This is a genomic window from Kocuria sp. CPCC 205263 (genome assembly GCF_040981075.1).
Classification (GTDB): domain Bacteria; phylum Actinomycetota; class Actinomycetes; order Actinomycetales; family Micrococcaceae; genus Kocuria; species Kocuria rosea.
Window position 1 is genome coordinate 55,160 of record NZ_JAVKPV010000007.1, and the last position, 55,557, is coordinate 110,716.

At 73.2% G+C, this 55,557-nt stretch carries 50 protein-coding genes and 2 pseudogenes (2 of these 52 only partly in view); 20 read left to right on the plus strand and 32 right to left on the minus strand.

What is annotated here, in order from left to right; genetic code table 11:
* Together RF647_RS12650 and RF647_RS12655 are read right to left on the minus strand one after the other, a co-directional pair.
* On the minus strand, positions 1-307 hold the start of the coding sequence (locus RF647_RS12650; protein ID WP_368812011.1) for a phosphoadenylyl-sulfate reductase. 461 nt of this gene lie to the left of the window's left edge; only the first 307 of its 768 coding nucleotides appear in the window; it begins with the start codon at positions 305-307; the stop codon falls past the left edge of the window.
* Entirely contained in the window at positions 304-1,998 is a 1,695-nt protein-coding gene (locus RF647_RS12655) for a nitrite/sulfite reductase (RefSeq protein ID WP_368812012.1), read from the minus strand. Before RF647_RS12655 ends, RF647_RS12650 begins: the two co-directional genes overlap by 4 nt.
* 277 nt (positions 1,999-2,275) lie before the next feature.
* Here RF647_RS12655 and RF647_RS12660 point away from each other — a divergent pair, with 277 nt between their 5' ends.
* The gene (locus tag RF647_RS12660) at positions 2,276-3,745 is read left to right on the plus strand and encodes an NCS2 family permease (RefSeq protein ID WP_368812013.1); all 1,470 of its coding nucleotides are present in this window, start codon (positions 2,276-2,278) and stop codon (positions 3,743-3,745) included.
* Entirely contained in the window at positions 3,742-4,131 is a 390-nt protein-coding gene (locus RF647_RS12665) for a YchJ family protein (protein WP_368812014.1), read from the plus strand. Before RF647_RS12660 ends, RF647_RS12665 begins: the two co-directional genes overlap by 4 nt.
* Before the next feature lie 10 nt (positions 4,132-4,141).
* On the opposite strand, the gene RF647_RS12670 is transcribed toward RF647_RS12665, so the two are convergent.
* The 3 genes from RF647_RS12670 to RF647_RS12680 all read right to left on the minus strand — a co-directional run bounded on the left by RF647_RS12670 (position 4,142) and on the right by RF647_RS12680 (position 6,538).
* On the minus strand, positions 4,142-4,507 hold the full coding sequence (locus tag RF647_RS12670; protein ID WP_109243008.1) for a VOC family protein: 366 nt from the start codon (positions 4,505-4,507) through the stop codon (positions 4,142-4,144).
* Between the two features lie 9 nt (positions 4,508-4,516).
* Complete coding sequence (locus RF647_RS12675; protein WP_368812015.1) at positions 4,517-5,401, minus strand: SDR family NAD(P)-dependent oxidoreductase; 885 nt, start codon at positions 5,399-5,401, stop codon at positions 4,517-4,519.
* Positions 5,402-5,512: 111 nt separating this feature from the next.
* Positions 5,513-6,538 (minus strand): AraC family transcriptional regulator, encoded by a 1,026-nt coding sequence (locus RF647_RS12680; RefSeq protein ID WP_368812016.1) that lies wholly within the window; start codon positions 6,536-6,538, stop codon positions 5,513-5,515.
* A 69-nt stretch (positions 6,539-6,607) separates the two neighbouring features.
* Here RF647_RS12680 and RF647_RS12685 point away from each other — a divergent pair, with 69 nt between their 5' ends.
* On the plus strand, positions 6,608-8,155 hold the full coding sequence (locus RF647_RS12685; RefSeq protein ID WP_368812017.1) for a flavin-containing monooxygenase: 1,548 nt from the start codon (positions 6,608-6,610) through the stop codon (positions 8,153-8,155).
* Positions 8,152-9,087: an alpha/beta fold hydrolase gene (locus tag RF647_RS12690; RefSeq protein ID WP_368812018.1), complete on the plus strand. Its 936-nt coding sequence runs from the start codon at positions 8,152-8,154 to the stop codon at positions 9,085-9,087. Before RF647_RS12685 ends, RF647_RS12690 begins: the two co-directional genes overlap by 4 nt.
* Before the next feature lie 336 nt (positions 9,088-9,423).
* Here the strand turns inward: RF647_RS12690 and RF647_RS12695 are convergent.
* A pseudogene (locus RF647_RS12695) lies at positions 9,424-10,102 on the minus strand (transcriptional regulator).
* A gap of 33 nt (positions 10,103-10,135) precedes the next feature.
* On the opposite strand from RF647_RS12695, the gene RF647_RS12700 reads away from it, so the two are divergent.
* Positions 10,136-10,267 (plus strand): hypothetical protein, encoded by a 132-nt coding sequence (locus RF647_RS12700; protein ID WP_368812149.1) that lies wholly within the window; start codon positions 10,136-10,138, stop codon positions 10,265-10,267.
* 58 nt (positions 10,268-10,325) lie between these two features.
* Here the strand turns inward: RF647_RS12700 and RF647_RS12705 are convergent, their stop codons facing one another.
* The 6 genes from RF647_RS12705 to RF647_RS12730 all read right to left on the minus strand — a co-directional run bounded on the left by RF647_RS12705 (position 10,326) and on the right by RF647_RS12730 (position 14,271).
* Positions 10,326-10,808, minus strand: coding sequence for a DUF1801 domain-containing protein (locus RF647_RS12705; RefSeq protein ID WP_368812019.1), 483 nt, complete (start codon positions 10,806-10,808; stop codon positions 10,326-10,328).
* Positions 10,809-10,953: 145 nt separating this feature from the next.
* Positions 10,954-11,853, minus strand: a complete 900-nt coding sequence (locus tag RF647_RS12710) for a macrolide 2'-phosphotransferase (protein ID WP_368812020.1) — start codon at positions 11,851-11,853, stop codon at positions 10,954-10,956.
* On the minus strand, positions 11,843-12,742 hold the full coding sequence (locus tag RF647_RS12715) for a spermidine synthase (protein ID WP_368812021.1): 900 nt from the start codon (positions 12,740-12,742) through the stop codon (positions 11,843-11,845). Before RF647_RS12715 ends, RF647_RS12710 begins: the two co-directional genes overlap by 11 nt.
* Positions 12,739-13,281 carry a GNAT family N-acetyltransferase gene (locus RF647_RS12720; RefSeq protein WP_081994313.1) on the minus strand — a complete coding sequence of 181 codons (543 nt, stop codon included), beginning with the start codon at positions 13,279-13,281 and terminating at the stop codon, positions 12,739-12,741. The genes RF647_RS12715 and RF647_RS12720 overlap by 4 nt, the downstream gene beginning before the upstream one ends.
* Positions 13,278-13,595 carry a thiamine-binding protein gene (locus tag RF647_RS12725; RefSeq protein WP_017833001.1) on the minus strand — a complete coding sequence of 106 codons (318 nt, stop codon included), beginning with the start codon at positions 13,593-13,595 and terminating at the stop codon, positions 13,278-13,280. Before RF647_RS12725 ends, RF647_RS12720 begins: the two co-directional genes overlap by 4 nt.
* 106 nt (positions 13,596-13,701) lie before the next feature.
* Complete coding sequence (locus RF647_RS12730; protein WP_368812022.1) at positions 13,702-14,271, minus strand: rhodanese-like domain-containing protein; 570 nt, start codon at positions 14,269-14,271, stop codon at positions 13,702-13,704.
* Positions 14,272-14,394: 123 nt separating this feature from the next.
* Between RF647_RS12730 and RF647_RS12735 the strand changes: the two genes are divergently transcribed.
* The 4 genes from RF647_RS12735 (at position 14,395) to RF647_RS12750 (ending at position 18,700) form a co-directional block, all read left to right on the plus strand.
* Complete coding sequence (locus RF647_RS12735) at positions 14,395-14,652, plus strand: metal-sensitive transcriptional regulator (protein WP_017832999.1); 258 nt, start codon at positions 14,395-14,397, stop codon at positions 14,650-14,652.
* A gap of 81 nt (positions 14,653-14,733) precedes the next feature.
* Positions 14,734-16,827 carry a phosphate acetyltransferase gene (pta, locus tag RF647_RS12740; RefSeq protein WP_368812023.1) on the plus strand — a complete coding sequence of 698 codons (2,094 nt, stop codon included), beginning with the start codon at positions 14,734-14,736 and terminating at the stop codon, positions 16,825-16,827.
* 68 nt (positions 16,828-16,895) lie between these two features.
* A complete protein-coding gene (locus RF647_RS12745) occupies positions 16,896-18,053 on the plus strand; it encodes an acetate/propionate family kinase (protein ID WP_368812024.1) in 1,158 nt (385 codons plus the stop codon).
* 143 nt (positions 18,054-18,196) lie between these two features.
* Positions 18,197-18,700, plus strand: a complete 504-nt coding sequence (locus RF647_RS12750; protein ID WP_368812025.1) for a hypothetical protein — start codon at positions 18,197-18,199, stop codon at positions 18,698-18,700.
* 31 nt (positions 18,701-18,731) lie between these two features.
* On the opposite strand, the gene RF647_RS12755 is transcribed toward RF647_RS12750, so the two are convergent.
* From RF647_RS12755 to RF647_RS12765, 3 genes are read right to left on the minus strand one after another with little or no spacing between them, the layout of a single operon-like run.
* The gene (locus tag RF647_RS12755; protein WP_368812026.1) at positions 18,732-19,193 is read right to left on the minus strand and encodes a MarR family winged helix-turn-helix transcriptional regulator; all 462 of its coding nucleotides are present in this window, start codon (positions 19,191-19,193) and stop codon (positions 18,732-18,734) included.
* Entirely contained in the window at positions 19,190-19,885 is a 696-nt protein-coding gene (locus RF647_RS12760; protein WP_368812027.1) for a CE1759 family FMN reductase, read from the minus strand. Before RF647_RS12760 ends, RF647_RS12755 begins: the two co-directional genes overlap by 4 nt.
* Complete coding sequence (locus RF647_RS12765) at positions 19,882-21,069, minus strand: LLM class flavin-dependent oxidoreductase (protein ID WP_368812028.1); 1,188 nt, start codon at positions 21,067-21,069, stop codon at positions 19,882-19,884. The genes RF647_RS12760 and RF647_RS12765 overlap by 4 nt, the downstream gene beginning before the upstream one ends.
* Positions 21,070-21,195: 126 nt before the next feature.
* Here RF647_RS12765 and RF647_RS12770 point away from each other — a divergent pair, with 126 nt between their 5' ends.
* The gene (locus tag RF647_RS12770) at positions 21,196-23,616 is read left to right on the plus strand and encodes a TIM-barrel domain-containing protein (RefSeq protein ID WP_368812029.1); all 2,421 of its coding nucleotides are present in this window, start codon (positions 21,196-21,198) and stop codon (positions 23,614-23,616) included.
* Positions 23,617-23,685: 69 nt separating this feature from the next.
* Here the strand turns inward: RF647_RS12770 and RF647_RS12775 are convergent, their stop codons facing one another.
* A complete protein-coding gene (locus RF647_RS12775) occupies positions 23,686-24,243 on the minus strand; it encodes a hypothetical protein (protein WP_368812030.1) in 558 nt (185 codons plus the stop codon).
* A 123-nt stretch (positions 24,244-24,366) separates the two neighbouring features.
* Between RF647_RS12775 and RF647_RS12780 the strand changes: the two genes are divergently transcribed.
* From RF647_RS12780 to RF647_RS12790, 3 genes are all read left to right on the plus strand, one after another.
* Positions 24,367-24,831, plus strand: coding sequence for an OsmC family protein (locus RF647_RS12780; protein ID WP_368812031.1), 465 nt, complete (start codon positions 24,367-24,369; stop codon positions 24,829-24,831).
* Between the two features lie 219 nt (positions 24,832-25,050).
* Positions 25,051-25,986, plus strand: a complete 936-nt coding sequence (gene ppk2, locus RF647_RS12785; RefSeq protein ID WP_095649865.1) for a polyphosphate kinase 2 — start codon at positions 25,051-25,053, stop codon at positions 25,984-25,986.
* 10 nt (positions 25,987-25,996) lie between these two features.
* Positions 25,997-26,440, plus strand: coding sequence for a DUF1772 domain-containing protein (locus RF647_RS12790; RefSeq protein ID WP_017832989.1), 444 nt, complete (start codon positions 25,997-25,999; stop codon positions 26,438-26,440).
* Between the two features lie 96 nt (positions 26,441-26,536).
* On the opposite strand, the gene ppc is transcribed toward RF647_RS12790, so the two are convergent.
* Positions 26,537-29,353 (minus strand): phosphoenolpyruvate carboxylase, encoded by a 2,817-nt coding sequence (ppc, locus tag RF647_RS12795; RefSeq protein WP_368812032.1) that lies wholly within the window; start codon positions 29,351-29,353, stop codon positions 26,537-26,539.
* 224 nt (positions 29,354-29,577) lie between these two features.
* On the opposite strand from ppc, the gene RF647_RS12800 reads away from it, so the two are divergent.
* Positions 29,578-30,072: a hypothetical protein gene (locus RF647_RS12800; RefSeq protein ID WP_368812033.1), complete on the plus strand. Its 495-nt coding sequence runs from the start codon at positions 29,578-29,580 to the stop codon at positions 30,070-30,072.
* 26 nt (positions 30,073-30,098) lie between these two features.
* On the opposite strand, the gene RF647_RS12805 is transcribed toward RF647_RS12800, so the two are convergent.
* Positions 30,099-30,602 (minus strand): phosphoribosyltransferase, encoded by a 504-nt coding sequence (locus RF647_RS12805; protein WP_368812034.1) that lies wholly within the window; start codon positions 30,600-30,602, stop codon positions 30,099-30,101.
* 122 nt (positions 30,603-30,724) lie between these two features.
* Here RF647_RS12805 and RF647_RS12810 point away from each other — a divergent pair, with 122 nt between their 5' ends.
* Positions 30,725-31,300, plus strand: coding sequence for a cysteine hydrolase family protein (locus RF647_RS12810; protein WP_368812035.1), 576 nt, complete (start codon positions 30,725-30,727; stop codon positions 31,298-31,300).
* 119 nt (positions 31,301-31,419) lie between these two features.
* Here the strand turns inward: RF647_RS12810 and RF647_RS12815 are convergent, their stop codons facing one another.
* Together RF647_RS12815 and RF647_RS12820 are read right to left on the minus strand one after the other, a co-directional pair.
* A complete protein-coding gene (locus tag RF647_RS12815; protein WP_368812036.1) occupies positions 31,420-32,118 on the minus strand; it encodes a cation diffusion facilitator family transporter in 699 nt (232 codons plus the stop codon).
* On the minus strand, positions 32,115-32,447 hold the full coding sequence (locus RF647_RS12820) for a metalloregulator ArsR/SmtB family transcription factor (RefSeq protein ID WP_309057232.1): 333 nt from the start codon (positions 32,445-32,447) through the stop codon (positions 32,115-32,117). The genes RF647_RS12815 and RF647_RS12820 overlap by 4 nt, the downstream gene beginning before the upstream one ends.
* 383 nt (positions 32,448-32,830) lie before the next feature.
* Between RF647_RS12820 and RF647_RS12825 the strand changes: the two genes are divergently transcribed.
* Complete coding sequence (locus tag RF647_RS12825; protein WP_368812037.1) at positions 32,831-34,825, plus strand: hypothetical protein; 1,995 nt, start codon at positions 32,831-32,833, stop codon at positions 34,823-34,825.
* Positions 34,826-35,346: 521 nt separating this feature from the next.
* Here the strand turns inward: RF647_RS12825 and RF647_RS12830 are convergent.
* The 4 genes from RF647_RS12830 to RF647_RS12845 form a co-directional block, all read right to left on the minus strand.
* On the minus strand, positions 35,347-37,053 hold the full coding sequence (locus RF647_RS12830) for a heme peroxidase family protein (RefSeq protein WP_368812038.1): 1,707 nt from the start codon (positions 37,051-37,053) through the stop codon (positions 35,347-35,349).
* Positions 37,054-37,216: 163 nt separating this feature from the next.
* Positions 37,217-37,750: a signal peptidase I gene (gene lepB / locus RF647_RS12835; protein WP_368812039.1), complete on the minus strand. Its 534-nt coding sequence runs from the start codon at positions 37,748-37,750 to the stop codon at positions 37,217-37,219.
* A gap of 87 nt (positions 37,751-37,837) precedes the next feature.
* On the minus strand, positions 37,838-39,544 hold the full coding sequence (locus RF647_RS12840) for a multicopper oxidase family protein (RefSeq protein WP_368812040.1): 1,707 nt from the start codon (positions 39,542-39,544) through the stop codon (positions 37,838-37,840).
* A gap of 179 nt (positions 39,545-39,723) precedes the next feature.
* Positions 39,724-40,275, minus strand: a complete 552-nt coding sequence (locus RF647_RS12845) for a hypothetical protein (RefSeq protein WP_368812041.1) — start codon at positions 40,273-40,275, stop codon at positions 39,724-39,726.
* Between the two features lie 332 nt (positions 40,276-40,607).
* Between RF647_RS12845 and RF647_RS12850 the strand changes: the two genes are divergently transcribed.
* The 3 genes from RF647_RS12850 (at position 40,608) to RF647_RS12860 (ending at position 43,779) form a co-directional block, all read left to right on the plus strand.
* A complete protein-coding gene (locus RF647_RS12850; RefSeq protein WP_368812042.1) occupies positions 40,608-41,567 on the plus strand; it encodes a BTAD domain-containing putative transcriptional regulator in 960 nt (319 codons plus the stop codon).
* Positions 41,568-41,725: 158 nt separating this feature from the next.
* Entirely contained in the window at positions 41,726-42,391 is a 666-nt protein-coding gene (locus tag RF647_RS12855) for a response regulator (RefSeq protein ID WP_368812043.1), read from the plus strand.
* Positions 42,388-43,779 (plus strand): sensor histidine kinase, encoded by a 1,392-nt coding sequence (locus RF647_RS12860; protein ID WP_368812044.1) that lies wholly within the window; start codon positions 42,388-42,390, stop codon positions 43,777-43,779. Before RF647_RS12855 ends, RF647_RS12860 begins: the two co-directional genes overlap by 4 nt.
* 37 nt (positions 43,780-43,816) lie before the next feature.
* Here RF647_RS12860 and RF647_RS12865 read toward each other — a convergent pair whose 3' ends face one another.
* The 6 genes and pseudogenes from RF647_RS12865 to RF647_RS12890 form a co-directional block, all read right to left on the minus strand.
* A complete protein-coding gene (locus RF647_RS12865; RefSeq protein WP_035925458.1) occupies positions 43,817-44,869 on the minus strand; it encodes an LLM class flavin-dependent oxidoreductase in 1,053 nt (350 codons plus the stop codon).
* A 91-nt stretch (positions 44,870-44,960) separates the two neighbouring features.
* Complete coding sequence (locus RF647_RS12870) at positions 44,961-45,644, minus strand: hypothetical protein (protein ID WP_368812045.1); 684 nt, start codon at positions 45,642-45,644, stop codon at positions 44,961-44,963.
* A gap of 150 nt (positions 45,645-45,794) precedes the next feature.
* A pseudogene (gene ggt / locus RF647_RS12875) lies at positions 45,795-47,626 on the minus strand (gamma-glutamyltransferase).
* A 45-nt stretch (positions 47,627-47,671) separates the two neighbouring features.
* Positions 47,672-51,202, minus strand: coding sequence for a proline dehydrogenase family protein (locus RF647_RS12880; protein ID WP_368812046.1), 3,531 nt, complete (start codon positions 51,200-51,202; stop codon positions 47,672-47,674).
* 131 nt (positions 51,203-51,333) lie between these two features.
* Entirely contained in the window at positions 51,334-51,807 is a 474-nt protein-coding gene (locus RF647_RS12885; protein WP_368812047.1) for a DUF2867 domain-containing protein, read from the minus strand.
* A gap of 53 nt (positions 51,808-51,860) precedes the next feature.
* Positions 51,861-52,259, minus strand: a complete 399-nt coding sequence (locus tag RF647_RS12890; RefSeq protein ID WP_368812048.1) for an NUDIX hydrolase — start codon at positions 52,257-52,259, stop codon at positions 51,861-51,863.
* Between the two features lie 156 nt (positions 52,260-52,415).
* Between RF647_RS12890 and RF647_RS12895 the strand changes: the two genes are divergently transcribed.
* Positions 52,416-53,489, plus strand: coding sequence for a low specificity L-threonine aldolase (locus RF647_RS12895; RefSeq protein WP_368812049.1), 1,074 nt, complete (start codon positions 52,416-52,418; stop codon positions 53,487-53,489).
* Positions 53,490-53,536: 47 nt separating this feature from the next.
* On the opposite strand, the gene RF647_RS12900 is transcribed toward RF647_RS12895, so the two are convergent.
* The gene (locus RF647_RS12900; protein ID WP_368812050.1) at positions 53,537-54,313 is read right to left on the minus strand and encodes a 3-oxoacyl-ACP reductase; all 777 of its coding nucleotides are present in this window, start codon (positions 54,311-54,313) and stop codon (positions 53,537-53,539) included.
* A 73-nt stretch (positions 54,314-54,386) separates the two neighbouring features.
* On the minus strand, positions 54,387-55,557 hold the 3' portion of the coding sequence (locus RF647_RS12905) for an aldehyde dehydrogenase (protein ID WP_368812051.1). 191 nt of this gene lie beyond the right edge of the window; the window shows 1,171 of its 1,362 coding nt (coding positions 192-1,362); the start codon falls outside the window, past its right edge — the gene reads right to left on this strand; it ends in the stop codon at positions 54,387-54,389.

A 55,557-nucleotide genomic window follows, 5' to 3' on the forward strand; every position in this document is an offset into this window, starting at 1 on the left:
GGGTGCCGATGGTCTCCGGGAAGTGGTAGCCGGTCTCGAGGAACAGCACGTCCACGCCGGGCAGCTGCTCGGCGACCAGGGCCGGGAGCACGGCGTCGGCCATCGAGCAGGCCACGGTGACGCTGCGCAGGTCGAAGTTCTCCGCGACCCAGCGGATGGCCTCCTCCGTGGAGGCCTCCCCCTCGGCCGGGACCCGGCCCTCGGCGTCGAGCTCCGCGTGCAGGGCCGCGGCGCCCGCCGCCGCGAGGTCGCGCAGCTGCTGCTCGTCGCGCAGGGCGGGGCGGGTGCCCGTTCCGGTGCCGGTCATGCCAGTTCACTCTCCTCGACCCGGTGGGTCCACTCGGCGAAGCTCTCGTCCTCGGTGCGCTGGGCCAGGAAGCGCCGGACCAGCCGCTCCACGTAGTCGGCCAGGTCGTCCTGGAACACCTTCAGCCCGCGCACGGTCCGGCCCAGGCCGGCCTCCGCGCGGTCGTCGGCGGCGAGCCCGCCGCCCAGGTGGACCTGGTAGCCGGGCTTCTGCCCGCCGTCCTCGGTGGGCAGCAGCTGGCCCTTGAGCCCGATGTCCGCGGTCTGGATGCGGGCGCACGAGTTGGGGCAACCGTTGACGTGCATCGAGATGGGGTGGGGCAGCTCCACGCCGTCGAGCCGCCGCTCGAGCTCGTCGATGGTGTCCGATGCGGTCTGCTTGGTCTCGACGATCGCGAGCTTGCAGTACTCGATGCCGGTGCACGCCACGGTCGAGCGGCGGAACGCGGAGGGCCTCGCCTGCAGGTCCAGGGCGTCGAGGTCGGCGACGGCGTTCTCGACGTCGGCCTCCTCGATGTCGAGCAGCACGAGCTTCTGGTGCGGGGTGGTGCGCAGCCGGTCGGAGCCGTACTTCGCCATCACGTCGGCGAGGGCCAGCAGCTTCGCCCCGGAGACGCGGCCCACGCGCGGGGCCACGCCGATGTAGAACCGGCCGTCCTTCTGCCGGTGCACGCCGATGTGGTCGCCGGGCCCGGCCGCCTTCTCCGGCGCGGGGCCGTCCGCGAGCGCGTAGCCGAGGTACTCGTCCTGGAGCACCTGCCGGAACTTCTCCGGGCCCCAGTCCTGGACCAGGAACTTCAGCCGGGCGCGGTTGCGCAGCCGCCGGTAGCCGTAGTCGCGGAAGATGCTCGTGACGCCCTTCCACACCTCGGGGGCCTGCTCCTCGGTCACGAACGCGCCGAGGCGCTTGCCGAGGAACGGCACCACGGACAGGGCGCCGCCGACCCACAGGTCGTAGCCGGGGCCGAGCTCGGGGTGCACCACGCCCACGAACGCGCAGTCGTTGATCTCGTGCACCACGTCCAGGGACGGGTGGCCGGTGATCGCGGTCTTGTACTTGCGCGGCAGGTTGGAGAACTCCGGGGAGCCGATCCAGGTGGACTTGATCCGCTCGATCACCGGGGTGGGGTCGATGATCTCGTCCTCGGCGATCCCCGCGAGCGGGGAGCCCAGGATCACGCGTGGCACGTCCCCGCACGCCTCGACGGTGTCCAGTCCCGCGTCCTCGAGCCGGCGCCAGATCTCGGGGACGTCCTCCACCCGGATCCAGTGGTACTGGATGTTCTGCCGGTCCGTGATGTCGGCCGAGTCCCGCGCGAAGTCCGCGGAGATCTGCCCGAGCACCCGCAGCTGCTCGCGGGTCAGGGCCCCGCCGTCGAGCCGGACGCGCATCATGAAGTACTCGTCCTCGATCTCGGCGTCGGACAGCGAGCCCGTCCGCCCGCCGTCGATGCCCGGCCGGCGCTGGGTGTAGAGGCCCCACCAGCGGAAGCGCCCGTGCAGGTCCTGGGGGTCGATCGAGGCGAAGCCGTGCTTCGAGTAGACCTCCTCGATCCGGGTGCGCACGTTGAGCCCGTCGTCGGCCTGCTTGAAGACCTCGTTCGGGTTCAGGGGATCCCGGCCGTCGACCTTCCACTGCCCCTCGGGCTTCGGCTTCCGGGCAGCGCGGGGCGCGCGCGTCGTCTGTGTCATGCGCTCGATTGTTCGCGTGTCCCGCTGGACAGTCACGCCGGTCGTCACAAACCGCCATGAACCGTCGTGACGGGACACAGGGGTGGACACGGGGCCCGGCGTGTGCAAGGACACCGGGCCCGCGTCCCGGCGGCGTCCCGTCCCGGCGGGGACGGGCCCCGGCGCGCCCGGACGCAGGGAGGTAGTGTCGTCCCGGTGGCACGCCGGTGCCGCCGTCAGCCCGGGAGCGTCCCCTGTGGAGTCGTGCTCCCTCCCGTCGAGTGCCAGAAGGACCGCCATGGCATCCTCCGCTTCCGTCTCCACCGAGACTCCCTCCGGTCCGCCGCGCAACGGCCTGGACCGCTTCTTCAAGATCAGCGAGCGCGGCTCCTCGGTGACGAGCGAGGTCCGCGGCGGCGTGGCGACGTTCATCGCGATGAGCTACATCGTCGTCCTCAACCCGCTGATCCTCGGCTACGGCCCGGACGGCGCCGGCAACGTCCTGGGCGGCGAGCGCGTCGCCGCCGTGACGGCGCTCGTCGCCGGGGTGCTGACGATCCTCATGGGCGTCGTGGCCCGCGCCCCCTTCGCGATCGCCACGGGCCTGGGCGTCAACGCATTCCTCGCCGTGACGATCGTGACCACCCCGGAGCTCACGTGGCCCCAGGTGATGGGACTGGTCGTGTGGGCGGGCCTGATCATGTTCGTCCTGGTGCTCACCGGCTTCCGCACCGCCGTGTTCAACGCCGTGCCGGCGTCCCTGAAGACCGCCATCGTGGTGGGCATCGGCCTGTTCATCGCCCTGATCGGCTTCGTGAACGCCGGCTTCGTGCGCCGCATCCCGGACGCCGCCGGCACCACCGTGCCCGTGCAGCTCGGCGACGGCGGGACGCTGCTGGGCTGGCCCATGCTCACGTTCGTGGTCGGCCTGCTCCTGACCGTGGCCCTCATCGTCCGCAACGTCCGCGGCGCGATCCTGATCGCCGTGGTCGCCACCACGATCCTCGCCCACGTGCTCGAGGCGGTCGTCCCGTCCGGCTCATCGGTGGACGCCCCCACCGGGTGGTCGCTCGTGGTGCCCGCGGCCCCCACCTCCTTCGTGGCGCTGCCGGACCTCTCCCTCGTGGGCTCGGCCGCCCCGCTCGAGGCGTTCCGGAGCCTCGGGGCGCTCGCCGCGGCGCTGCTGATCTTCACGATCCTGCTCTCCATCTTCTTCGACGCGATGGGCACGATGGTCGGTCTCTCCCAGCAGGCCGGGCTCGTGGGCCGCAACGGGCAGATCCAGAACGTGGACAAGATCCTGCTGGTGGACGCCGCCGGCGCGATCGCCGGCGGCGCGGGCTCCGTGTCCTCCAACCAGATCTTCGTGGAGTCCTCCACCGGCATCGCCGACGGCGCCCGCACCGGCCTGGCCAACGTGGTCACCGGCGTGCTGTTCCTGCTCGCCATGTTCATCACCCCGCTGGTCAACGTGGTGCCGTTCGAGGCCGTGGCCCCGGCTATGGTCGTGGTGGGCTTCCTCATGGCCAAGCAGGTCGTGCGCATCGAGTGGGACGACTGGGGCCTGTCCGTGCCGTCCTTCCTGACGTTCGCTGTCATGCCGTTCACCTACTCGATCGCGGACGGCATCGGCGCGGGCTTCGTCACCTACGTCTTCATCCGCCTCGTGCAGGGCCGCGGCAAGGAGGTCCACCCGCTCATGTACGTGGTGGCGGCGGCCTTCGTGGTGTTCTTCGGCAAGGGCGTGGTCGAGGGCTGGATGGCGTGATCGACGACGACGCCCGCTGCCCCTGCGGCACCGGGGAGACCTACGGCGCGTGCTGCGGGCGCTTCCACGGCGGCCGCCCGGCTCCCACAGCAGAGCTGCTGATGCGCTCGCGGTTCAGCGCCTTCGCCGCCGGGGACGAGGCCTATCTGCTGGCCACGTGGCACCCTGGCACGCGCCCGGGGTCCGTGGACCTGGACGCCGCGCTGCGCTGGACCCGGCTCGACGTCCACGGGGTGACGGGCGGTGGCCCCTTCGACGACGAGGGGTGGGTGGACTTCACCGCGCACCGGCGCGGCCCGGACGGGGCTCGGGGTGCCCAGCGGGAGAACTCCCGGTTCCGGCGCGAGGACGGCCGGTGGTACTACGTGGACGGCGTGCTCGCCTGAGCCTGCCGGCTCAGTCCTCCTCGAGGTCGGAGAGCACGCAGAACTCGTTGCCCTCCGGGTCGGCCAGCACCACCCAGGTCACCTCGGGCCCCTGCCCCACGTCCACGCGGCGGGCGCCGAGGGACTCCAGGCGGGCGACCTCGGAGTCCCGGTCGGTGTCCACGGCCCGCAGGTCGAGGTGCAGCCGGTTCTTGGCGGTCCGGGGCTCGGGGACGACCACGAAGTCGAGGTGCGGGCCGCTGCCCTCCGCGGGCACGATGCCCACGAACCCCTCGGCCTCCGCGTGGACGACGTAGCCCAGGGCGGCGCACCAGAAGCGGGCGAGGGTCTCGGGGTCGCGGCAGTCGACGACGACGGCGGACAGGGTGCTGGTCATGCGCTCAGCCTAGGCCCGGCGACGCCGCCCGGGAAGACGCCGCAGGACCTGGGGCGCATGCTTCAGGACCCGGGGCGCGTGCCGCAGGACCGGCCAGTAGGAGCCCGGGAGGACTCGCGCCACGAGATCCGGCAGCACGGCGCTGGGCGCCACGAGCAGCCGGTTCCGGCGCCGCTCCACCGCCCCCAGGATGTCGGTGGCCGCCCGCTCCGCCGGATAGCTCAGCAGCGCCGCGAAGTCCTCCCGATCCTTCCGCGCCCGCTCCTCCGACACCCCGGCCGGGGTGCGGGCGGTCTCGGCGATCCTGGTCCGGACCCCGCCCGGGTGCACCACGGTGACCCCCACCCGTCCCGCCAGCTCGTGGCGCAGGCCCTCGGAGAACCCGCGCAGGGCGTACTTGCTCGCGGAGTACGCCACCTGCCCGGGCGGGGCGATGAGGCCGAACAGGCTGGAGAGGTTGACCAGGTGGCTGCCGGGGGCGGCGAGCAGGGCGGGCAGCAGCTCGCGGGTGAGCACCACCGGCGCCCGGAAGTTGATGTCCATGAGCCAGTCGAACTCCTCGGCGGAGACCTGCTCGAAGGTCCCGCCCAGGCCCACCCCCGCGTTGTTGACCAGCAGGTCGATCCGCGGGTGCTCGGCCCGGATCCGCTCGGCCACGCCCGGCAGCGCGGACAGCTCGGCGAGGTCGGCCACGACCGTGCGCACCGGCAGGTCCGGGTGCCCCGCGCGGATCGCCCCGGCGACGGTCTCGAGTCCCGCGGCGTCCCGGTCGAGGAGCACCAGGTGGGTGCCGCGGGCGGCGAGGCCGTGGGCCAGCTGCTCGCCGATGCCGGAGGCGGCGCCGGTGAGCACCGCGGTGGCGCCGGCGAAGCGGAAGGGTGCGGACGGGGACACGGGCTGCTCCTGGGGTCGGGGTCGTGGATCGGGGCCTGCTGTCCAGTGTGCGGGCGGGCACCGGTCACCGCTTGACCCTCCGCGACAGGAAGTTGACGCGCGGCGACAGCCTCAGCCGGCCGGGACGGCCCGGCGGCGGACGTCCCGCGGCGGGGCGCCCCACCAGCGGCGGGCGCACCGGGTGAGCGCCGAGGACTCCGAGAGCCCCACGAGCCCGGCGATCTGGCCGAGGGGGACGTCGGTGGTGGTGAGCCAGCGCAGGGCCGCGCTGCGCCGGGTCTCGTCCAGGACGGCGCCGAAGGTGGTGCCCTCCTCGGCGAGCCGGCGCTGCAGGGTGCGGGGGTGCAGGTCCAGCACCCGGGCCACGGCCTCGATCTCCGGGGCCGCAGTGCCGAGCAGCTGCACGAGCACGCCCCGGACCCGTGGTGCCCACGCGGAGCCGGGCCCGGGGAGCTGGGTGTCGAGGAAGGCGAGCGCCACCTGCCGGACCCCGGCGTCCCCGTGCAGCGGGCGGGCGAGCGTGCTGGTGGGGATCCGCAGGAGGACGTCGGGGCGGCCGGTGCGCACGGGCGCTCCGAAGAACTCCTCGTAGACCCGCAGCGGCGCCGCCGGCCGGTGGGCCAGCTCGACCGTGCGCAGCCCGTAGCGGCCGCCCACCAGGGAGCTCAGGGCCCGGTGCAGCAGGCCCAGGCCCAGGTCGGTGCCCTGCGGGCTGCCGCGCCCGGGGTCCCTGGCGGTCGCGGAGGAGCCGCCGTAGCGCACCGCCGTCACCCCGCGGGCCCCGTAGGGGTCCGGCACCAGCGCCAGCTCGAGGGACGGGGCGTGGACGAAGAGGTAGCGGGAGGTGCACTCGAGGGCGTCGCGCACCGTCTCCGAGTGGCGGGCGGCGAGCGCGAGCGGGCCGAGCACCCCCGGGTCCTGCCGGGCGGCGACCCGCAGCCCCAGGTCGGGGCAGGCCAGCTCCCGTGCGGCGGTCTCGAGCACCCGCGCGACGGCCCGCTCGGGGACCAGGAGGTCGTCGGTGTCCAGGGCCGACCGGGGCAGGCCGGCGGCGTCGGCCAGGGCCTCGGCGTTCCCGCCGAGCTCCGCGACCGCGGCGCGGAAGCCGCGCAGACCCGCGGACCGGATGACCGTCATGTCGCCCACAGTCAAGCAATCGTCGCGCAGCGTCAAGTCTTGGCGGGCGCGCCGGGCGATCCTGGAAGCATGCCAGCACCTTCCACCGCCAGCGAGCCGCCCCGCGAGATCCTCGGCGGGACCGACCACCGGGACGTCGTCGTCGTCGGAGCCGGCCTGTCCGGCATCGGCGCGGCCTACCGCCTGCAGACCGAGCGCCCCGAGCTGTCCTACGCCGTGCTGGAGGCCCGGGACGACCTCGGCGGGACCTGGGACCTGTTCCGCTACCCGGGCGTGCGCTCCGACTCGGACATGTTCACGCTCGGCTACTCCTTCAAGCCGTGGCGGGACCCGCAGGCGCTCGCGGACGGCCCGTCGATCCTCGCGTACATCCACGAGACGGCGGAGGAGTTCGGCATCGACCGGCACCTCCGCCTCCGCACCCGGGTGGTCTCGGCAGACTGGTCCCGCGCCGAGCAGCGCTGGAGCCTGGGCCTCGAGGTGCGGGACGAGGACGGCGCCGTCCACCGGCGCACCATGACGTGCTCGTTCCTGTACTCGTGCGCCGGCTACTACGACTACGACCGCGGCCACGACGCCGCACTGCCCGGCCTGGAGGACTTCGACGGCCGGGTGGTGCACCCGCAGTTCTGGCCCGAGGACCTGGACTGGACGGACCGGCGCGTGCTGGTGGTCGGCAGCGGCGCCACCGCCGTGACCCTCGTGCCGGCCATGGCACGGACCGCCGCGGGCGTGACCATGCTGCAGCGCTCCCCCACGTGGATCAGCGCCGTGCCCGGCCGGGACAGGCGGGCCGACGCGCTGCGCCGGCTCCTGCCCGCAGGCCTCGCCCACCGGGTCATCCGCGCCAAGAACATCCTGTTCAGCACGGCCGTGTACCAGTTCTGCCGCCGCCGCCCGGCCGCGGCGCGGGAGTTCTTCACGTCCCGGGCCGCGCGCATCCTCGGCTCCGAGGCGCTCGTGGCCGAGCACTTCACCCCGTCCTACGACCCCTGGGACCAGCGGCTGTGCGCGGTGCCGGACGCGGACCTGTTCAAGGCGCTGAAGCGGGGGCGGGCCGAGGTCGTCACCGGCACGATCGACACGTTCGTGCCCGAGGGGGTCCGGCTGACCGGGGGCCGGGTCCTCGAGGCCGACCTCGTGGTCACCGCCACGGGTCTGCGACTGCTCCCCTTCGGCGGGATCGTCCTGACCGTGGACGGGACGCCGGTGGAGCTCTCCGAGCAGTTCGTGTGGAACGGGGCGATGCTGACCGGCGTGCCGAACTTCGCGCTGTGCATCGGCTACACCAACGCGTCCTGGACCCTGCGCGCGGACCTCACCCACCGGCTGGTGTGCAGGGTGCTGCGGCACCTGGAGCGCCACGACGCCGGGGCCGTGGTGCCGCGCGCCCCGCGAGGCATGGCCGAGCAGCCGCTGCTGGACCTCAGCTCCGGCTACGTCCGGCGCGCGATCGGCGCCTTCCCGCGCCAGGGCGACCGGCACCCGTGGCGGGTGCGGCAGAACTACCTGCTGGACTCAGCGACCACCCTGCGCACCCCGCTCTCCCGCACCCTCGACCTGATCCCCCGCACCGCGGCCCGCCGCGGCGCCCGCCCGCAGGAGGCCCACGCATGACCGACCGACACACCCCCGTCCCCGCCACGGACTCCCCCGCCGACACCCCGGAGGCCACGACGACGACGGTGGAGGTCGCCGGCCGGCCCGTGCGCATCCGCCGCTCCGGGCCCGCGAAGGCGCCGCCGGTCGTGCTGCTGCACGGCATCGGCCGGAGCCTCGAGGACTGGTCGGCCGCCCACGACCTGCTGGCGCGGGACCACTGCGTGCTGAGCATGGATCTCCCCGGCTTCGGGCTCACCCCCGCCGGCCCGAACCGACCGGGGCTCGGGACGTTCGCCCGCGCCGTGGTCGGCGTGCTCGACGCGCTCGGCGAGCAGCGGCCGGTGCACCTCATGGGCAACTCCCTGGGCGGCGCCGTGGCCATGACCCTGGCCGCCGAGCACCCCGGGCGGGTCGCGGGGCTGCTGCTCGCCAACAGCGCCGGGTTCGGCCGGGAGGCCAACGTCTCCCCCCTGCCCATGGTGTGGGCGGGGCTGTCCCGGTTGCCCGTGGTGGGCCGCCGGTTCCGGCCGCTGGCACGGGCCGCCGCGGTGCGGTCGAACCAGAACTGCTTCTTCGACCCGGCCCTGGCCACTCCGGAGCTCCTGCGGCACGCGGCACGGGTGGGCGCCCAGCCGGACTTCCGGGCCACGTTCCTGGGCACCTACCGGAGCATCGGGCTGCCGGTGATCGGCGTCCTGCCCGGCTGGCGGAGGGCGCTGCTGGAGAAGGTGCGGGCCTCGGGCCTGCCCGTGCTCGTGGTGTGGGGCGAGGCCGACGCCGTGCTGCCGGCCCACCACGCCGAGGCCGCGGCCGCCGCCCTGCCCGGCGCCCGGCTGCACGTCTTCCCGGACACCGGGCACATGCCGCAGATCGAGCGCACCCAGGAGCTGGTGGAGCTGGCCCGGGAGTTCGTGGCGTCGGTCGAGGCCTCGCGCGCCTCCCGCTGATCCCCGAGCCCCCGAGCCCACCGGAACTCCGCCGCTGGGACGCCTCCGCGCAGCACACGCGGCGGGTCGCGTTCCGGTGCTCAGCACACGCGGCGGGGCGCGTTCCGGTGCTCAGCACACGCGGCGGGTCGCGTTCCGGCGTTCAGCGCGGCATGTTCTCGCCGATGGCGACCCCTCGGCCAACGGGGGCGCGACGACGGGTGGGCGCCGCAGCTGGCGGGCACGGCGGCCGACAGCACGGCGCTGCTCGCGATGCAGGACTGACCCAGGACGCGCGCGGCACCGGTGCGAGCGGCTCGCACCGGTGCCGCGCCGTGCGCGAGCCGCAGCCCCGGATCAGCGCTCGGGGACGGCGGCCTGCCGGTCGGCCGCCCAGGATCCGAGCAGCCGGAGCCGCTCGGCCGAGGGCGAGCCGGGCTCGGCGGTGTAGATCATCAGGACCTGCCCGGGGTCGGCGGTGACGGCCAGCTCCTCGTAGGCCAGCGTCAGCTCCCCCACCACCGGGTGGCGGAAGCGCTTGGTGCTGCTCCCGTGGGTCCGCACGTCGTGAGCCCCCCACAGGGTGCGGACGGTCTCGCTGCGGGTGGACAGCTCCCCGACCAGGTTCTGCAGGCCCCGGTCGTGCGGGTCGCGGCCGGCCTCGGCGCGCATGATCGCCACGCACATGCCCGCGAACACCTCCCAGTCCGGATAGAACTCCCGGGAGGCCGGATCCAGGAACGGGAACCGGGCCAGGTTGGGGGTGCGTCCGCCGTCCCCGAGCAGCGGGGCGTAGAAGGCGCGCCCCAGGGCGTTGGTGGCCAGGCCGCCTCCAGCACCGAGGCCGAGGCCCGGCGACGGCCCCGCGCTCGAGCTTGGCGTAGTCCTCCACGCTCACCCCGGCCAGGGCCGCCACCTCGGAGCGCCGCAGCCCCGGCACCCGGCGGTTGCCCCTGGCCGGCAGACCGGGCTGGGCCGGAGTGAGCTTGGCCCGGGGCGAGACGAGGAAGTCGCGGACCTCGGTGCGGTTGTCCATCCCGCCAGGGAGGGCGCGGCCGGAGCCGGAGAGGTGCCCTGCCGGTACACCCCCGGCGACGTCCGGGTCGAGGACGTCGACCACACCCTGCCCCTGGAGCAGGCCGCCGAGGGCTACCGGGCCATGGACGAGCGCCGCGCCACCAAGGTCCTGCTCACCCTCTGAGCCCCGGGGCGTCGGCGCTCCGCGCCGGCGGGCCGAGCGCGCCACGCCGTCGGCGCCGTCAGCCCACCGACCTCCGGACGAGCTCGCCGATCGCCGCCTCCCCGGCCTCGCTCAGCTCGGTCAGGGCGTAGGACGTCGGCCACAGGCCCCCGGCGTCGTCGAGGTGCGCCTCCGTGCTGAAGCCGAACGTGGAGTAGCGCTCCTTGTCCTGGTGGCCGCTGCGGAAGAAGCACACCACCTTCCCGGACCGCGCCCAGGCGGGCTGGCCGTACCAGAGCTTCGGCGCCAGCTCGGGGGCGGCCGCGGTGACGACGGCGTGCACGCGCTCGGCCAGCTCCCGGTCCGGCGGCGCCATCCCGGCGATCGCCGCGAGCACCGCCGCCTCGTCGGCGGCCGCCTTCTTCGCGCCACGGCCCCCGCGCGAGCCGGCCCGCACCTCCGCGGCGCGCGCCCTCATGGCGGCACGCTCCTCCGCGGAGAACCCCTCCGCCGAGGACGTCGTCCGGTCCTGCTGCTCGTCGTTGCGCGCGGTGCCGCTCATGGTGCTCCGTTCGTGATCGATCGGGGGACAGGTGTGCTTCCACGCCAGCCGCCACGACGGCTCGGAGTCCGTCCGGCAGAGCCCGGCCGGACGGACGGGCCGCAGACAGGGCCTGTGGACGTGCCGGCGGCGGAGCGTGGAGGTCTCAGGGCAGCAGCTGCGCGGCGGCGGCCTCCCGGTGCCCCGGTTCCCCGGAGGCCAGGGCGAAGAGGGCGTAGTTGAGGGGTCCCGCGGCCACGAGCGCCTCGCAGCGGTCGGCGAGGCGGGGTTCGTGGCGGCCGGTGAGCTCCTCGTAGGCGTGGACGGTCGCCGCGAAGGACTCGGGCGGGGCGATGAGGTGCTGGTACATGAGGTCCAGGGCCGGGTCGCCGACGCCGGCCGTCGTCCAGTCCAGGACGGACAGGATGCGGTTGCTGTCGTCGAGCAGCAGGTGGGCGGGATAGAGCTCGCCGTGCGTGAGGACGGTGCGGCGCGGCCACAGCCCGTCGTCGTCGAGCCAGGCCCGCCACCGGGCCGCGAGCTCCGCGGCGACGTCGAACTCCCCGAGCACCCGCTCGAGATCGGCCGCCCACCGCCGGCGCACCTGCTCGGGGGTCTCGGCGGGGATCCCCGCCGCCGCGGCGGCGGCGGGGTCGAGGCGGTGGAGGGACGCGACGACCTCCGCCAGGGACCGGGCGTACTCCGGGGAGGCGGTGTCGTAGTGCCAGACCGGCTGCCCCGCGGCGTCGAGGGTGAGACCGGGCCGGCCGGGCAGCAGCGGATAGGCGACGAGCTCCGGCCCCGCGATCCGCCAGTCCGGCACGGCGACCGGGAGCCGCGGGCGCACGAAGTCCAGGATCCGCCGCTCGTCGGCCACCTTCGCCGCGACGTCGGGGCGGCGCGGGATCCGCAGCACCCACTGCTCGCCGGTCCCGGAGGCGGCGGCGAACGCCACCCGGTAGTCCAGCCCCGCCTCCTCGAACCGGACGGTCCCCGGTTCCAGGTCCAGGCCGTGCCGCCGGGTGAGGGCGCGCACGTCCTGCTCGGTCGCGGGCTCAGGCACCATCGCGCGCCCCCTCGGCGACCGGGTCGTGGCGCGGCGGGGTGCCGCCCACGAAGGAGCGCACCCACGCCTCGTCCTTGTACTGGGCGGGCACCGCGCCGCCGAGCAGCTCCCGGCCGAGCGCGGCCGCCCCGGGAGAGCCCTCCAGCGGCAGGGGCGCGGAGGAGGCGGCCAGCACGATGTTGCCGTAGCGCCGGCCCTTGAGCATCGCCGGGTCCGCCACGGCGGCGACGTGCTCGAACACCTCGGACAGCGCGGCGAGCTCGGCGCGCGCCCCGGCGAGGTCCCGGGTGTCGCCGCAGTTGAGCACGTACAGCCCGCCGGGGGCCAGGACGCGCTGCACGTGCCGGGCGAACTCCACCGTGGTGAGCGGCTCGGGGGTCACGGCGCCGGCGAAGACGTCGCGGACCACGACGTCCCGGGTGGCCGGGCTCAGCGACTCCGTGACGGCGCGGGCCTCCCCCACCCGGATCCGCAGCAGGGGGGCGCGCGGGAGGTCGAACCATCCACGGACCAGCTCGGCGAGCCGCCCGTCGAGCTCGACGACGACCTGCCGCGCCGCCGGGTGCGCGTGGGCGAGGTAGCGGGCGAGCGAGCAGGCGCCGCCGCCGAGGTGCAGCACCCGCAGCCGCTCCGGGTCCGGGCGGGCGGCGAGGTGGGCGTCCACGACCGCGGCGATCCAGCGCATGTACTCGAAGTCGAGCCGCTCGGGGTGCTCCGGGTCCACGTGGGAGGAGGGGACGCCGTTGACGTGCAGCACCCAGGAGCCGGGGGCGTAGGCGTCCGGGACGAGCTCGGCGGTGCCGGTCGAGATCTCGTAGCTCCCGGCCGCTGGGCCGGTGGGCCCGACGGGCGCCGGCGCCGTGCGCGAGCGGCGGGACGCCCGGCTCACGCGGTCCCCGTCCGCAGCATGCGGTGCATGCGCTGCCCGGTCCAGGGCCCGCCGGCGGGGAAGGACTCGGCCAGGGCCCGGAAGCCGTGCCTGGCGTAGAAGCGCTCGGCGCGGGCGTTGCCGTCCATGATCCACAGGTACGCGTCCGCGGAGCCGATCGCGGCCTCCTGCAGGGCGGCGCCGAGGCCCGTGCCGTGGGCGGCCCGCAGCACGTAGAGCTGGAACAGCTGCAGCGGGACGAGCGGGGCGGGCACCCCGGCCCGCCCCTCCCACGCGGCGGGGGCCGGACCGGCGGAGACCAGCCCGAGGGCGGCCCCGTCGTCGTCGACCGCGAGGAGGGTGCGCACGTGCGGGTCCGCGAGGAGGGCGAGGTCGTAGCCGGCGGTGCGCTCGGCCGCGGCCTGCTGCCGGTCGGCGAAGGCGTCCCCGAAGAGCGGACGGTAGGTCTCGTCGAGGCAGCGCAGGTGCAGGGCGGACCAGGCCCCGGCGTCGGACGGTCCTGCGGTCCGCAGGCGGACCGCCGCGGGGGCAGCGCTCAGGACTCGATCGCCTGCCGCTGGATCGCGGCCTCGAGGCGTTCGACCTTGCCCTGCAGCTCACCGGTGTGGCCGGGGCGGATGTCGGCCTTGAGCACGAGCGAGACCCGGGGCCCGTAGCGGCCCACGGCCTCGGTGGCGCGCTTGACGACGTCCATGACCTCGTCCCACTCGCCCTCGATCGTGGTGAACATGGCGTCGGTCTCGTGCGGCAGTCCGGACTCGCGGACCACGCGGACGGCGGCGGCGACGGCGTCGTGGACGGAACCGCTCGGGTTCTCGCCGCCGGACGGGGAGACGGAGAAGGCAACCAGCATGCCCCCATCCTCCCACCCGGCGGCGCCCGGGAGAACCCCGGGGACGACGACGGCCCCGCCGCCACGCGAACGGCGTGGCGGCGGGGCCTGACGCGGGTCCGGCGGATCACTGGGCGGCGAGCTGCTCCAGCACGGCGTCCTTGGAGGGATCCTCGGCACCCTGGTTCCAGGGCATCTTCGAGAGCACGTTGGCCATGGCGCAGGTGTTGGACAGCGCGGAGTACGCGAGCCCGCCGCCGACGCCCGCGGCGACGGCGCGCAGCTTCGGGGAGACCAGCTGCCCGCCCACCACGCTCGCCAGCACGAGCGAGCCGGCGACCATGCGGACCTGACGGTCCATGGCCCAGGTCGAGGCGCCGCGGACGACCGCGCCGCCGGCCCTCTCGAAGTCGTCGACGGTGCCGTCGACGACGTAGGTGTTCTCGGTGCCGGCCGAGGAGAGGATGTCCTGGGCGCGGGTGGCCCGGGCGCCGGAGCGGCAGATCAGGGCGACCTTGCCGCCGAGGGCCGCGGCGATGTCCTGCGCGTGGTCGGCCACGAGGTCGACGGGGACGTTGTAGGCGCCGTCGATGTGCTCGGCGGCGAACTCGGCGGCGGAGCGCACGTCGAGGACGGCGACCTCCTCCCCGGACTCGATCCAGGACTTCAGCTCGGCGGGGGCGACTTTCGAGGTCATGCGGCAGTTCCTTCCGGGGTGACGGTGGGTGTGACTCCATGATGCACGATACCCCCCTAGGTATACAAGATCCCCCAGGGGGTATAGAATCGTCGGAGCAACCACCACACCCAGGAGCGCCCCGTGCAACTCGACCCCCAGGACCTCACCCCCACCATCAACCGGCTCAAGCGGGCCCAGGGCCAGCTCGGCGCCGTCATCCGCATGCTCGAGGAGAGCCGCGAGTGCAAGGACGTGGTGACGCAGCTCTCCGCGGTCTCCCGCGCCCTCGACAAGGCCGGCTTCTCCATCATCGCCACGGGCCTGGACCAGTGCCTGCGCTCGGAGGACCCGAGCCTGGATAAGGCCGAGCTGGAGAAGATGTTCCTCTCCCTGGCCTGAGCGGCCCCGCACCCGGTCCTCCGGCGGGCGGGCCCTAGACTGGGCACGGACCCATCCCGATCGTCGGAGGACCCCGCCACCATGACCCAAGGCATCTACGTCAGCGCCATGACGCCGCAGTCCGGCAAGTCGCTCGTGGCCCTCGGCCTGGCCGACTCGCTGTTCCGCAAGACGGACCGCCTGGGCTACTTCCGGCCCGTCCACCTCGGGGAAATCCCGGCGGAGGACCCGATGGTGCAGCTGATGAAGCGCAACTTCGACCTCCCGGACGAGCGCTGCCGCGGCGGCATCTCCCTGGCGCGCACCCGGGAGCTGCTCGCCGCGGGGGACCACGACGAGCTCGACGCGATGGCCGTGACCGTCTACGGCGAGATGGCCCAGCACTGCGACGTGATCGTGGTGGACGGCACCGACCTCCTCGCGCACAACGCGGCCACCGCCGAGTTCGACATGAACGCCCGGATGGCCAACAACCTGGGCGCCTCCGTGCTGGCCGTGATCGGCGCCGACGAGTCCGAGAGCCCCGAGGACGTGCTGAACGCGGTCGAGGTCACCCGGGCCGAGCTGAACCAGGTGCGGTGCGACATCTTCGCGGTCATCGTCAACCGCGCCCGCCCCGACTGGGTGGAGCAGATCGAGCACAACGCCGCCCGCGGTGTGCGGGGCCTGCCCGTGTACGTCATCGCCGAGAACGAGGCGGTGGCCGCGCCGACCGTCGCCGAGCTGCGGGACCGGCACGGGTTCGGGGACGGCCCGTCCGCGGTCTCCCTGGACCGGGACGTCAAGGGCGTGAAGATCGCCGCGATGACCGTGGGCCACTACCTCGAGCAGCTCGCCGACGGCGACTTCGTCATCACGCCGGGGGACCGCTCCGACATCGTCGTCGCGTCCCTGGCCTCCGCCCTCTCCCCCGCCCTGCCCGTCCCCTCCGGGATGCTGCTGACGGGCGGCTTCGAGACCGAGGGGCGGATCCGGGAGCTCACCGCCGCGGCGCCGTTCCCCGTGCTGACCACCGGACTGGACACCTACCGGGCCGCCCGGGAGGTGTCCCGGACCCGGGGCACCCTCTCCGGGGCGCACCCGCGCAAGGTCGCGGCCGCGCTCGGCGAGTGGGCCCGGCGGGTGGACGGAGAGGAGCTCGTGAGCCGGCTCGACCTGCCGCGCCCGGCCAAGCGCACGCCCCTGCGCTTCCTGCACGAGCTCGTCGAGACGGCCCGGGCGGACCGGAAGAACATCGTGCTGCCCGAGGGGGAGGACCCCCGCATCCTGCGGGCCGCCGAGATGATCCACCGCCGCAACTTCTGCGACCTCACGGTCCTGGGCGACCCCGGGCGGATCGCGCAGCTGTGCCAGACGGAGGGCATCAACCTCGACTTCGCCGAGGACGGGCTGACCCTCGTGGACTTCGAGCACGACGACGCGCTGCGCGAGAAGTACGCCGGGGAGTACGTGCGGCTGCGCGCTCACAAGGGCGTGCAGCCGGAGACGGCACTGGAGCGGATGCTCGACGGCTCCTACTTCGGCACCATGATGGTGCAGATGGGGGACGTGGACGGCATGGTCTCCGGCGCCGCGCACACCACCGCCAACACGATCCGCCCCGCCCTGGAGTTCGTGAAGACCTCCGAGGGCGTGAAGATCGTCTCCTCCGTGTTCTTCATGCTCCTCGAGGACCGCGTCCTGGTCTACGGCGACTGCGCCGTGAACCCCAACCCGGACGCGCAGCAGCTCGCGGACATCGCGCTCGCCTCCGCCCGCACCGCCCGCCAGTTCGGGGTGGAGCCCAGGGTGGCGATGCTGTCCTACTCGACCGGCGGGTCCGGCTCCGGCGAGGACGTGGACAAGGTCCGGACGGCCACCGAGATCGTGCGCGGCGCGGACCCGGAGCTCGAGGTCGAGGGCCCCATCCAGTACGACGCCGCGGTGGACGCCTCGATCGCGGCCTCCAAGCTGCCCGGCTCCGCCGTGGCCGGCCGGGCGACCGTGTTCGTCTTCCCGGACCTCAACACCGGCAACAACACCTACAAGGCCGTCCAGCAGTCGGCCGGCGCCGTGGCCGTGGGCCCGGTGCTGCAGGGCCTGCGCAAGCCCGTCAACGACCTCTCGCGCGGGTGCACCGTGGACGACATCGTCAACACGGTCGCGATCACCGCGATCCAGGCGCAGGGCATGTGACCCACCGGCCCACCGCTCGCCCCGTCCCCCGTCCCCATGCCCGTCGCCACAGTCCCAGGGAGTCCTCCATGCTCGTGCTCGTCGTCAACTGCGGCTCGTCCTCGCTCAAGTATCAGGTCCGGGAGCTCGAGGCCGGTGAGGACGGCGGGACAGTGCTGGCCTCAGGGCTGATCGAGAACATCGGCAGCTCGCGGATCGCGGACCACACGCAGGCGCTCGAGCTGCTCGCGGAGCGCCTCGAGGTGGAGCTGGAGGGGCGCACGATCGACGCCGCGGGCCACCGCGTGGTCCACGGCGGCGAGCGCTTCTCCGCGCCGGTGCTCGCGACCAACGAGATCATCCGCGACATCGAGCGGCTGGTCCCGCTGGCTCCCCTGCACAACCCCGCCGCCGTCCTGGGCCTGCGGGCCGTGCAGAAGACGTGGCCGCACCTGCCGCAGATCTGCGTGTTCGACACCGCGTTCCACCGCACCATGCCCGAGCACGTGTGGCGCTACGCCGTGCCGGAGGAGTTCTACGAGCGCTGGGGGATCCGCCGCTACGGGTTCCACGGCACGTCCCACGACTGGGTGACGGGTCAGGCGGCGCAGTTCCTGGGCGTCCCGCGCGAACGGTTCAGCTGCGTGGTGGCGCACCTGGGCAACGGCGCGTCGGTGACGGCGGTCAAGGACGGGACCTCCTACGACACGTCGATGGGCTACACCCCCCTGGCGGGCCTGGTGATGGGCACCCGCACCGGGGACCTGGACCCGTCCGTGGTCACGGCCGTCCTGCGCCGGGACCCGGGGATGACCCCCGAGCGGCTCGACGCCGTGCTCAACAAGGAGTCCGGTCTGCGGGCGATCGCCGGCGACCACGACATGCGCGCCGTCCAGGAGGCCGCCGACCGCGGCGACGAGCGCGCCGAGTTGGCCCTGGAGATGGCCGCCCACCGCCTGGCGAAGTACGTGGGCGGCTACCACGTGGCCGTGGACGGCGCGCAGGCGCTGGTCTTCACGGCCGGGATCGGGGAGAACGCCTCGGCCTTCCGCGCCCGCGTCTGCGGGCGGCTGGGCGCCCTCGGGGTCGTGCTCGACGACGACGCCAACGCCGCCCGCTCGCGGGAGGTCCGCCGGATCTCCGCGCCGGGATCCGCGCTGGAGGTGCTCGTGGTGCCCACCGACGAGGAGCAGGCGATCGCGGCGGCGACCGCGGCGCTCGTCGCGGCCGGGACCTCCCCCGCCTGAGCGGGTCCGGGCGTCACGCTTCGCCGCACGGGGGCCGCGGGGCCGCCGAGTGTTCGCGAATGCGATTCCGGCGGATAGGTTCGGTGCTGGGCCCTGCGCAGGGCCCACCCCGTGTCAGGCCCGTGCGTCAGGAGGCACCGACGATGTCCCAGCAGCCCTATCAGCCCCGGGGTCACGGCGGCCCGCCGCCGCCCGGTGCTCCTCTCTACACGAAGGCCCGCCCGCCCCGGCCGCCGGTGACGGCCGACCTGCGACTGCTGCTCCGGCTCACCGTGGCGTCCTTCGTGGTCGCGGTCCTCGGCAGCACGGTGGGGTACCTGGCGGCGCCCGAGCAGTACACCGGCCTGTCCGCAGGGGCGTTCGGGACGGTCGTCCTCGCCGTCTCGCTCCTGTTCGGCCTCGGGTTCACCGCCGGACTCTATGCCCTGGTGTACTTCCCGCTGCGCGAGCAGCGTCAGTGGGCGTGGATCCTCGGCATCGTCTTCGCGTCCATGGCGCTCCTGACCACCGTGGCCAACGCCGTGCTGCTGCTCGTGGTCCCGGCTGGCACGTCGATCGGGCTCGTGACGGGCGCGCTCAAGGCCGTCGTGGACGTGGCCTGGCTCGTGGTGGCCGCCCGGCCGGGCGTGCGGGCGGCACTGCGCTGAGCTCGCGGACCGGGACGCCGACGTGCCGCCCTCAGGCCAGCCGGCGGGCCAGCCGGTCCATGACGGCGGCCAGCCGGTCGGCGTCGTCGCCCTCGAGCGCACGGAGGAACAGCTCCTCGACGTCGCGGGCGTGGGCGGGCCGCAGGCGCCGGAAGGCGCGCAGCCCCTCCTCCGTGAGCTCGGCCTCGAGGCCGCGCGCGTCCTCGGCGCAGCGCCGGCGCCGCACCCAGCCGCGCTTCTCGAGCACGCCGATCTGGTAGCTGAGCCGGCTCGGGGAGAAGACCAGCCGCTGGGCCAGCTCCCCCATCCGCAGCCGGTGGTCCTCGGCGTTGCGCAGCAGCAGGAGCACCTGGTAGTCCATGAGCGAGCAGCCGTGCTCCTTGAGCCGCGCCTCGATCTCCGTGGTCAGCCGGGCGGTGGTCTCGAAGAACAGCTGCCACACGTCCCACGGGCGGGCGGCGGGCTCCGGCGCGGCCACCGGGCGGTCGGTCACCGGCCGGCCCTGGCGAGCAGGTCCGCGAAGTCGGGGACCCCCTCGAACCCGCCGCCCCGCTCGGGCCCGGCCGCACCGGCCGGGGGCTCGCCGGCCGCCCGTCCGGCCGGCTGCGCTCCCGGCGCGATCGAGCGCGCCAGCTGCGCCCCGGCCCGCCGGATGCGCGACTCGAGCGAGACGCCGGCCCAGTCCTCGGTGGCGGCGTAGACCCCCAGGGGCAGCACCAGCGCCTTGAGGTGGGTGAACAGGGGGCGCATGGCGGTGTCGAGCATCAAGGAGTGCCGTGCCGTGCCCCCGGTCGCGGCCACCAGCACAGGCACGTCCTCCAGCGCGGCGTCGTCGACGAGGTCGAAGAAGGACTTGAACAGCCCCGAGTAGGAGGCCTGGTAGGTCGGGGTGGACGCGATCAGGGCGTCCGCCCCGGTGACCGTGTCCAGGGCGGTCCGCAGCTCCGGACCGGGGAACCCGGTGAGCAGGTGGTCGGCGACGGCGTGGGCCAGCGGGCGCAGGTCCACGCGCTCGATCCGCACCGGCGTCCCGTCCAGTCCGGCCCGGGCGGCCTCGGCGAGCCGGTCGGCCAGCAGCGAGGTGGAGGAGGCGTCGGACATCCCCGCCGACACCACGGCCACGGTGAGCGGGCGCGCCGCGGCGGGTTCCGGCGTCGTCGTCCCGATGGGGTTCCGGTCGCTCATCGGTGGGCCTTCTCCGTGGTCCGCCCCGTGGTCGGCTCCGCGGCCTGCGCGGCGCGGGCCCGCCCGGCGGGCGAGTCCTCGGCCCCGCCGGGCACCGGGTCCTGGCCGGCGCGGTGGCGATCCAGCAGTGAGGCGTGGGTCGGGGCCTCCGGCACGTGGGCGGGCTTGAGCGCGGCGAACTCCTTGCGCAGCACCGGCACGACCTCCTCGCCCAGCAGGTCGAGCTGCTCCAGGACGGTCTTGAGCGGCAGGCCGGCGTGGTCCATCAGGAACAGCTGGCGCTGGTAGTCGCCCGCGTAGTCGCGGAACCCGAGGGTCTTCTCGATGACCTGCTGCGGGGAGCCCACGGTCAGCGGCGTCTGCGTGGTGAAGTCCTCCAGGGACGGCCCGTGCCCGTAGACGGGGGCGTTGTCGAAGTAGGGGCGGAACTCCCGCACGGCGTCCTGGGAGTTCCGGCGCATGAACACCTGGCCGCCGAGGCCCACGATCGCCTGGTCGGCCGAGCCGTGGCCGTAGTGCTCGAAGCGGGTCCGGTAGAACTCCACCATCCGCCGGGTGTGCTCGGCGGGCCAGAAGATGTTGTTGTGGAAGAACCCGTCGCCGTAGTAGGCGGCCTGCTCCGGGATCTCGGGGGAGCGGATCGAGCCGTGCCACACGAAGGGGGCCACGCCGTCGAGCGGGCGCGGGGTCGAGGTGAAGCCCTGCAGGGCGCCGCGGAACCGGCCCTGCCAGTTGACCACGTCCTCCCGCCACAGCCGGTGGAGCAGGCTGTAGTGCTCGATCGCCAGCGGGATGCCCTGGCGGATGTCCTGGCCGAACCACGGATAGACCGGGCCGGTGTTGCCGCGGCCCATGGTGAGGTCCACCCGTCCGTCGGTCAGGTGCTGCAGGTAGGCGTAGTCCTCCGCGATGCGCACCGGGTCGGTGGTGGTGATCAGGGTCGTGGCCGTGGACAGCTGCAGCCGCTCGGTCTGCGCCGCGATGCTCGCCAGCAGGACGGGCGGGTTCCCCGGCGCCACGAACGGCGGATTGTGGTGCTGGCCCGTGGCGAAGACGTCCAGGCCCACCTCCTCCGCCTTCTTCGCGATCTCGACGGTGGCCTTGATCCGCTCGTGCTCGGTGGGGGTGCGTCCCGTGGTGGGGTCCTCGGTGACGTCCCCGATGGTGAAGATGCCGAACTGCATGTGGTCCTCCTGCTCCGCGGCGGCGTCCGGCCGGACGGCCCGCCCTGTTTTTTCAAATTTGAACTACTACCGTCAAGCGGCGCCCGTCCCGGATTATTCCCGCCCCGGTCCGCCTAGGGTGGACGCATGCCCCTCCCCCACTTCCGTCCCACCGGCGCCGGCGCCGGCACCGTGGACCCGGGCGCCGTCGTCACCGGCGAGCACTACCGCATCAGCGTGCTGAGCCCCGGCCTGCTGCGCCTGGAGTACAGTCCCGCCGGCCGCTTCGAGGACCGTCCGTCCGTGTTCGCCGTCGACCGCCGGTTCCCGGTGCCGGACTTCCGGGTGCGGCGCACGGCGGCCGGGCTCGAGCTGAGCACGGAGCGGATCCACCTCAGCTACGACGAGCGGGCCTTCAGCCCGACGGGACTGTCCGCGCAGATCCGCGGCGGCGTGACCAGTTACCACAGCGTGTGGCGCTACGGCGTCCCCGCCCCCACCCTGGGCGGGACCGCGCGCACCCTGGACGAGGCCGACGGCCCGATCCCGCTCGAGCCGGGCATCACGTCCCGCGAGGGCTTCGGGGTGATCGACGACTCCGCCTCGGTGCTGCTCACGGACGACGGCTGGTACGCGCCGCGCGCCGGCGAGGAGGGCGCCGTGGACCTCTACCTCTTCGGCTGGGGCCACGACCACCGGCAGGCGCTGCGCGACCTCTACGCCCTGTCCGGGCCGCAGCCCGTCCTGCCGCGCTGGGCGCTCGGCAACTGGTGGAGCCGGTACCACGCCTACGACGAGGCCGAGTACCGGGAGCTGGTCGCCGAGTTCGACCGGCGCCGCCTGCCGTTCTCCGTGCTGGTGGTGGACATGGACTGGCACCTTACGGACGAGCACGTGGAGCGCCGGCACGGCTCGGGCTGGACGGGCTACACCTGGAACCGGGAGCTGTTCCCGGACCCGCGGGGCTTCCTCGCCTGGGCGCACGAGCGCGGCTACCGGGTCACGCTCAACCTGCACCCGGCCGACGGTGTGCGCTCCTTCGAGGACGCACACCCCGCGATGCTCGAGGCCCTGGGGCGCGAGCCGGGCTCGGAGGAGCCCGTGGCCTTCGACGTCACCGACCGGGACTTCGTGGCCGCCTACTTCGAGGTCCTGCACCGCGGCCTGGAGGCCGACGGCGTGGACTTCTGGTGGATCGACTGGCAGTCCGGGCCGCACTCGCGGCTGCCCGGCGTGGATCCCCTGTGGGTGCTCAACCACTACCACTTCCTGGACTCGGGCGCGGACGGGTCCCGTCCGCTGACGCTCTCCCGCTACGCCGGGCCCGGCAGCCACCGCTACCCGGTCGGCTTCTCCGGCGACACCGTCATCTCCTGGGCCTCGCTGGCGTTCCAGCCGTACTTCACGGCGACGGCGGCGAACATCGGCTTCGGCTGGTGGAGCCACGACATCGGCGGGCACATCTTCGGCGCCCGCGACGACGAGCTGGCCACCCGCTGGCTGCAGTTCGGGGTGTTCTCCCCGATCCTGCGCCTGCACTCGGGCGACAACGACTTCATCGCCAAGGAGCCGTGGCGCTACCGCTCCCCCTACGCGGAGGCCATGGAGCGCGGCCTCCGGCTGCGGCACCGGCTGGTCCCCTACCTGCACACCGCCAACCGGGCCGCCGCCGTGGAAGGCGTCCCCCTGGTCCGGCCCCTGTACCACGAGCACCCGGAGGCGGAGCAGGCCTACCGGTACGGCCACCAGTACCTGTTCGGGCCCGAGCTGATGGTCGCCCCGGTCACCTCCCCCGCGGACCCCGTGGTCACCCGCGCGGCGGTGTCGGTGTGGTTGCCGGAGGGGTCCTGGACGGACCTGTTCACGGGCACCGTCTACGACGGCGGGCGGGAGCTCGTGCTGCACCGGGGCCTCGACGACGTGCCAGTCCTGGCCCGCGCCGGCGCGATCGTGCCCCTCGCGGGGTCCGACGACGACGCCGCGCCGGGCCCCGGCAATCCCGGGGAGCTGGAGGTCCTGGTGGTCACCGGCGCCTCGCACCGCACCGTCCTGGACGAGGACGACGACAGCGGCGACGGCCTCGACCCGGCCCGCTGGGCGCGCACCCCGCTCGCCCTCGACGCCGCCGCCGGTGAGTTCACGGTCGGCCCGGCACAGGGCCACCTCGGCTGCCTGCCGGCGGCGCGCACCTGGACCCTCACCTTCATCGGCCTCGAGGAGCCGGCGGAGCCGACCGTGACCGTGGACGGGAGGACCGTCCCGGTCCGCACTGTCCGGGGCGGGAACGGCGTGCGCGGGCACCGTACCTCGGTCACCGTCGAGGGGGTCGCCCCCGGGGCGCAGATCGTGGTGCGGTCGGCGGGACTGGGCGCCGTGACCGCCCAGGATCCCGCGGACCGCGTCTTCGACCTGCTCAACGACGCCCAGATCGGCTACGAGGTCAAGCGGCGGGTGCACGAGGCCGTGCGGCGCGATCCCGTGGGGGCGCTCGGGCAGGCGCCCGCCCTGGGCGTGGAGGGGCCGCTGCTCAACGCGCTCACGGAGCTGGTGCTGGCGACGCGGACCTGACCCTGGTCGTCGGAGGTCGACCCGTCGTGGCGTGGCCCGCGCACCCGGCCACCGCCCGCGGCGGAGAGCTCACTCGGGGCAGGGGCCCTCCTCGTCCAGGCCGAGCTCGATGACCAGGATGGGCAGCCTCAGCCGTTCCGCGGTGAAGGACACCACGCGGGCGTGCGGGATGCCCTTCTCCCGGACGAAGCGGCAGGCGACCAGTCCGTGGTCACGGTTCTGGCCGATCATCAGCACCCAGTTCCGGCCCGCGGCGTCCAGCGCGTGCGCCTGGCGCTCCAGGTCCCGTCCCGCCGGGTCCTTCTCGGTGCTACGCCGGGCGAAACGGGCCGCGTAGGCCCTCATGTCCTCCTCGGTGCGCAGCAGCCCGGCGGCGACCCGCCGCGCGTCCTGGACCCTCAGCACGGGCGCGATCTGCTCCTCGCGGATCTCGCCGGCCCGGTCCCCTGCCTCCTCGTCGGCGGACCGGCGGGCGGCGTGGATGATGCGCTCGATCCGGCGCAGACGGGCATCGTCCTGGTGCAGCTGCCGGTAGTCGGCGATCAACGCCTCGAGCTCGGCGTCCAGGTGGTTCTGCTCGGGCTCCTCGGGCTCGTGGCCGTCGTGCGCCGGTCGTGATGGGGACAAGCCGGCCTCCTGGACGCTGGACGGTGACGTTCCCACGTCAACGGTGACGCCCGCAGCGCCTATTCCGCCGGCCCCGGGGCGGTGCCGGACCGCCGACGCGAGCGGGGTTGGCATCATGGGTGCATGAGTGAGATCAACGACCCCGCCCCGCGTTCCGTCGAGCTGACCCGCACCGCCACCGGCCACTACACCGCCCGCAACGCCGAGGGGGCCGAGATCGCCTTCGGCCGCGGTGAGGGCCTGCTGTCCCCCGTGGAGCTCTTGCTGGCCGCCATCGCCGGGTGCTCGGCCATCGACGTGGACGTCGCGACCTCCCGCAGCTCGGAGCCCTCGGAGTTCCGCGTCGAGGCGACCGGACAGAAGATCCTCGAGGAGAACGGGGCGAACCGCCTGGAGGACCTGCACCTCTCCTTCCACCTCGCTTTCCCCGACGACGCCGCCGGCCGCAAGGCCGCCGGCATGGTCCAACGCCTCGTCACCCTGTCCCACGACAAGTACTGCACGGTCTCGCGGACGGTGGAGCACGGCACCGCCGTCGGCCACGACGTCAGCGTCGACATCGACGGTGCCGCGGGCGAGGCCCCGTAGCCGACCGCACGGGGTTCTGCACGGTCGGCCCCGCGCGGTCGGCCCCGCACGGGGCCGACCGCGGGCGCCTCCGGTGCCGCCCCCGGCCCGCGGACCGGGCGGGGCAGGAGGACCGAGCCCCTGGTGTTCACCGGGCGGTCATGTGCCCGCCGCCCGGGCGGGTCAGGATGAGCACGCCTACACTGCGCTCAAGAGACCCTGACCGGAGAGGAACGGCCGATGCCCGACGGGAAACGGCAGTGGATGCCCGCCGACCAGTGGGCCGTGCGGGAGAACCTGCGGGAGTTCATCGACCACCTCACGCAGATGGGCTACACCGTGCCCCACGGGCACGAGGAGGACCCGGACCTCATCGACCCGGGGGGCTCGGCCGTGGAGACCTGGCGGGAGGACCACCCCTACGACGAGCTGATGAGCCGGGAGGAGTACGAGCTGGAGAAGTACAAGCTCCAAATCGAGCTGCTGAAGTTCCAGTACTGGGGCCAGGACCACGACCTCCAGCACGTCATCGTGTTCGAGGGCCGGGACGCCGCCGGCAAGGGCGGCACGATCAAGCGGTTCACCGAGTACCTCAACCCGCGCGCCGCCCGGGTCGTGGCCCTGACCAAGCCCTCGGACCGCGAGGCCGGACAGTGGTACTTCCAGCGCTACATCCGCCACCTGCCCACCGCCGGGGAGATGGTGCTCTTCGACCGCTCCTGGTACAACCGCGCGGTGGTGGAACCCGTGATGGGCTTCTGCACCCCGCAGGACTACGCGTGGTTCATGGACCAGGCCCCGGTGTTCGAGAAGATGCTCGTGGACTCCGGCATCCACCTCACCAAGCTCTGGTTCTCCGTGACCCAGCAGGAGCAGCGGACCCGGTTCGCGATCCGCCAGATCGACCCCGTGCGCCGGTGGAAGCTCTCCCCGCAGGACCTCGCCTCCCTGGACCGGTGGGAGGACTACACCGAGGCCAAGGAGGAGATGTTCCTGCGCACGGACACCGACCACGCGCCGTGGACCACGGTGAAGTCCAACGACAAGAAGCGGGCGAGGATCAACGCGCTGCGCTTCTTCCTGGACCAGTTCGACTACGAGGACAAGGACCCGTCCGTGGTCCACCCGGCCGATCCGCTGATCGTGCGCCGCGGCCGCGACGCCGTCGGCGACTGAGCCCCGCGGCGTGGAGACGTGGCCGGCGCTGGTCGCCGGGATCGGCTCGGGCCTCGTCGGCGGGTTCTACCTGGCGTTCTCCCTGGTGGTGATGCCGGCGCTGCGGCGCCTCCCCGGCGGCGCGGCGGCCTCGGCGATGATCGCCGTCAACCGGGCCGCGGTGCGGGCGCCGTTCCTGGTCCTGTTCTTCGGCACCGCCCTGGCCTGTCTGGTCGTGGTCGGCACGAGCCTCTCCGCACCCGGCGGGCCGCTGCGCGTGCTGGGCGCGCTGGCCTCCCTGGCGGGCTGGGTCCTGACCGTGGCGGTCAACGTCCCGCTCAACGCCCGGCTGGCCCGCACCGATCGCCGGACCGTGGTGTGGTCCGCCTACGCGCGGCCGTGGACGCGGGCCAACCACCTCCGGGCGGGACTGTCCGTGCTCGGCGCCGTCGCCCTGCTGCTGCCCGTCCCCTGATCCGGCCCCCGGTCCGGCCGGGCCGCGGACCTCTTCCCGCCCGCGGACCGGGTCCGGGCGGCCGCGTCCCTTCGCGCCGCCGCCTGGCCCGGCCGGTCAGCCGGTGTTGCGCAGGCCGGCGGCCACCCCGTTGATGGTGATGAGCAGGGCCCGCTGCAGGCCCTCGTCGACCTCCCGGCCCTCGGCGTCCTGCTCCCGGATCCGGCGGAGCAGCTCCACCTGCAGGTAGGAGATGGGGTCGAGGTACTGGTCCCGCACCTCGAGCGTCTGCTTCAGGGTGGGGTTGCCGTCCAGCAGCTCCGCCTGCCCGGTGAGCCGGGCGAGCTCGTCGAGGGTGAGCTCGTACTCGCGGCGGATCACCTCGAACACGTGCTGGAGCCGCTCGGGCACCAGGGCCCGGACGTAGTGGGCGGCGATCTCCAGGTCGGTCTTCGCCACGGTCATCTCCACGTTGGAGATCACGGAGCGGAAGAAGTGCCAGCGCTCCAGCATGGTGCGCAGGTCCCCCTCCATCCCCGCCTCGCGGGCGGCGCGCAGGCCCGAGCCCACCCCGAACCAGCCGGGCACGATCTGGCGGGACTGCGTCCAGCCGAAGACCCACGGGATGGCCCGCAGCCCGGACAGGCCCTTGTCCGACGACGGGCGCTTGGCCGGGCGGGAGCCGATGTTCAGCGCGCCCAGCTGCTCCACCGGGGTGGCGGACAGGAAGTACTCCGGCAGGTCGGGGTCCTCGACCAGGCCCGTGTAGGAGGCGAAGGCGGCGTCGCTGACCACGTCCATGACCTCGCCCCACCGGTCCAGCTCCTCCTCGGTGGAGCGCGGGTCCTGGTGCAGCGCCGTGGCGCGCAGCACGGCGGCCAGGGACAGCTCGAGGTTCTCCCGGGCCAGGGCGGGGAGGGAGAACTTGTCGCTGATCACCTCGCCCTGCTCGGTGAACTTGATCTCGCCGGCGAGGACGCCGCTGGGCTGGGCGAGGATCGCGTCGTGGGTGGGGCCGCCGCCGCGGCCCACGGAGCCGCCGCGGCCGTGGAAGAGCCGCAGCCGGACCCCGTGCCGGGCGGCGACGTCGCGCAGCCGGCGCTCGGTCCGGTGGATCTCCCACCGGCTGGTCATCACCCCGGACTCCTTGTTGGAGTCGGAGTAGCCGAGCATGACCTCCTGGATGTTCCCGCGCGCCGCGACCACCCGCCGGTAGGCCGGGTCGGAGAGCAGCTCGTCGATGACCTCCGCGGAGCGGCGCAGCTCCCCGACGGTCTCCAGCAGCGGTGCGAAGCCGAGGGTGGCGCGGTCCTGCTCGCCGGTGAGGTCCACCAGCCCGGCCTCGCGGGCCAGGATCACGGGGGCCAGGATGTCGTCCGCGTCGCGGGTCATGGACACGATGTAGGTCTCGACGATCTCCTCGCCGTAGGTCTCCTGGGCCCGGGCGATCTCCCGGAAGACCGCGAACGTCCGGTCCGCGTCGCCGTCGAGGTGCACGGCGCCCGTGGACAGCCCCGGCGGGGCGAGCGGGCGGCGGCCGGCGAGCTCCCCGGCGAGCACCGCGGCGCGCGCGCCCCGGTCCATGTCCGCGTACGGCTGGTCCAGCTCGCCCAGCCGGTCGAGCAGCTGCCCCACGGCCTCGTGGTGGGCGTCGGCGTGCTCGCGGACGTCCAGGGTGGCCAGGCCCAGGCCGAAGCCGGCGATGGTGCGGGTCGCCGCGGCGAGCGAGCCGTCGGCGGCGAGCGTGCCCGCGTGGTGCCGCAGCGAGCGTGCCACCACGTCGAGGTCGGCCACGAGCTCGGCGGTGGTCCGGTAGTCCCGGCCCGGCTCGTGGACGGTCTCCTCCGCGAACCGGCGGCGGGTGTTGATCAGCTTGGCCTTGATGCAGGTGAGCTTGAGCCGGTACGGCTCCTGCGCGTTGAGCTCCAGGACCCGCGGGTCCAGGCCGGGCAGGTGGGCCACGTCCCGCTCCACGGACTCGCGCAGCTCGGGGTCGACCTCGACGATGGCGGTGGAGGGGGACAGCCGGGAGACCAGCACGTCCAGGAAGCTCAGGGCGAGGTCGACGGCCGCCTGCCCCTGCAGCTGGAGGACCCGGCGGGTCATCTCGGGGGTGACGTTGGGGTTGCCGTCCCGGTCCCCACCGATCCAGGACCCGAAGCGCAGCGGCGGGGGGCCGGCCGGCAGGTGCACGTCGTGCTGCGACAGCTGGTCCTCGAGGTCCGCGAGCAGCACGGGCATGGTCTCGGTGAGGACCTCCCGCAGGTAGTACAGGGCGTTGCGGGCCTCGTCGAGCGGGGTGGGGCGGTTCTGGCGCAGTTCGTCGGTCTGCCAGAGGAGCTCGATCAGCTCGGCGAGGCGCCGGTCCTGGCTGCGGCGCGCGGCGGAGCCCTCGGCGGTCTCGCGGGCCAGGATGTCGGAGAGGTGCCGGATCTTGGTCAGCACGGAGCGCCGGGAGGCCTCGGTGGGGTGCGCGGTGAACACCGGCCGGACGTCCAGGCTGCCCACCGCCTCGCGCAGGGCGTCGGGACCGGCCTCGGCGGCGACGTCGGTGACCGCCGCGGCGAGCCACCCCTCGTCCTCGGGGCGGCGGTCGAGCACGCGCACGCGGTGCACCTGCTCGGCGGCGTTGGCCAGGTGGAAGTAGTGGGCGAAGGCCCGCACCAGGTCCGTCGCCCGGTCCAGGGGCAGGGAGCCGAGCAGGTCGCGGACCTGGCCCGCGGCGTCGTCGGCCCCGGAGGCCTTGGCGTCCTTCGCGTCCTTGGTGAGCCGGCGGACCTGCTCGACCAGCTCCAGCAGCTCCTCGCCGCGCTGGCGGGCCAGGGTCTCCCCCAGCAGGGTCGTGATGCGGCGGACGTCCGCGCGCAGCGGGGCGTCGATCACCTCGGCGCGGTGGCGGTCGGGGGCGGCGGTCCGGTCGTGCTGAGTCGTCATGTCGCGGCTGCTCCTGGCTGGTCGGTCGTCACGGGTGCGCGCACGACCGACGAGCGGTCGCGCCGTCGGTGCCTACCGTGCCAGCCTACCCCGGGTGATCCACGTCGCACGGGCCGCCCCGGAGAGGTCCGCGTGGGACGATCCCTGGCAACCCGTGCCGGACGGGGCAGGGAGCGGTAGGTTCGGCGGTGAGCACACCTCGCGCGCGCCAGGAGGCACCGGCAATGAGCCAGCACCCGCACGGTCCCGGTGGCCCGCACCGTCCGGGCGGCGGGCCGCCCCCGCCCGGGCCGCCGATGACGGCCCGGCTGCGCCTGCTGCTGCGGCTCACCCTGCTCTCGTTCGCGGTGAACGTGGCGGACACGTTCGTGCAGACGGTCGCGGGCCCCAGCGCCCAGCTCCCCGGCATGGAGGACCTGGTGCGGGTGCCGGGTCTCCCCGGCGCCGGGCTGTCCGCCGCGCTGGCGCTCCTCGGCGTGGTGCTGACGACGGCCCTCTACGCGCTGGTCTGGTTCCCGCTGCGCGAGCAGCTGCAGTGGGGCTGGATCCTCGGCATCGTCTTCTGCTCCCTGGCCGTGCTCGGCGACCTCTTCGACCTGGCGGTGTTCCTCCTGGGCGGGCACCTGCTGCCCGGGCTGAGCACCACCGTCCTGGTGGCGGTCAACGTCGTGTGGCTCGTCGTGGCGGGCCACCCCGGGGTGCGGGCGGCGCTGCGCTGACCGGGTGTGGCGCGGCCCGGGGGCGGTCAGGCGACGGCGGTGACCGGCGGGGCTGCCGACCAGGGGAAGACGATCCAGTCGTCGGTGGCCTTCCACAGGTAGTCGGGCCGGATCACGGAGCGGGGCTTGCCGTAGATGACGGCGGAGCGCGCCTCCGCGCCCAGGCCGCGCAGCAGCTCCAGCACCAGGGCGAGGGTCCGCCCGGAGTCGGCCACGTCGTCGACGACGAGCAGCTTCCGGCCCGCGATGGACTCGGTGTCCAGCATCGGGGCGAGCAGCACGGGGTCCGGCAGGGTCTGGTGGACGTCGGTGTAGAACTCCACGTTGATCGCGTCCGAGAGCTTGACCCCCATCGCGTAGGACAGCGCACCGGCCGGGAGCAGACCGCCGCGGGCCACCGCGATGATGATGTCCGGCAGGAAGCCGCTGTCCACGACGCTCTGGGCGAGCTCCTGGGTCGCTTCGCCGAAGCGTTCCCACGTGAGGATCTCCTTGCCCTTGAGCTCGAGGGCGTCCGCGTGATAGGCCATGCGCCCCAGGCTACCGGAGCCCCGGAGCGGGTGGAGCCGCACGCCCATTGGTAGTAAGTTCACTGATCAGATCGTTGTCCACGGGAGCCGCCGCGGGGCGCTCCCCCACCGGAGAGGACGCCATGACCCAGTACCCGGCGCAGGGCCGCACCGCCCTGCTCGTCATCGACATGCAGAACTCGTACTTCGACTTCCCCGAGCTCGAGGAGCAGCGGGAGTCCGTGACGGAGAAGGTCAACGAGCTGATCCGGGCGGCCCGCGAGGGCGGCTGCCCGATCGTGCTGATCCGCACCCAGCACGAGCGGGACGGCTCCACGTGGACCGTCAACATGCACGACGACGGGCAGGGCTTCGCGTTCCCCGGCACGGAGCAGTCCGAGTACGTGGCCGGTCTCGACACCGAGGGCGGGACGGGGCTGGTCAAGACCCGGGACAGCGCGTTCTTCGACACGGACCTCGCGGCCCGGCTGCGCAACCTGGGCGCCACCCACCTGCTGCTCTGCGGGATCTCCACGCACAGCTGCGTGGCCCAGACCGCGATCGACGCGTTCGCCCACGACTTCCGGGCCTCGGTGGCCCGGGAATCGGTCGGCTCCGAGAACTCTGAGCTGTCCCGCGCGCTGCTGGCCTTCCTCGAGGAGGAGATGCGCCAGGACATCCTGGACCAGGACGAGGCCGTGGCCCGGCTGCGGGGCTGAGCGACGCGGCACACGAAGCGGGACCGGAACCTCCCGGCCTGATTCCTGCCGCGCGATCACCGGTGACCTCGACGACGGGGCACCGGGTTGCGGAGAGCTCACCCGCCCCCGCAGTGTGCTCACGAGCAGCAGGAGCAGCCGCCGCCACACCCGTCGTCGCCGTCCGCGCCGGTGAGGGTGACAGCAGGCGCGCAGCAAGCGTCCCCCCGCCAGGCCTCCACCCCCTCCTTCACGGCCACGGCGGCGATCATCAGTGCGGCCACCGGGTCGGCCCAGGTCCAGCCCAGCGTGCTGTTGAGGAGCAGGCCCACCAGCAGCACGGCGGAGAGATAGGTGCACAGCAGGGTCTGCTTGGAGTCGGCCACCGCCGAGGCGGAGCCCAGCTCGCGGCCGGTGCGGCGCTCGAACCAGGACAGCAGCGGCATGATCCCCAGGCTCACCGCCGCCAGCCCGATCCCCACCGGGGAGTGCTCCGGCTCTGCGGCCCCCAGCAGGGCGCGCAGCGCATCGACGGTGACGAAGGCTGCGAGCCCGAAGAAGGAGAAGGCGATGACCCGCATGGCCGCCCGCTCCCGGAGGTGCGGGTCCGGAGCGGCGAACTGCCAGGCCACCGTGGCTGCGGAGAGCACCTCGACCACGGAGTCCAGGCCGAAGCCGATCAGCGCCGAGGAGGAGGCCACGGTTCCGGCGGTGATCGCGACGATCGCCTCGAGGACGTTGTAGGCGATGGTGCCGGCCACGACCCACCGCACCCGCCGGTGCAGGACCGCCCGCCGGGTCGCGGTAACGGGGCGGGGTTCGAGTGGGACCGAGGTCATGCGCAGGTGCAGCCTTCCGGGGAACAGCAGACAGGGTCCACGGTGGCCACCAGCTCCAGCAGGTCCCCCAGGGCGCCGCCCAGCCGGGGGTCGGTCAGCCGGTACCAGCTGTTGCGCCCCTCACGGGTGGCCTCCACGAGCCCGCAGCCGCGCAGACAGGCGAGCTGGTTGGAGATCACCTGCTTGGACACCCCGAGGGCCTCGGCAAGGTCCGAGGGACGTGCCGGGGCTTCCCGCAGGCTCAGCAGGATCCGTGTGCGGACGCCCTCCGAGAGAGCGTGGCCGAGCCGGGTCAGAGCGGCGGCGTGGGTGAGGGTCACCGTGGTCACACCTCGATAGTACAGCTCCCCATGTACTGAACGGGCGCAGCGCTCCAGGTGGTGGCGATGCCGGCCAGGACCGTCCCGGGCGACGCAACCACGAGGTCCGTGTGCGTCGCATTGTGTCGGGAGTGTCGGGCGCACTGGCACCCGACACCCGGAGAGGTCGAGGCATCCGTTGTCCGGCACGCCCCGAATGCCGGAATTCCGCTGGATGCCGGGCCGCCACGGCTTCCCGGCGGGCTCCGCGTCCCCGAGAGCCCTGGGCCGCGCCCCCAGACCTGCTGCGGACCTGCTGCGACATCGACGTCGATCGCATCGGCAACAGGGTTTTCCCAAGAGTCCCTCCACATATTTGCGATGTCATCACCATCGCTCTATGAGGAGACATCATGAGCACGTCAATCAGTCCCCGGGAGTTGCTACGGGACCCACCGCGTCGGCCCCGCTATCGCCGGACCATCGCCGCGTCCGCAGTGCTGATGCTGGGATTCACCGGGATCAGCGCCTCGGTCGCCGCCACCCAGGTCACCGAGAAGAACCCGGGTCAGTTGACGGCCGTCGGCCCGGTGAACCCCGAGTTCGGCTTCCCGGCCTGGTACGAGGACAGCGCCGGCGTCCGCACGGAACTGTGCATCGACGGCAGCGACCCGCTGTGCGGGCTGGCCCCTGAGCCGGAGACTCCGTACGACCCGACCCAGCCCACGGTCCTTCCGGGGAACTTCCCGCACGAGGGCTTCTACATGCTGGCCGGGTCCGAGCTGGACCTGCCCGGCGGGGGAAGCGCTGTCCTGACGCTCGGGCTGGAAGGTGCCTTCGCCAACGAGGTGGCGCACGGGGAGCAGATGGTGTTCGCCCGGCAGCGCCTGGTGGTCAAGGAAGGCCCGGCCAACAGCACGCTCTCGTTCCAGCACCCCTACGGCACCATCGAGGTCGACACCGACGAAGCAGGCGACGCCAAGCTCGTCGAGGACATCTCTCCCGCCGTCGGCAACTTCGAGACACCGTTGAAGAGCAACTTCGGCCCGTTCCTGAAATGGGACTCCGGGGCTCCTGATGGCTACCTCGGCAATCCTGACGTGCCGCACACGGTGGTGGGCAGCCCGCTCGGCGAGGGACGCAACAGCTTCTCGGTGTCCGGCACGAACTCCGCGACCGGCGATGCCGTCACCGCGCGCACCGACCTGTTCACCGTGATGGGCAAGATCGCCACCAACCACGGGGTGAAGGCCGAGCACGCCGTCGTCAACGACGGCTACATCGACGTCTTCGCGACCAGCCGCGGGGACCAGCTCCAGGTCAACGGCCAGGAGGGCGTGTTCGAGACCACGCCCATGGAGAAGGACGAGGGCGACTCCGAGCAGGCCTATGCCCGCATCGCGTACACGGGGACCGCGCCGTCCACGGTGACCGTCACCAACCTCGGTGACGATCCGCAGAGCACCAGCACCGTGAACGTCACCGATCTCTCCGTCGGCACGGCCGCCACCTACGACGGCGCGATACTGACGGTCACGGCGAGGTCGTCCTCCGGCACGGCTCCGACGGTCCGAGGGTTCGGCGAGCTGACGGCGGGCGCGGCGGGCACCTACGAGGGCACGTTCACCACCGTTGCGCCCCCGGTCAACGTTACGGTCTCCACCTCCGACACCAGCAAGGTGACGGTTCCGGTCTTCGTGACCGGCGGCGAGGCCTCGCCGGCGGGTCTCGCTCCGATTGATGCCAACCCTGACCCGGGTGGCGTCACCGTGGTCGAGGGCGGTACGGGCACCACTCCACCAGCCGAGGGCGGCACCGACCCCGCACCGGCGGCCGACGCGGTGATCGCGCCGGTGACCGGCGCGATGGCTCGCGGAGTGGCCACCGAGCTGGACGGCAGCGGCTCCACCGGCGCCACCAGCTACACGTGGTCGCAGGTCAGCGGACCGACGGTGACGTTCAGTGACCCGACGGTGGCCAAGCCCACGGTCACGGTGCCGTTCTTCACCACGACCACCGCGTCCGCACCCGAGCCTGCGGACGAGGATCCGGTGCTCAAGCTGGTCGTCACGAATGCGGACGGAGTTGAGGACGAAGCCCAGATCAGGCTGAGGAGCGACGACGATGTCTCCATCGCGCCGGGTGCGAGGTACCGGGCCGGCAAGGAGTTCCGGATCGCCGGTACGGCTGTCGTCGAGGGCTCTCCGACCCTGCTCAGGCCGCCTTCGTCGGTCAACGTCTACGACGTGGCGGCGGACGGCACGTTCAAGCGCAAGCTCGGCACGGCACAGGTCGACACCCTGGGCAACTGGGAGCTGAGGCTGCGACCGGCACCCGCGGGCACGGTTACGAACGTGCTCGTGCAGTCGACGCGCGGCGGCGAGGCGACGGGGGCGGTGGGCGGATAGCACCACCCCGGCAGCAGAACGACCCACCGACCGGCTCGTGTCCCGAGGAACCCTCAGGGCACGGGCCGGTCGTCCGTCTGCGGTGCATCCGGTGGAGACCATGTCGCCGGGTGCACCGTCTGCTGGCCGCAGCACGGGAATGTCCCGGCACCGGTGCACGCAGCCGATGGAACGCCCGCCCCGAGGCCCGGACCCGCGCGAGGGCCACGGCGCGCCGTCGGGGACAGGCACAGCAGGGCTTCAGAGGAGGCGGGCAGCGCCTTCTCGGCGTTGCCGAGGCCCGGCCCCGCCCCTGGGCATCCACAGCTCACCAGGGCTCCGGCGCCGGAGCGTCCCCTTCCGCCTCCCGGAACGGGATCGCCGCCCCGGGCACGGGTCAGCGGGACCGTGCTCCGTCCCTGCGCCTGCCCGGCCACGACGTCTCCGGGCGCACGCCGATCGCCGACCGCCCATCGGGCGACCGGCGATCCTCGGTGCACAGCTCATCGCCTCCCCTGCGGAACGGCAGGACAGGCGTGGAGTCAGGCCACCGGCGCGACCTCCGTCTCGTCCTCCGCGTGAGGCTCTTCCGCCTCGCCCGCCTCGTCCTCGAGGTGGGGCTCCGCGGCCTCTTCCTCGGCGCCCTCGTCCTCGTCGCCGACGGGCATGTCCTCGAGGGCTCCGGCCATCTCCAGGAAGTCGCCGCAGGCGAAGGGGATCTTCGAGGGCGCCCAGCCTTTGGGGGCGTTGAGGAACGAGGTCCGGTCCAGGGAGAGGATGCCCAGGATGACCTCCGCGATGATCCTCCCGCCGACAGGGCCGAGTGTCCGCCCGCCCAGCAGCTCTGACTCCTTGAGCACGTAGAACCACAGCGGCGCCCGGCCGTTCCAGCGGGGGTCCGTGAGTCCGAGCCGGTCGTTGGGGATGGGGGTCACACCCATGGCCTTGGCGACGTCCTGGCCGGCCGGCAGGCCGAGCCGCTTGCCCCGCAGCAGGTTCCGGTGAGCCAGGGAGAGAATGGCGCCGTCGACGTGCTGCACCACTGTCGGCGGGAGCTCGTCGAGCGGGAGCGCCAGCTTGGTGTCGATCAGCCGGGTCATGTTGCGGTCGTCCGGCACGCTCATCCCCGGAACGTCGAAGAAGTAGTTCCAGTCCGCCCGTGCGATGGTCGGCAGCGGGCGGGAGCCGCGGAGGTCGTTCGCCGGGTTCCCGAAGAAGGGAATGGTGACCGCGTCGTGCATCTCGTACTCGGCCCGGATCATGCTGTGCCCGAACCGGTACGCGGCCACCGAGTACTCGATGGGCATCATGGGCCGTGTGGGGTTGCCGGGCTTGTAGAACCGGCAGTCCACCCCGGTCGGTCCGCCTCGGCGGGGCTTGAGCATGCTGTCCACCAGGGCCCTGCCCGCGATGTGGGGCAGGAAGTCGTGCACGATCAGCCACTGGAAGTGCCAGCGGACCAGCTGCTGCGCCTCTTCGAACGTCTTGCCCTCGTCGATGAACCTGTTGTGCAGCTGCAGGAAGGTGAGGTGGAACTGGGCGACGATGAGGTTCTCGTCGTTGCGGTGGTCCCCGATGATCGCCGTGCCGTCCGCGTTGCGCGGCAGGTCCGGGAACCCGTCGTGATTCTGTCCGATGCGCATCCGCCGCGGATCCGCCGGGTCGTAGAGCTGAGGATCCGCGGCGGGCCCCCGGCCGTAGACGGACCCCAGCTCGAAGAACGGGGTGTCGAAGTTGGTGAGGCCCTTCGGATCCATGTCCTGCTGCGGCATGGGGGTCTTGTCGAGCGTCATGTCATGGTCGATGAACTGCCCCAGATAGGCGTAGCCGGCGGGGATGTCCGGGTTGTCGAACCCGTCGTTGCTGAGCGAGACGTCGGCCAGCGGCGGGGTGCGGTCGACCATCTGCTGTGCGAGGTCGGCCAGAAGGTCGTCGCTCGGGGCGAAGGCCGGGAGCTTCTTGAACATGACGCCGAAGCGTCCCTCCTTGGTCCGGCCCGCGGTGATCGCGATGTCGGAGCCACGGGGAGCCCCTACGCCGTGGCCCGACCGGGCTGCGCTCAGCACCGGGGACGACGAGGGCCCCGCAGCAGGCGTCTTGGGCGAGGGAGCCTTGGGCGCGGCCTGGGCCTGGCCCGCAACCGGCAGCGTGGCCAGGCCGGCCACCAGACCGGTGATGACGCCTCGGCGCGAGACGCCCCCGTACGCCGCGGACCCCTCCGGCACGCGGATCCTCTTCGTGGCTCTCATCAGATGTTCCTCTCCCCTGAGGTGTGCTTGTGCAATTCAGGAAACGATCCGATTCTTGGAAATACCTTGCTGGATCTCCGTTCATGACAGGGGGAAGCGGGCCCAGGACGAGGGGAGTAGGGTGTCCTGGGCCCGCTGGTCTGTGTGCCGCGGGGCAACGGATCTAGTTCCGGGGAAGCAGAACCGTGGCCTCCAGGGTCGCGGCGGGGACGGTGCCGAAGTGCCGGGAGTCGACCGACACGCCCCGGTTGTCACCCATGACGAAGACATGTCCGTCGGGAACGGTGACCGGGCCGAAGTAGGTGCCGTCGATCCGGCTGCGGTCCACGAACGGCTCGTCGACCGCCCTCCCGTCCACGACGAGGACGGAGTCCTCGATCGCCACGGTCTGCCCGCCAGTGGCCACTACCCGCTTCACGGTCGTGCTGCCGTCCTCGGGATGGGGGAACACGACCACAGTTCCCCCGGACGTCCTGTCGGGGTCAGGATCCGGCTTCAGGAGCAGTGCGACACTGCCCTCCCCCATGGTGGGCTCCATACTGCCCGAGACGACGACCACGGGTTCGAGCAGCCAGATCCGGACAGCCAGGACCAGGGCCAGACCCAGCAGGACGACCCATAGAGCCCTGCGACCGACGGTTCGGTCACGGGGACGGGTCTTCGGGCTCGAGGACGGGGCGGTGCTCAGCGTTGCCATGTCGGCTCATCCTTGCTTCTGGAGCGGGCCTTCTTCTGGGACGGGGCCGATTGCCGGGCATTCTCCGCTGCGGCCACGGCGCCCGGTTCATCTGGTGGGACGCGATTGCTTCGTCTGGTTCCCCTTGCCCGACTTCTTGGTGGGCGACGGCGAGGCCGATGGCGATTCCGTAACCGACGGCGACGGCGAGGGACCCGCGGTCTCCGAGGGCGTGGGCGTGGGCGACGGCGTGGGCGACGGCGTGGGCTCGGGTGCGGTTGTCCCTGCCGGCACCGCCGGTGCCGCCGTCATCGGGTCGTTGGGATCCGGGTCCTGGGACTCGCCGACCTGGAACTGCGCCATCATGTCGTGGTCCTCGTGGACCAGGTTGTGGCAGTGCACCATGTACCGGCCAGTGTGGGGACCGAACTTCATGAGCAGCCGGACGGTCTCGCCCTCACCCACATAGACCACGTCCTTGGGACCCTTCTCGTAGGCGAACGGTGCACGGCCATTCCGGCCCACGATCTTGAAGTCGACCAGGTGGATGTGCATGGGGTGGAACCACCCGCCCGAGCTGTTCTCGAACTCCCAGATCTCCGTGGCACCCAGCTCGACCTCGGCCAGGTTCTTGCGGTAGTTGCTGGCGATCACGCCCGCCCACGTCTCCCCGTCGATCGTCCACATGCCGTTCGAGCGCTCCACCCGGAAGCGCCGTGTCCTGGTCGCCTGGCTCTCCTGCAGGTCCATCACCTCGCTGCCGGCGAGCGTCGTGGGGATCCGGTTCCAGGTGGGATCGGACGTGTCCACGGGCTCGTCCACCACGTCGAAGGCCATGATCTTGTCGGTGAAGTCGTAGTCGACGTTGTTGTCGTTGGACAGGTTCTGCAGTTCAACACGCTGTCCGGTCCTGTACTTGCTGAAGTCGATGAGGAACTCGTAACGCTCGGCGCCGGCGTGCCGGTACTCGCGGACGGCCTGGGCGCTCGGCATGAGCCCGCCGTCCGTGGCCACCATGACGAGTGGGTCCCCCGTGCTGAGCGTAGGCCGGAAGGAACGGGAGATCGAGCAGTTCAGGAGCCGGAACCGGTAGACCCGCTTCTGCACCTTCATGACAGGCCAGGGCTTCCCGTTCACGAGGACGACGTCCCCCCACAGCCCCGACCGGCTGTTGTCGTCGTAGCCCAGGGATCCGTTGGCGGCGAACATCGCGTCGGAGACGGTGAGGGCGACGTCGTACTTCCCGCGCGGCAGGAGCCGTTCCGAGGTGGCGTCGTGCATGTGGTACTGCCCAGCCAGACCCGAGTAGGCGTTGAGCGCGGTGTGGTGGACCCCGTGGTCGTGGTACCACAGGGTCCTGGCGCCCTGGAAGTTCGGGTACTTGTAGGTCTTCTGGAAGCCCGGCCGGGTGATGTCGCTGGCGTACCCGTCGTACTGGGGCAGGGAGGCGGAGCCATGCAGGTGGGTCGACGTGTCCAGGCTGTGGCCGTCCAGGGCGTGCTGGCGCGGCAGCTTGTTCACCACGGTGAGCTCGATCTTCGTGCCCTGGTAGACGTCGATCGTGGGACCGGGGAAGATGCCGTTGTAGCCGAGGATGGGCGTCAGGAGTCCCGCTTTCGGCAAGATCTGGGCCGAAGCGGCTCGCTCCTCGACCCGGTAGTACTTGATGGGCTGCCCGTCGACGGGGTCGACCGTGGGCCTGGCTCCCGGAGCCTCCGGGGACAGGACGGGTGCCTGGACGAAGCCGGTCCGGAACGGCCTGGGCATCAGGGACTCGTCGAGAGCACTCGCGGACTTGGCATTGACTGCTGTCATCGGCACACCCAGAGCCGCCCCCGCGACTCCCAGCCCACCCAACAGCAGGACGTTTCTTCTTGAGACAGCCATGATGATGTTCCCCCTCGGAACAAGACCGTTGTGCTGAACACGGCCCCGTGTACTTGAAAACTGCCTGTGCTGGAAAGACCTGCCCCCGGCCTGGTCGTTCCCTCCGGTCAGCGTGCTCCGCCGCCGCTGTGGTGGTCGGTCCCCATCGAGAGACGGACGTCGCCCGGCCCCTCGAGGGTCAGTTCGAGAGCCTTGTCGGGCACCTCGAAAACCAGCTCCGCCTGCATCGACTCGCCCTGCGCGAGCGACGCCTCGGACGGTGACGCCCAGACCACCGGTGAGCGGCGTCCCCCGAGCCGGTCCACTGCGTAGTCGTCCGCCTCGAACTCGACACCCCCGGGTTCCATGGCGGTGACTTCCAACAGCACGATCACCTGGTGTGCTCCGCTCGGGACGTCGCTCTCGAGCTCGGCAGGCACTTCGCGCCGTTCCAGGGCGACGTACTCCAAGTACGGCATGACCCCGTTGAGGCGCGCGAGCCCTCCGGGCACGGACCCGGAGGCTCCGAGCATGATGCTCGGCTCCTTCTCCGCGGAGAGGGCACCGTGCGTGAGCACCAGGAGTACCGCCAGCAGGAACAGCGCGGGCGGCATCCAGCGGTGGCGTCTCCGCCGGGCCGGTGGGGTGTCGATGACGGCTGTCGATTCCTGAGTGGTCATGACCCCACGCTCGGCACGGAACCTTGGAGAAACGTTGCGGTGCGGACCGATCACCTCCGCACGTCGTCCAGACGGGGACAGCCACCCCGTGTTCATGACGTTCCATGTCGCCGACCAGTGCCTGCGAAGGCTGCGGTCGGGCCTGTCCAGCCCTGGGGGCGGGCTGCTGCCAGGCGGTCGAGGCCCGGACTCCCGGGGGCCGGCGCCCTGTGCGCTGGTCGTTCCCTTTGGCACACCCCTCAGATGGGGGGTGACCCACCCCCCCCATCCGGTTCTGTTGGCCGAGGGGAGCCGACCGCCATAGTGGAGGCACTTCGGGGGGAGTGATCACGATGGATGTCTCTACTGTCGACGTTCGAACCGCAGCCAGTGCCACGGGGGCCAGGCTGTCGGTGCAGGTCATCGGTCCGTTGGTGGTCCGGCGCGGGAGCCGGACCCTGACGTCCAAGGAGCTGGGGGGTCCCCGGCAGCGGCGGATCCTCGAGATCCTTCTCCTGCACCTGGGGACACCGGTGTCGAAGCAACGACTCGTCGATCTGCTGTGGGGGGACGACGCACCCGCGGCGGCTTCCGCGAACCTGGAGAGCTACGTCAGCGTTCTGCGCCGGCACCTCCAGCCCGGGCAGGGCAGGAACGGTCCGCTGAGGACCACGAACGGCGGCTACGTCATCGACGCCTCCCTGGTGGATCTGGACCTGCCCCGCTTCGAGCGGCTGCTGGACACCGCAATGCGCTCCTCCGCCCGCGAGGCGGATCTGCTGCTGCACCGCGCGCTGGTCATGGCCTCGGGTTCCCTGTTGGAGGACGAGCAGGACGGCGAGTGGGTCGAGTCCCAGCGCAGCGCCTTCGCGGCTCGAGTGACCGAGGCCCGTGTGCTGCTGGCCGAGGCAGTCCTCGAGCTGGGCCGCTGCGAGGAAGCCGTGGTCCAGGCCCGGAAGGTGCTCGCGGCCGACCCGTTGAACGAACGCGCCTGGACCGTGCTCGTGCTCGGGCTCGAAGGGGCTGGGCGCTCGGTCGAGGGCCTGCAGGCCTACGAGCAGTGCCGGCGGACCCTGGACCACGAGCTGGGATGCGCTCCGTCCGGGGTGCTGCAGTTGGCCTACACCCGCATGCTGCAGGCCACGGCCGCGACCGGCGACGAGCTGGGCCAGGCCCTGACGGCCCTCCTGGTGCTCCACAGCCGGGCCGGCGATCCCGACTGGATCCCTGGCGCCCGCGTCCCGCTCGCCCGACAAGAGGCGGCCTCGGTGCTCCAGGCCTTCCTGGGCCGCAGCCTGAGCACGGCCGCGTAGGGGGTGGAGGCGTGAGCAGGTGCAGCCGACGGCGTTTCCGAACCGAATGTCCCCTTGTCAACCCCCAAATAGGTGACACCCGCCCGCTTGGTGTCCATGATTTGCAATCGGCATACTACCCACACGTAGTACGGGAGTTGCCGGGGGGCTGGATCGAGATGGACGCTGACATTGCGGAGGGGCGCGCGGCGCGCACCTCGATACTGGTGGTGGACGACCACACCACGTTCGCGGAGCTGCTGACCGGCGCGCTGGGCCAGGAGCCGGACCTGTGCAGCGTCGGCGTGGCCGACGACGTCGAGTCGAGCGTCCGCCTGTGCGCGGCGCTGCGGCCCGATGTGGTGGTCATGGACTACCACCTCGCCGGCGGTAACGGGGTGACCGCCTCCGCCCGGATCCTCCGGGACCGGCCGGGAACCCGGATCGTGATGCTCACCGGTGATCCCGCGCAGCACGTGCTGGAGGCCGCCGCGAGCACCGGGATCTGCGCGTTCCTGCCGAAGGACGGCTCGCTCGCGACCCTGCTCGAGACCATCCGCGGCGCCCGCTGCGGCACGATGGCGGTCCACCCCTCACTGCTCGCGGCCACGGATCCAGCCCGCCGGCCGGACGCCGGGGCGCCGGCACTCACCCGGCGCGAGCTCCAGGTCCTGCGACTCATGGCCGAGGGGCACAGCGTGGGCGCGAACGCACGGCTGCTGAACATCACGCCGAACACCTGCCGCGGCTACGTGAAGACGATCCTCGTCAAGCTGGGGGCGCACTCCCAGCTGGAGGCGGTCGCCGTGGCCTCGAGGCTCGGCCTGCTGACGGCCCGGCCATGAGACGCCTGCTCTCGCGCGTGGACCGCGCCGACCCGGGGGCCGCGGCCGTCTTCGACGACTGGCCGCTTCCCCCGCCGGCCCCGCCGACCGACCGGTCCGAAGTGCGGGCCGCGGTGCGCAGGTTCCTGCTCACCGGGCTCGTGGTGCTGCTCATCGCGGCCGTCCCGGCGACGTGGTGGATCCGGGCCGTCGCCGAGGAGCACGCCGTCGACAGCGTCCTGCGCATCACCCAGCGGCTGGCCACCTACGCCGTGGCGCCCCTGATCACCGACGACCTCCTGGCGGGCGACGCCGCCGCCACCGCCCAGTTGGACGTCCGGCTGCAGCCGTGGCTGACCGACGGCGCCATCCACCGGATCAAGATCTGGGACGCGGACGGCACGGTCCTGTACTCCGACGAACACGCCCTCATCGGACAGAACTACGGACCGCCTGCGTGGGACGAGGAGCTCGTGGCCCGGGGCGAGGGGGTCGCCACAGTCGAGCACCAGCACGACGCGGAGAACACCCACGAGTCCGGGGCGGGGGGCCTGGTCGAGGTCTACGTGGGCTTCGTCCCCGACGGCGGCGAGCAGCTGGTCTTCGAGGCCTACTACGACGACTCGATCGTGCGGGAGGAACAGCGCTCCGTGCTCATGGGCATGGCCCCGGCCTTCCTCCTGACCCTGGCGCTGCTGCAGCTCGCGCAGCTGGCCCCCGCGGTCAGCCTCGCCCGCCGGATCCAGGACCACCGGACGGCGCGCGCCCAGCTGCTCCAGCACGCCGTGGACGCCGCCGAGCTGGAACGGGTCCGGGTCGCCCGGGACCTGCACGACGACGTGATCCAGGACCTGGCGGGCCTGTCCTACTCCCTGGAGGCCCAGGAGATGACCGCGGCCGTGCCCGAGCAGCGCAGCGCCCTGGGCCGGTCGCGGACGATCCTGCAGGGCAGCCTGCGCACCCTGCGCGGGATCACCACCGCCCTGTACTCCCCGGACCTGTTGACCCTCGGGCTGCCGAAGGCCCTGGCCCGGCTCGCGGACCCGCTGGCCCAGCGGGGGATCGACACGTCCGTGCAGATCAGCCCAGCGGTGCTTCTCTCTCCGGAGCAGGAGGGCATGTTCCTGAAGGTGGCGCGGGAGGCGTTCGCGAACATCTCCAAGCACGCCCACGCGTCCACCGTGAGCCTGCGCCTCGGCGTGGAGCACGGCGCCACGGTGCTGACGATCAGCGACGACGGCACCGGCTTCGACGACTCCCGGGGCTCCCCGGAGGGCCATCTGGGCCTGCGCATCATGCGGGACATCGCCGACGCCGCAGGGGCGGCGCTCGAGGTCCGGTCGCAGCCGGGCGTGGGGACCACAGTGCAGGCCACCCTGCCCCCCGACGCGGTGACGAGCCGGCTCTGAGCGGCCCGCCCGGGGGTCCGGCCGTCGGGGCGCGGGGCTACGCGGCGGTGCCCGCGGGCAGGTCGGCGGTCATGTCCTCGACGTAGCGGCGCACCTCGGTGCCGAAGAGCTCGATGCTGCGGCGCATCCGGGCGTGGTCCAGGGTGCCCACCGCGTACTTGAGGTCGAACCGGGACGCGCCGAGCGCCGCCGAGGACCGGACGATCTTGCGGGCGACCGTCTCCGGGGAGCCCACGAAGTAGGCGCCCTCCGGCCCGCACATCGCGTCGAACTCCGCGCGGGTCAGCGGGCCCCAGCCGCGCTCCCTGCCGATCCGGGCGTGCGTGTAGGCCTGGTGCGGGAAGAACTCCTCGCGGGCCTGCTCGTCGGTCTCCGCGACGTAGCCCGGGGAGTGGAAGGCCACCGGCTGCGGCTCCTTCTCGAAGTGCTCGAGGGCCTGGCGGTAGTAGTCGGCGAAGGGCGCGAAGGCCGAGGGGCTGCCGCCGATGATCGCGAAGATGACGGGCAGCCCGTAGTGGGCGGCGCGGACCACCGAGTTGGGCGAGCCGCCCACGGCGATCCACGTGCGCAGCGCGCCGGCCTCGGTCTTGGGGTACACCTCCAGACCCTGGATGGGCGCGCGCAGCCGGCCCTGCCAGTCGATCCGGCCCTCGGTGCGGAGCCGGTCGAACAGCTGCAGCTTCTCCTCGAACAGCGCCTCGTACTCGTCCAGCGGGTAGCCGAACAGCGGGAAGGACTCGGTGAAGGAGCCGCGGCCCAGGATGACATCGGCGCGGCCGGAGGAGAGGGCGTCCACGGTGGCGAATCGCTGGTAGACCCGCACCGGGTCGTCGGAGCTGAGCACGGTCACCGCGGAGCCCAGGCGGATCCGCTCCGTGACCGTGGCGATGCCGGCGAGCACCGTCTCGGGCGAGGAGACCGCGAAGTCCTCCCGGTGGTGCTCGCCGATGCCGAAGAAGTCCAGTCCCACCTGGTCGGCCAGCACCGCCTCGGCCACGACGTTGCGGATCACCTGCGCCCCGCCGAGCATCCGCCCGTCCGGCCCGGGGTAGAGGTCGCCGAAGGTGTTCAGGCCGAGCTGGATGGTCATGCGGGGCTCCTCGTCGCAGATTTTGTGGATGCATCCATAAAAGTCGTCGGCGGACCGGCTTATTCCGGTGCCGCTGCGGCCGGGGTCCGGTTCAGCGGGTGAGCCATTCCCAGGCGGTGTGCTTCTCGGGGCCGGGGACGCCGCTGACGATCCACGCGATGTCGTCGGTGGGGAGCGGGAACGGGGGCTCCCCCTCCTGGGCGGCGGGCTCGAGCTCGTCCACGTGCTCGAGGCTCCACAGCTCGGCGAACACCTGGGTGGGACCGCGCCGGTCCACCAGCCGCTCGCGGACCTCCTCGGCGAGCTCGTCCAGGTGGTCCTGCAGGAACCCGGCGAGCTCCGCCGCGAACCCCTCCGTCCCCTCCTCCGCGGGATCGATCTCCCACGTCTGCCGCACGACCGCCAGGACCTCGTCGTCGCCCAGGGGGGCGCCGTCCCGGCGGGGGTCGGGCGCCCCGGCGGGGGCCGGCTCACCGGCGGCGACGGCCAGGAAGCGCTCCTGGAGGACGAACAGCGCGGCGACGGTCATCAGGTCGTGCACCCGCCGGCCGACGGCGTCGTCGTCCGGCCCGGCGACCGCGCCGTCGAGGCCCTCCCAGGCGTGGCGCACCCAGGCGCGGACGCGGTCTGGCTCGCCCGAGCGGATCGAGGACGGGCGGATCGAGGACGGGCGCCACCCGGCCGTCGCCGCCCGCCACCGGTCGTCCAGGGCGGGGTCCCCCGGCACGACGGGCTCGGAGGGGCCGGGGCGGTCGGCGGGCGGGTGGCTGAACACGGTGCGGCTCCTGGGTCGGACGGACGTGGCGCGGGACGCGCGATCCGGACCCAGCCTAGGACGTGTCCCGACAGACCCCGGCCCCGTCCGCGGCGGACGGGGCCCGGGGCCTCAGCGACAGGTCAGCGGCCGGTCAGCGGCAGGGCGGCATCACGGCTCGGGGTGCACCACCATGGCGGAACCGCCGTAGCCGCGCTCGGTCTCGGCCGCCGCCTCGAAGCGGCCGTCGCCGAGGATCCGGATGGCGGAGGCGTTGCCGATCCAGCGGCGCGGGGGCGGGACCAGCTCGTGACCCAGATCGCTCAGCTGACGGCCGACCTCGGACTCGGCCAGGCCGAGGTCCGACTCCTCCGGCCCGTTCCGGGAGCTCAGCCGGGGCGCGGCCACGGCGTCGACGAGGTCGAGGTCCCGGTCGATGTGCCCGGTGAGGATCTGCGCCACCGTGGTGATGATCGTGGCGCCGCCGGGGGTGCCCACCGACATCCACGGCTCTCCGTCCCGGAGCACGATCGTGGGGCTCATCGACGAGCGGGGCCGCTTGCCCGGGCCGGGCAGGTTCGGGTCCGGCACGCCCTCCGTGACGGGCGCGAAGTTGAAGTCGGTCAGCTCGTTGTTGAGCAGGAACCCGTGGTCCGGGACCGTGATCCCGGAGCCGCCGGTCTGCTCGATGGTGAGGGTGTAGGAGACCACGTCGCCCCACCGGTCGGCCACGTTGAGGTGGGTGGTCGAGACGCCGCCGACGGGCTCGGGCTGACGGTCCCCGGGAGTCCCGCAGGCGGCGTAGTCCCCGTCCGGCTCGCCGAAGGGGATCGGCCGCTCCTGGGCCGCGGCGGGGTCGAAGAGGCAGGCGCGCTCGTCGGCGAACTCCTGGCTGGTGAGCTCCTCGACGGGCACGCCCTCCACGTCCCCGATCCACCGGTTGCGGTCGGCGAAGGCGGTCGCCGTGGCCTCCGAGAAGCGGTGCAGGTACTGGGTCCCGGAGACCTCGTCGAGGCCCGCCCCGGTGCGCTCGTCGTAGGCCTCCAGGAGGTTCAGGGTCTCGGCCACCGTGATGCCGCCGGAGCTGGGCAGGCCCATGCCGTAGACCTCCAGGCCGCGGTACTCGGTGGAGACCGGGTCCTTCAGCAGGGCCTCGTAGGACCCCAGGTCCTCGAGGGTCATTTCCCCGGGGAGCACCTCCACGCCCTCGGCGGTGGCGGGCTCACGGCTCGCGTCGACGACCGCCGCCCCGATCGACCCGTCGTAGAAGGCGCCGGTGCCCTCGTGCCGGATGGTGCGGTAGGTGCGGGCGAGGTCGGGATTGCGGAACACCGTGCCGACCGCGGGCGCCTCGCCGTCGCGCAGGAACAGCTCCGCGGTCTCGGGGAACCTCCCGAAGCGCTCGGCGTTCTGGGCGGTCTGCTCCTGGAAGTTCTCGTCCACCACGAAGCCGCGGGCCGCAGCAGCCGGTGGAGGTCCATCGTGCCGAACTCCTCGGCCGCGGTCTCCCACGTGGCCAGGGTGCCGGGCACGCCCACGGACTTCCCGGAGCTGACCACGGTGGCGAAGTCGAGGGGCTCGCCGCTCTCGTCCAGGAACTCGTCCTCCGTGAACGTGGCCGGGGCCGTCTCGCGCCCGTCGATCGTGCGGACCTCGCCGGTCTCCGCGCTGTAGTGCACGAAGAACCCGCCGCCGCCGACGCCCGCGGAGTACGGCTCGGTGACGCCCAGGGCCGCGGCCGCGGCCACGGCGGCGTCGGCGGCGTTGCCGCCCCGCTCGAGCACGTCGATGCCGACCTGGCTCGCGAGCGGGTCCACGGAGGAGACCGCGCCGCCGCCGCCGGTCATGACGGGGACCTTCGGCAGCTCGGCGGTGACGGGCGAGCCCCGGCCCCCGTGCTGCCGATCGTCGTGCGCGACGGCCGCGGAGACGCCGAGAACGGTGCCGGAGACGCCGAGCGCTCCGGCCAGACCCAGTGCGAGGTACCTCAGGGATGCGCGCATGGGCTCAGCCTCCCACCGGCGCCTCGTTCCCACCAGGGGCAACGCCTAGATGTCGACCGGTGGCGCCGGGGTGCCCAGGCCCGGCGAGGACGCGATCAGCCGGCGCACCACCGACTCGGCGTCCGTCGAGGGGTTCCCGAAGCGGTGCATCGTCACGGACACGGCCTGCTCCGCGAGCAGCGGGAGCATCTCCACGCGGGAGGCGCCGACCACCGGCCCGGTGAGCAGCGCGACCTCGGGCCGCTCGGCGAGCGCCTCGGCCAGACCGGGCGCGGTGCCCACCACCCGGATCCGTCCGGACCCGCTCGGATCGGACCAGTCGGCGGCGACCCGGGCGAAGGCCTCGTCCCCGCAGGGGTCCAGCACCGAGCGGAAGAGCTCCTGCACCTCCGCGGGGACCTCCTCCGCGGGGACGAGGACCGCGCGGGCGCCGGAGCGCACGGCGGCCAGCCCCACCCGGATCACGTCCGTGAGCGGGGCGTCCTCGGCCGCGCGCACGACGACGTCGCGCGGGCGGTAGCGGAACAGGTTGGCCTCGGACTGCAGGCCGGTGGGGTCGTGGGCGCGGCCGAACTCCCGGTCCCACCACACCTGGTCCTGCCCGGCGCACGCCGTCAGCCAGGCGGCGTCCGGCTCGGGCACGAGGGGGCGGAGCTCCGCGAGGTGGTGGGCGACGGACGCGGAGAGCTCGGTGCCGGCCTGCTCGGACGGGACCTCCCCGAAGGGAGCCTTCTGCCACGAGCCGAGCTGGACCAGGTAGTTCGGTCCGCCGGCCTTGGCGCCCAGGCCCACCGAGGACCGTTTCCAACCGCCGAAGGGCTGGCGCTGGACGATCGCCCCGGTGATGCCGCGGTTGACGTAGAGGTTGCCCGCCGCGACAAGCTCCACCCACGTGCTGACCTCGTCGGGGTCCAGGGAGTGCAGCCCGGCGGTCAGCCCGTACTCGACCGCGTTCTGCAGCTCGATCGCCTCCTGCAGGTCCGCGGCCTCCATCAGCCCCAGGACGGGGCCGAAGCACTCGGTGCGGTGGAAGAAGGAGCCGGGGGCCACCCCCGTCCTGATCCCGGGCCGCCACAGCCGCCCGGTGTCGTCGAGCTGCCGCGGCTCGAGCAGCCACTGCTCCCCCGGGTCGAGGCGGGTCAGGGCGCGGTGCAGCTTCTCGCCGGGCTCGGCGATCACCGGGCCCACCGAGGCCTGCAGGTTCTGCGGCCAGTCCACGACCATCGAGGACGCGGCGTCCAGCAGTTGCCGGCGGAACCGCTCGGACCGCGCCACGCTGCCCACGAGGATCCCGAGGGAGGCCGCCGAGCACTTCTGCCCGGCGTGGCCGAACGCGCTGGTCACGAGGTCCCACACGGCCCGGTCCCGGTCCGCACCGGGCGTGATGACCAGGGCGTTCTTGCCCGAGGTCTCCGCGGTCATCGGCCGCCCCGCCCGCCAGGACTGGAAGAGCCGGGCCGTCTCGTAGGCACCGGTGAGGACGATGCGGTCCACCCCAGGGTGGGAGACGAGGGCCTGCCCCACCTCCCCCTCCACGGAGTCGACGAGCTGGAGCACGTCCCGCGGCACGCCGGCCTCCCACAGCGCCTCGACCACGGCGGCCGAGCAGCGCCGGGCCTCCGGGGCGGGCTTGTGCAGCACGGCGGCGCCGGCGGCCAGGGCCGCGACCGTGGAGCCAGTGGGGATCGCCAGCGGGAAGTTCCACGGCGGGGTGACCAGCACGAGCCGGTCCGGGACGAACCGGGCGCCGTCCACGGTCTCGAGCTCGAGGGCGCGGCGGGCGTACCAGCGGCAGAAGTCGATCGCCTCCGAGACCTCCGGGTCCGACTGGCCCAGGGTCTTGCCCGCCTCCGCGCCGGCCACGGCCAGCAGGTGCCCGCGGCGGGCGGCCAGGACGTCGGCGGCCCGGTTGAGGATCTCCGCCCGCTCGCGGGCGCCGCGGCCGTGCCACCCCTCGGCGGCGTCCCGTCCCGTGCGCACGAGCCGCTCGACGTCCTGCCCGCCGACGGGGTCGGGCACGGGCAGGGCCTCGTACCAGGAGCGGTCCGTGATCCGGGCCGCGATCCCGTCCGCCCACGCCTGGTTCGCGGGGACGGAGACGTCGGTGTCCGGCTCGTTGCGGAAGGGCTCCTCCAGCGGCAGGTGCGCGGACCCGGCGCCGGGCGCGGTGCGGTCCTGGGCGCGGGCGGGGGCGGGGGCGGTGTCCTGCCGCGGGTCCAGCCCCTCGAGGGCGGCCCGGAAGCGCTGCTCCTCCCGCGCGAAGACCTCGTTGTCCGGGGCCAGCTCGAAGATCCCGGACATGAAGTTCTCGTGCGAGGCGTTCTCCTCGAGCCGGCGCACGAGGTAGGACACGGCCACGTCGAACTCGGCCGGGCGCACGGCGGGCACGTACAGCAGCAGCTGCCCGACGTCGGCGCTCACGGCCCTCGCCTGCTCGACCGCCATGCCCTGGAGCATCTCGAACTCGATCCGCTCCGTCACGCCGCGGCGCTCGGCGAGCAGGTGGGCGAAGGCGATGTCGAAGAGGTTGTGCCCGGCCACCCCCAGCCGCAGCCCCGTCATCCGGCCGGGCACGAACAGCCAGTCGAGGACCCGCTTGTAGTTGGTGTCGGTCTCCTGCTTGCTGCTCCACGTGGCCAGGGGCCAGCCGTGCAGTTCGGCGTCCACGCGCTCCATGGGGAGGTTCGCGCCCTTCACGAGCCGCACCTTGATCCCCGCGCCCCCGGCCTCGACCCGCGCGGCGGACCACACCGAGAGCCGCCGCACCACCGCGAGCGCGTCCGGCAGGTAGGCCTGGACCACGATCCCCGCCTCGAGGCCCCGCAGCTCCGGGTGCTCCAGGAGACGGGTGAAGACCTCGGTGGTCAGTTGCAGGTCGGAGTAGACCTCCATGTCGAGGTTGATGAACTTGCTCCCGGCCGGGGCCTGGGCGGCGGCGCGGTAGACGGGCAGCAGCCGCTCGACGACCTTCGCCACGGTCCCCTCGAAGCCCCAGTGGGACAGCTGCGGGACCACGGAGGAGACCTTGACGGACACGTAGTCGACGTCGTCCCGGTCCAGCAGCGCCGCGGCGTCGGCGAGGTGCTTGTCCGCCTCCTCCACGCCGAGGACCTCCTCGCCCAGCAGGTTGATGTTGAGCCGGTGGCCCTGGGCCGTCAGCTTCTTCACGGCCTGCCCGAACGGCCGGGGGCGGGCGTCGACGATCATGTGGCCCACGAGCTGGCGGAGCCGGGTGCGGGCGGCGGGGACGACCACATGGGGCGCCGAGGCCGAGAGCGCGGCCCCGAGCCGGATCTGGGCGCGGTCCGCCGCGGACATGGTGCGGGGCACGATCTCGGCGAGCGCGTGCAGGGCCCGCCCGGCGGCCCGCACGTCCTCGGTGCGCACCACCCGGTCCACGAAGCCGACGGTGAACTCGAGCCCGTGCGGGTCCTGGAGGACGGTGGCGAGCCGGTCGGCGGCGCCGTCGCGGTGCCGGCGGCCCTCGGCGGCGCGCACGAGCCACTCGCGGACCAGGGCGACGGCCTCGTCGGCCAGGGCGCGGGAGTCGGGGACGGACGGGGCGTCGGCGGTCATGGCGGCACTCTCCTGGAGGCTCCGCCCGGCAGCGGTGCCGAGGCACTCCCTCGGCCGCCGGCCGCGTCCACCGGGCGTCACGGTGGCCGGTGAGTCCACGCTACGGCCGGAGCGGCCAGGGCGGAAGAGCCCTATCCGCCCGCCTGCCGCAGGATGTCCGTGGCGAGCCGGCCCAGGACGGCCTTGTGCGGGGCGAGCATGGCGTACCAGTAGGCCCGACCGGCCGGGCCCGCGGGGCGGAACACCGTGGTCTGGCGGTAGACGAGCGTGCCGTCCGGTCCCGGTTCCAGGCAGATGTCCAGCCAGGCGTCCCCCGGCATCCGCACGATGGACCGCAGCCGCAGCCGCCGCGGCGGCTCGAGGGCCTCGACCGTCCACCAGTCCAGGCGCTCCCCGTCCGCCAGGCGGTCCGGGTCCTCGCGGTGGCGCAGCCGCCCGGGCGGGAGGTTCAGCCGGTTGGCCGTGGCGCGGGCGGCCCAGAGGCGGTCGGTGCTGTACCAGCCGCGCTCGCCGCCGATGCCCTCGACGACCGCCCAGACCGCGTCCCGGTCCGCCGTGGTGGTGCGCTCCACGGTGTCGACGTAGAAACCCCGCGTCTGTGCCATGCCCCTATCCAAGCACGCGCTCCGGGCCCGGACGAGAGGCTGGGCCCCGGCTCTCAGGCCGGGCGGATCCCGAACCGTGCGAGGTGCTCCAGCAGGCCGTCGGTGGTCTCGAGCCCCGGCAGCTCCTCCGGGGCCACCCAGCGCACGGCGTCGGCGTCGTCGCCGGGGCGCAGCAAACCGCCGAGGTAGGTCGCGGCGACGTCGTGCACCTCGTACACGAGGTCCGGTCCCCCGGGGACGTGCACCACCCCCAGCTCGCGCTCCGCGCGGACCCGGGCGCCGGTCTCCTCAAAGGCCTCCCGGACGGTGGCCTCGGCCACGGTCTCGCCCGGCTCCAGCTTCCCGCCCGGCACGCTCCAGCGCCCGCGCTGGGGCTCCCGGCCCCTGCGGACCAGCAGCAGCCGGCCGTCCTCCCCGACGACCACCGCCGCGGCGGCCCGGACGATGCGCATGCCCCGAGCCTACCGACGGCCTGTGCCGGGCGGTCCCGGACCCGGTGCGGACCGGACTGCCCCGGGCCCGGTGCGGGTCCGGACTGCCCCGGCGGAGGGCGCGAGTAGAGTGCGAGTGCCGCCCGGCACACCGCCGATCCACCGGAAGGGCCACCCGTGACCGACTCCGTCCTGTCCCGCCTGCACGACCCCGCCCTGAAGGGCTTCGCCAGCGACAACCACGCGGGCGTCCACCCCGAGGTGCTCCAGGCCCTGGCGACCGCCAACGGCGGGCACGTGGGGGCCTACGGCGCGGACCCCTACACCGAGGCGTTGCAGGACGTGGTCCGCCGGCACTTCGGCGAGCAGGCGGAGTGCTATCCCCTGTTCAACGGCACGGGGGCGAACGTCGTGGCGCTCGCGGCGATGACCGACCGCTGGGACGCCGCTATCTGCACCGCCACGGCCCACGCGCACGTGGACGAGTGCGGCGCCCCCGAGAAGGTCGCGGGCGTGAAGATGCTGGCGGTGCCCACCCCGGACGGGAAGCTCACCCCGGAGCTGATCGACCGGGAGGCGCACGGCTTCGGCTTCGAGCACCACGCCCAGCCCCGCGTCGTCACCGTCACCCAGTCCACCGAGCTCGGCACGCTCTACACGCCCGAGGAGCTGCGGGCGGTCTGCGAGCACGCGCACGGCCTGGGCCTGACGGTCCACCTGGACGGCGCCCGTCTCGCCAACGCCGCCGCGGCCCTGGATGTTCCGCTGCGGGCGCTGACCACCGACGCGGGCGTGGACGTGGTCTCGTGGGGCGGGACCAAGAACGGGCTGATGGGCGCGGAGGCCGTCGTGGTGCTCACCCCGGACGCCGTGCGCCAGCCCCGGTTCGTGCGCAAGCTCTCGACCCAGCTGGCCTCGAAGATGCGCTTCGTGTCCGCGCAGCTGCTGGCGCTGCACACGGGGGACCTGTGGCTCGAGGCGGCCCGCCGCGCCAACGCGATGGCCGGGCGGCTGGCGGCCGGGATCGCAGAGGTCCCCGGCGCCCGGGTGACGCAGACCCCCCAGGCCAACGCGGTCTTCGCGGTGCTCCCGGCGGGGACCACCGCCCGGCTGCAGGAGCGCTGGCCGTTCTACGTGTGGGACCCGGCCGTCGGCGAGGTCCGCCTGATGTGCTCGTGGGACACCACCGAGGAGGACGTGGACGGGTTCGTGGCGGCCCTGCGGGAGGACCTGGTCGCCGCCGCCCGCTGACCGGGCCACGTCCCCGGGCTCCCGCGGGTCACGTGGCACCGGCAGGGTCACACCGGGGTGACGTACGCCCCGGCGATCCCCCCGTCGACCAGGAACGTGGCGGCGTTGACGAACGAGGCGTCGTCGCTGGCCAGGAACGCGACCGCCGCGGCGATCTCCTCCGGCTCCGCGAACCGCCCGGCCGGCACGTGCACGAGCCGGCGCTGGGCCTGCTCGGGGTCCGCGGCGAACAGCTCCTGCAGCAGCGGCGTGTTGACCGGGCCCGGGCACAGCGCGTTGACCCGGATCCCCTCCCGCGCGAACTGCACGCCCAGCTCCCGGCTCATCGAGAGCACGCCGCCCTTCGAGGCGCTGTAGGAGATCTGCGAGGTGGCCGCGCCCATGACGGCCACGAAGGACGCGGTGTTGACGATCGAGCCCTTCCCCTGCTCGCGCATGTACGGAATGGCGTGCTTGCAGCAGTGGAAGACGCTGGTGAGGTTGACCTCCTGCACCCTGCGCCACGCGTCGATCCCGGTGTCAAGGATCGAGCCGTCGTCGGTCGGATTGATCCCGGCGTTGTTGAAGGCGACATCCACCGACCCGTAGGCCTCGTAGGTCGCCGCGTAGAGCGCGATCACGTCGGCCTCGTCCGCCACGTCGGTGCGCACGAACAGCCCCCCGACCTCCTCGGCGGCCGCCTCCCCGGCCGCCGGGTTCAGGTCCGCGACGACGACGTGCGCGCCCTCGGCGGCGAGGCGGCGGGCCGCGGCGAGACCGATGCCGCTGGCCCCTCCCGTGATGACGGCGCTGCGGCCGACCAGACGGCGGGCGTTGACCTCCATGGGTCCTCCTTCGGTGGTGGGGGTTCGGTGGCGGGGGTTCCCCCGGGATGAAACGAGTGGTGGAGCGGCGGCGTCAGCCGGTGGCGAGGAACACGTTCTTGGTCTCGGTGAACGCCTGCGGGGCGTCCGGGCCGAGCTCCCGGCCGAAGCCGGACTGCTTGAAGCCGCCGAAGGGCGTCCAGTAGCGCACCGAGGCGTGCGAGTTGACGGAGAGGTTCCCGGCGTCGACGGCGCGGGACACCCGCAGCGCGCGGCCGACGTCCCGGGTCCAGATCGACCCGGAGAGCCCGTACTCGGTGTCGTTGGCGATCCGGACAGCGTCCGCCTCGTCCTCGAACGGCACCACGGCGAGCACGGGGCCGAAGATCTCCTCCCGGAACACCCGGGAGTCCGGGGACGGCGTGAGCACGGTCGGCGGGAACCACCAGCCGGGGCCCTCGGGGGCGGTCCCGCGGAAGGCGACCCGGGCGTCGTCGTCGGCGAGGAAGCCGGCCACGGAGTCCCGGTGCGCGGCGGAGACGAGCGGGCCCATCCGCGTGCCCTCGTCCCACGGGTCCCCGCAGGCGAAGTCCCGCACGGCGGGCTCCAGCAGCTCCAGGAACCTCTCCAGCACGGAGCGCTGGACCAGCACGCGGGAGCGGGCGCAGCAGTCCTGGCCCGCGTTGTCGAGGGCGCCGGCGGGGGCGGACGCGGCGGCCTGATCCAGGTCGGCGTCCGCGAAGACGATGTTGGAGTTCTTCCCGCCCAGCTCGAGGGTCAGGCGCTTGACCTGCTCCGCGCAGCCGGCCATGATCCGCCGGCCCACCTCGGTGGAGCCGGTGAACACGACCTTCCGCACGGCGGGGTGGGTCACGAAGCGCTCCCCCACCACCGAGCCCCTGCCCGGCAGCACGGTGAGCACGCCCTCGGGCAGCCCCGCCTCCAGCGCCAGCTCCCCGAGCCGGATCGCGGTCAACGGGGTGAGCTCGGCCGGTTTGAGCACCACCGTGTTGCCGGCGGCGAGCGCCGGGGCGAAGCCCCACGCGGCGATCGGCATGGGGAAGTTCCAGGGCACGATCACGCCCACCACGCCCAGGGGCTCGTGGAAGGTGAGGCTGACCCCGCCCTGGACGGGAATCTGCCGCCCCGAGAGCCGCTCGGGCGCCCCGGAGTAGTAGGTCAGCACGTCCCGGACGTTGCCCGCCTCCCAGCGGGCGTTGCCGATGGTGTGCCCCGCGTTGCGGACCTCCAGGGCCGCGAGGTGC

What these genes read in the sequence shown, in the direction of transcription:
- RF647_RS12655 (WP_368812012.1), bottom strand. Translation starts at nt 1,998, where the DNA reads ATGACACAGACGACGCGCGCGCCCCGCGCTGCCCGGAAGCCGAAGCCC.
- RF647_RS12660 (WP_368812013.1), top strand. Translation starts at nt 2,276, where the DNA reads ATGGCATCCTCCGCTTCCGTCTCCACCGAGACTCCCTCCGGTCCGCCG.
- RF647_RS12670 (WP_109243008.1), bottom strand. Translation starts at nt 4,507, where the DNA reads ATGACCAGCACCCTGTCCGCCGTCGTCGTCGACTGCCGCGACCCCGAG.
- RF647_RS12680 (WP_368812016.1), bottom strand. Translation starts at nt 6,538, where the DNA reads ATGACGGTCATCCGGTCCGCGGGTCTGCGCGGCTTCCGCGCCGCGGTC.
- RF647_RS12685 (WP_368812017.1), top strand. Translation starts at nt 6,608, where the DNA reads ATGCCAGCACCTTCCACCGCCAGCGAGCCGCCCCGCGAGATCCTCGGC.
- RF647_RS12690 (WP_368812018.1), top strand. Translation starts at nt 8,152, where the DNA reads ATGACCGACCGACACACCCCCGTCCCCGCCACGGACTCCCCCGCCGAC.
- RF647_RS12705 (WP_368812019.1), bottom strand. Translation starts at nt 10,808, where the DNA reads ATGAGCGGCACCGCGCGCAACGACGAGCAGCAGGACCGGACGACGTCC.
- RF647_RS12710 (WP_368812020.1), bottom strand. Translation starts at nt 11,853, where the DNA reads ATGGTGCCTGAGCCCGCGACCGAGCAGGACGTGCGCGCCCTCACCCGG.
- RF647_RS12725 (WP_017833001.1), bottom strand. Translation starts at nt 13,595, where the DNA reads ATGCTGGTTGCCTTCTCCGTCTCCCCGTCCGGCGGCGAGAACCCGAGC.
- RF647_RS12730 (WP_368812022.1), bottom strand. Translation starts at nt 14,271, where the DNA reads ATGACCTCGAAAGTCGCCCCCGCCGAGCTGAAGTCCTGGATCGAGTCC.
- pta (WP_368812023.1), top strand. Translation starts at nt 14,734, where the DNA reads ATGACCCAAGGCATCTACGTCAGCGCCATGACGCCGCAGTCCGGCAAG.
- RF647_RS12745 (WP_368812024.1), top strand. Translation starts at nt 16,896, where the DNA reads ATGCTCGTGCTCGTCGTCAACTGCGGCTCGTCCTCGCTCAAGTATCAG.
- RF647_RS12750 (WP_368812025.1), top strand. Translation starts at nt 18,197, where the DNA reads ATGTCCCAGCAGCCCTATCAGCCCCGGGGTCACGGCGGCCCGCCGCCG.
- RF647_RS12760 (WP_368812027.1), bottom strand. Translation starts at nt 19,885, where the DNA reads ATGAGCGACCGGAACCCCATCGGGACGACGACGCCGGAACCCGCCGCG.
- RF647_RS12765 (WP_368812028.1), bottom strand. Translation starts at nt 21,069, where the DNA reads ATGCAGTTCGGCATCTTCACCATCGGGGACGTCACCGAGGACCCCACC.
- RF647_RS12770 (WP_368812029.1), top strand. Translation starts at nt 21,196, where the DNA reads ATGCCCCTCCCCCACTTCCGTCCCACCGGCGCCGGCGCCGGCACCGTG.
- RF647_RS12780 (WP_368812031.1), top strand. Translation starts at nt 24,367, where the DNA reads ATGAGTGAGATCAACGACCCCGCCCCGCGTTCCGTCGAGCTGACCCGC.
- ppk2 (WP_095649865.1), top strand. Translation starts at nt 25,051, where the DNA reads ATGCCCGACGGGAAACGGCAGTGGATGCCCGCCGACCAGTGGGCCGTG.
- ppc (WP_368812032.1), bottom strand. Translation starts at nt 29,353, where the DNA reads ATGACGACTCAGCACGACCGGACCGCCGCCCCCGACCGCCACCGCGCC.
- RF647_RS12800 (WP_368812033.1), top strand. Translation starts at nt 29,578, where the DNA reads ATGAGCCAGCACCCGCACGGTCCCGGTGGCCCGCACCGTCCGGGCGGC.
- RF647_RS12805 (WP_368812034.1), bottom strand. Translation starts at nt 30,602, where the DNA reads ATGGCCTATCACGCGGACGCCCTCGAGCTCAAGGGCAAGGAGATCCTC.
- RF647_RS12810 (WP_368812035.1), top strand. Translation starts at nt 30,725, where the DNA reads ATGACCCAGTACCCGGCGCAGGGCCGCACCGCCCTGCTCGTCATCGAC.
- RF647_RS12815 (WP_368812036.1), bottom strand. Translation starts at nt 32,118, where the DNA reads ATGACCTCGGTCCCACTCGAACCCCGCCCCGTTACCGCGACCCGGCGG.
- RF647_RS12825 (WP_368812037.1), top strand. Translation starts at nt 32,831, where the DNA reads ATGAGCACGTCAATCAGTCCCCGGGAGTTGCTACGGGACCCACCGCGT.
- RF647_RS12830 (WP_368812038.1), bottom strand. Translation starts at nt 37,053, where the DNA reads ATGAGAGCCACGAAGAGGATCCGCGTGCCGGAGGGGTCCGCGGCGTAC.
- lepB (WP_368812039.1), bottom strand. Translation starts at nt 37,750, where the DNA reads ATGGCAACGCTGAGCACCGCCCCGTCCTCGAGCCCGAAGACCCGTCCC.
- RF647_RS12840 (WP_368812040.1), bottom strand. Translation starts at nt 39,544, where the DNA reads ATGACAGCAGTCAATGCCAAGTCCGCGAGTGCTCTCGACGAGTCCCTG.
- RF647_RS12845 (WP_368812041.1), bottom strand. Translation starts at nt 40,275, where the DNA reads ATGACCACTCAGGAATCGACAGCCGTCATCGACACCCCACCGGCCCGG.
- RF647_RS12850 (WP_368812042.1), top strand. Translation starts at nt 40,608, where the DNA reads ATGGATGTCTCTACTGTCGACGTTCGAACCGCAGCCAGTGCCACGGGG.
- RF647_RS12855 (WP_368812043.1), top strand. Translation starts at nt 41,726, where the DNA reads ATGGACGCTGACATTGCGGAGGGGCGCGCGGCGCGCACCTCGATACTG.
- RF647_RS12860 (WP_368812044.1), top strand. Translation starts at nt 42,388, where the DNA reads ATGAGACGCCTGCTCTCGCGCGTGGACCGCGCCGACCCGGGGGCCGCG.
- RF647_RS12865 (WP_035925458.1), bottom strand. Translation starts at nt 44,869, where the DNA reads ATGACCATCCAGCTCGGCCTGAACACCTTCGGCGACCTCTACCCCGGG.
- RF647_RS12880 (WP_368812046.1), bottom strand. Translation starts at nt 51,202, where the DNA reads ATGACCGCCGACGCCCCGTCCGTCCCCGACTCCCGCGCCCTGGCCGAC.
- RF647_RS12885 (WP_368812047.1), bottom strand. Translation starts at nt 51,807, where the DNA reads ATGGCACAGACGCGGGGTTTCTACGTCGACACCGTGGAGCGCACCACC.
- RF647_RS12890 (WP_368812048.1), bottom strand. Translation starts at nt 52,259, where the DNA reads ATGCGCATCGTCCGGGCCGCCGCGGCGGTGGTCGTCGGGGAGGACGGC.
- RF647_RS12900 (WP_368812050.1), bottom strand. Translation starts at nt 54,313, where the DNA reads ATGGAGGTCAACGCCCGCCGTCTGGTCGGCCGCAGCGCCGTCATCACG.